A 55,645-nucleotide genomic window follows, 5' to 3' on the forward strand; every position below is an offset into this window, starting at 1 on the left:
CTGATGGGCGATAAAGTAGCGTTTGAAATCGTTGATCATCGCCACCGTTTTTTCGAAGGTAGACTCATCGCGGCAGCGGCTCATCAGAATACGCTCGGCGCCGAACATCTCCGGCACTTCAGTCAGCACCGTGGTGCCTCCGTTGGCAATCATCCGGTCGGAAAAGCGGCCCAGCATCGGATTGGCGGTGATGCCGGAGAAGCCGTCCGATCCGCCGCACTCCAGGCCGAACTTCAGCTCGCTCAGGCGTCCCGGCTCGCGCCGGTCATGACGCATTTTCTCATAAAGCTGGTGCAGGCGCGTCAACCCCGCTTCGACCTCATCTTCTTGCTGTTGACAGATCATAAAGCTGACGCGATCGCTGTCGTAGTCGCCCAGCGTTTCACGGAAGGTATCCACCTGATTGTTCTCGCAGCCGAGCCCAATCACCAGCACCGCGCCAGCGTTAGGGTGACGCACCATATTTTGCAGCATGGTGCGGGTATTCTCATGATCCTGGCCCAGCTGCGAACAGCCGAACGGATGACTGAAGAGATGCACGCCGTCGATATCCGTGGCGTCATTGGTTTCACGCAGAAAGCGTTGCAGGATCTGACGCGCGATGCCATTGACGCAGCCTACGGTCGGCAGAATCCACAGCTCATTGCGGATGCCCACTTCGCCGTTGGCCCGACGATAGATCTGTACGTCACGATCGGCGGCCTGCGGCGGCAATGTCAGAAAATCGGGCTGGTACTGATACTCATCCAGATCGCTGAGGTTGGTGCGCGCATTCTGGGCATGGACATGCTCGCCGACATCAATCGTCTGCGTGGCGTGACCGATCGGCAGTCCGTACTTGATGATATGTTCATTGACCGCAATGGGCCGCAGCGCGAACTTGTGCCCGCGACCAATCGGCTGACGCAACGTGACCATCACGCCATCAAGCGTCAATATGCTGCCCTCATCCAGATCGCTGAGCGCGACGGCGACGTTGTCGCGCGGCGCGATTTTAATTGCCTGTTGCATAGCCGCTGTTCCTCATTTTGGTATAGCCGCCCGCATTCCCTGAGCGGTGATGGTTTGCAGGTGTGCGGCAACGGCGTCAACCAGTCCTGGCAGCTGACTCAGATCCTGTTGCCAGTGTTGTGCATCGCTCAACACGGCGGCGACCAGCTGTCGCAGCGAGATGGCGCCCTGCGCCTGCTGCGGCCAGAGCGTAGCGAAGCGATCCAGCCACTGCGCGTCATCCTGTAGCGCCCAGGCCTCGCCGTCGCGCTCGCCGCGATAGTATGCCAGCAGCGCCGCCAGCGCGAAGGTGATGCGTGTCGGCCACTGCCCGGTTTGCTGATGCCCGGCCAGCAGCTGCGGCAGCAGGCGCGTGCGGAACTTGGTCATGCTGTTCAGCGCGATGGCAGAGAGCTGATGACGAATAAACGGATTGCGGAAGCGCCCCAGCACCGCATCGGCGAAGCGGTGCAGATCTTCCGCCGGCAGATCGAGCGTCGGGATCACCTCCTGACGCAGCAGAGCGTCGACGAAGCTGGCGATCTCTGCGTCATTCATCGCTTCCCCGACGGTCTCCAGGCCGGAAAGCCAGGCGACCGGCACCATCGCGGTGTGCGCGCCGTTGAGAATGGCGACCTTCTGCTCTTTCCACGGCTTGATGTCATCCACCAGGCGGATATTAAGTGGCAGCGCGTTCAGCCGCAGCTCGTCGGCGACCTGCTGCGGCCCCTGAATCACAAACTGGTAAAAGACCTCGCCCGCCACCAGCAGCGGATCGCGGTAGCCAAGCTGAGCGAAGATCTCCTCAGCGTCCTCTTTCGGATAGCCGGGTACAATGCGATCCACCAGCGTGTTGCAGAAGATGTTGTGTTGCACGATCCAGTCGCTAAAGGCTGACGGCAGCTGCCAGAGCTGCGCATAGCGCAGCACCATCTCGCGCAGCGTATCGCCGTTGTCATCGATCAGCTCGCAGGGCAGCAGGATCCAGCCTTTATCCGCCGCGCCGGAAAAGTGCTGCCAGCGCGCCCACAGCAGCTGGGTCAGCTTGCCGGGGAAAGATCGCGCCGGGCGATCGTCCGGCCGATCCTCGGCGTTGAAAGCGATGCCCGCCTCGGTGGTGTTGGAGAACATAAAGCGGATCTGCGGATCGCGCGCCAGCGCGATAAACGGCTCAAATTGCTCCCAGGGCTGGATCTCTTCGTTAACCGACCGAATCAGCCGTGGCTCGCTAACCACCTCGCCCTGTGCGTTCAGGCCACGGATTAGCGCGGTGTAAAGCCCGTCCTGATGATTGAGCGAATAGTCCACGCGCCGATTAAGCGGTCGAATCACCGTGACGCCCGCATCCAGGCCGCCGTGAACATTGAGCAGATCGATCTGCCAGTCGATAAAGGCGCGCAGAAAGTTGCCCTCGCCGAACTGAATAATGCGGGTGGGGTATTGCGGTCCCGGAAAAGCGGCGCGGTTAAGGGTTTGCATGCATTTTCCTCGGATTAAAGCTCAATGCCGAAATAGTCGCGGGCATTATTGAAGCAGATGTTCTGCACCATGTTGCCCAGCAGATCGATATCCGCCGGCGCCTCGCCGTTCTCTACCCAGCGTCCAATCATCTGGCAGAGCAGCCGACGGAAATATTCGTGACGGGTATAGGAGAGGAAGCTGCGGCTGTCGGTGAGCATGCCGACGAAGCGGCTTAACAGGCCCATCTGCGCCAGCTGGGTCATCTGGCGCTGCATGCCGTCCAGCTGATCGTTAAACCACCATGCGGAACCGAACTGCATTTTGCCCGGCTCGCCTTCGCCCTGGAAATTGCCCGCCATCGTCGCCAGTACTTCGTTATCGCGCGGGTTCAGGCAGTAAAGGATGGTTTTCGGCAGCGCGTTGTCGCGATTCTGCGCGTCCAGCAGGCGCGCCAGCGGTTCCGCCAGTGGGCGGTCGTTAATAGAGTCGAAGCCGACATCCGGGCCCAGCAGCTGCAGCTGACGACGGTTGTTATTGCGCAGCGCGCCGATATGGTACTGCTGCACCCAGCCGCGTCGGGCGTATTCCGCACCCAGCCAGACCAGCACTGCGGTTTTAAACTGCGCAGTTTCATGTTCGGAAGGCGCGTTGCCCTGAAGCCGGTTCGCCAGAATCTGATCCAGCGCGGCGTCGTCCGCTTCGGCGTACAGCACGACATCCAGCGCGTGATCGGAAACCTTACAGCCGTGCGCGGCGAAATGGTCGAGCCGTTTGCTCAGCGCGCGCCGCAAATCGTCGAAGCGACGAATATCCACGTCCGCTACCGCGCCAAGCTTGTTCATATACTCCGCGAACCCTTCCGCCTCGATATTGAACGCCTTATCGGGACGCCAGCTCGGCAGCACCTTAATGCTGAAGCTGGCATCCTGCGCCAAACGCTGATGGTGCTGTAAATCGTCGATCGGATCGTCGGTGGTGCCCACCATGCGCACATTCATCTGCTGCATGATGCCGCGCGCGCTGAACGCGTCCTGCGCCAGCAGCTCGTTGCACGCGTTCCAGATGCGATCGGCGGTTTTTTCCGACAGCAGCACGTCGGTGATGCCGAACGGGCGGCGCAGTTCAAGATGCGTCCAGTGATAAAGCGGGTTGCCGATGGTATGCGGGACGGTGCGTGCCCAGGCGTTGAATTTTTCACGATCGCTGGCGTCGCCGGTGCAAAGCGCTTCCGGCACGCCGTTCGCGCGCATCGCACGCCATTTATAGTGGTCGCCCTTAAGCCAGATGTCGTACAGATTTTTAAAACGATAGTTTTCCGCGATCTGCTGCGGCGGCAGGTGGCAGTGATAATCGAAAATCGGCTGATCGGCCGCGTAGTCGTGGTAAAGACGGCGGGAAAATTCGGTGTCGAGCAAAAAATCTTCGGTCATAAAACGGGACATTCCGGTCTCCTCTTGCATGAACGGCGCAGATGCATCCACCTGATGGCGAAAAGTTATCATACCAATTTGCGGCGGCGCAGCGATTATTTTGCGATACAGCTCACATATCAGACAACTTTGTCCGGCTAATACTGCTGCCTGTCGCCCTGCAAACCAGTAAAAACCTGACATTTAGTGATTTTTATTATCCCATATCGCAAAAATGGTTTTTGTGATGGCATTCAACTTTTAAATCGGTATGACAAGTTATCGTCTGCCGGTCAGAATTTACTGAACGAATGTTTTTTAAAGGCAAGGAATAAAAAACGGGCGCTCGCAGCACCGGGTTCACAGATGCTCTCTGTCAGCCTTGGTCAGCAGGCAGCCCCGCATAACAACAACAGCGGCACGGGCCGCATACAGAACTGGAAGAGGTATGACATGCGTAAAATAAAAGGGCTACGCTGGTATATGATCGGTCTGGTGACCATCGGTACCGTGCTGGGTTACCTGACGCGCAACGCCATTGCCGTTGCCGCGCCTACGCTCCAGGATCAGCTTCACATTACCACCCAACAATACTCCTATATCGTCGCCGCTTACTCGGCCTGCTATACCATCATGCAGCCGGTCGCGGGTTATGTTCTTGATGTTCTCGGCACCAAAATTGGCTATGCGATGTTCGCCATCCTTTGGGCGGTCTTCTGCGCCGCCACCGCGCTGGCGGGCAGCTGGGGCGGCCTGGCGATTGCGCGCGGCGCGGTCGGCGCGGCGGAAGCCGCGATGATCCCTGCCGGCCTGAAAGCCAGCAGCGAGTGGTTCCCGGCGAAAGAGCGTTCCATCGCCGTGGGCTATTTCAACGTCGGCTCCTCTATCGGCGCTATGGTCGCGCCGCCGCTGGTGGTCTGGGCCATCGTCGCCCACAGCTGGGAAATGGCATTTATCATCACCGGCGTCCTCAGTATGATTTGGGCGGTTTGCTGGCTGATCTTCTATAAACATCCTAAAAAGCAGACCAGGCTGAGCGAGGAAGAACGCGACTACATTCTTTCTGGTCAGGAAGCGCATCATCAGGTCAGCAACGGCAAGAAAATGAGCGCTGGTCAGATCCTGCGTAACCGCCAGTTCTGGGGCATCGCCCTGCCGCGCTTTCTCGCCGAGCCAGCCTGGGGCACTTTTAACGCCTGGATCCCGCTGTTTATGTTTAAGGTCTATGGCTTTAACCTGAAAGAGATCGCGATGTTCGCCTGGATGCCGATGCTGTTCGCCGATCTCGGCTGCATCGTCGGCGGCTATCTGCCCCCGCTGTTCCAGCGTATCTTCGGCGTTAACCTGATCGTTTCGCGTAAGCTGGTGGTCACCATGGGCGCGGTGCTGATGATCGGCCCTGGCACCATCGGTCTGTTCACCAGCCCTTACGTGGCGATCGGTCTGCTCTGCATCGGCGGTTTTGCGCATCAGGCGCTGTCCGGTTCGCTGATTACGCTTTCCTCCGATGTTTTTGGTCGTAATGAGGTGGCGACCGCCAACGGTCTGACCGGCATGGCGGCCTGGACCGCCAGCACCCTGTTCGCGCTGGTGGTCGGGGCGCTGGCCGACACGCTGGGCTTCAGCCCGTTGTTCGCCGCGCTGGCGGTGTTCGATCTGCTGGGCGCGGTGGTCATCTGGACGGTGCTGAAAAACAAACCGGTTTCCGAATTACAGCAGGAGCAGGTTGCGTCCGTCGCCGGCGCGCCGGTTCGCAGCTAAACTCTCCAGCAGGCGTGTTAAGGCGCGCCTGCTTTCTGACGCTTTTCCCCTCTTTATCCTCTGTCCCGCATTCTCTTTTAACGTTATCCTCTGCGAGCAGCAGAAGTGCGTCTTCCCTCGCATTTCCTGTGGACCACACGCCACAACCATTGGCCCGGCGTTCGGTAAGTGGTATAACAACTTCAAGAATTTCTCTGCTATGGATTTGCCTATGGATATCAGCGAACCACGTCGTCTTTATCAACAGCTGGCCTCAGAGTTAAAAACCCGCATTGAGGCGGGTCAGTATCGGGTGGGCGATAAACTGCCTGCCGAACGCCTGATTGCCGAAGAGATGCAGGTTAGCCGCACCGTGGTGCGCGAAGCGATCATCATGCTCGAAGTGGAAGGCTATGTTGAGGTGCGCAAAGGCTCCGGCATTCATGTGATTTCCAATCAGCAGAGTCATCGCGTCGTCACCGACAGCCAGCTGGAGTTCGCCAACTTCGGCCCGTTTGAACTGTTGCAGGCGCGCCAGCTGATTGAAAGCAATGTGGCGGAGTTCGCCGCCACGCGCGTAACACGCCAGGATATCGTGCAGCTGATGGAGATTCAGGAGCAGGCGCGTAAAGAGGATCGCTTCCGCGATTCAGAGTGGGACATGCGCTTCCATGTAAAAATCGCCATGGCGACGCAGAACAGCGCGCTGGCCGCCATCGTCGAAAAGATGTGGCTGCACCGTATGCACAACCCCTACTGGCTGAAGCTGCATGAACATATTGACGAGCGCTCGATCGGCAGCTGGTGCAGCGATCACGACGCCATACTGAAAGCGCTGATTCGTAAAGATCCCGCAGCCGCTAAGCTGGCGATGTGGCAACATCTGGAAAATACGCGTCAGATGTTGTTTAACGCCACCACTGACGATTTTGAATTTAATGTAGATCGCTATATGTTCGCTGAAAATCCGGTTATTTTACCCGATCCCACCTCTTCCCGTTAAAAACAGGCGCTTTGGCTAACAAAGCGTCTAAAGTCAGCAAACTTACTTTAGTGTCAGCCTGTGTAAAACTCCTTTCTGCTAATAATTTTCAACGGTAAAAATCTCATCCTGTGCTAACTTTCCCTGTCTCGTATCTGTGGATTTTGTTACAGTTATCCGCCTTTTCTTACCGTTTCGCAGAGGGAAAGAGGAACGCGTCGTTTTTTTACGCCATTCCGGCAGAAAGCAAGTACCCGGCCTGTGATAGCGGCGACTACACTAAACAAAAACCGCCTGCCCGCTGTCCCGGCCAGTCACCGATGAGCCGGCGTTACCAATGAAGTTCAGGAACATTGAATGGATATTTTAAAAGCGTTGTTGCAAGCCTTATGGCAACAAGATTTTGAAACCCTGGCCGATCCGACGCTGGTCTGGGCGATATATGGTGTGCTGTTTATGATCCTGTTTCTGGAAAATGGCCTGCTGCCTGCCGCCTTTCTGCCTGGCGACAGCCTGCTGATTTTAGTCGGCGTGCTGATCGCGAAAGGCACGATGAATTTCCCGCTTACCCTGTTTATTCTCACTACCGCCGCCAGCCTCGGCTGCTGGGTCAGCTATATTCAGGGCAAATGGCTGGGCAATACGCCTACGGTGCAAAAGTGGCTGTCGCACCTGCCCGCGCAGTACCATCAGCGCGCGCACCAGTTGTTTCACCGCCACGGCCTCTCGGCGCTGTTAATCGGCCGCTTTATCGCTTTTGTGCGCACGCTGCTGCCGACCATCGCCGGTCTTTCCGGTCTCAGCAATACCCGTTTTCAGTTCTTCAACTGGATGAGCGGCTTTCTGTGGGTGTTGATTTTGACGGTAATGGGCTTTGCGCTGGGCAAAACGCCTATTTTCCGCCGTTATGAAGATGAGTTGATGTTCTGCCTGATGCTGCTGCCGCTGGTGCTGCTGGTGGTGGGACTGTTCGGATCGCTGCTGGTGCTGTGGCGTAAACGCCAGGCCAACAGCAACCAAAAAGGTCAGTCATGATGCGCTGGCTGCAACCTCTTCTGCGCCAGCCGCTGCGCTGGCTGCTGGCCGGTCTGCTGGCGATTCTCGCCTTCGCCATCGTTCCCGCGCTGTTTCGTCATGAAAATGCGCTGCTGATCCGCGCCGCTCATCAGGGCGTCACGCTGCCGGACGGTTTTTACGTCTGGCAGCAGCTCAACGCCTTAGGCATTCAGGTAAAAAGCATTACTCCGGCTCAGGACTCGCTGGTGCTGCGTTTTGAATCGCAGGAGCAGAGTCAGGCGGCACAGCGCGCGCTGCATAAAATTCTGCCCCACGGTTTTGATATCGCGCAGCTGGAAAACGGCACTGGCAACGGCTGGCTGAATAAAATTTCGCTGCGTCAGCAGTCGGTTGGCTGATTTCACTCAGCCGGCGCGCCTTTTCGCCCTCAGAACATTCCTTCTTCGCCAACACTTTTTGAGCTTTCGCTAAAGAGTGTCTATTCTTACAAAAGGTTATAAAGCGGCATGGTTGCCAGCCTTATAATCGCTGCATCGATACCGTTCACAGGGAGCGGCTGAATTTAACAATGGAAGGTCATTATCAGATGAAATTTCGTACCTCGCTTTTTCTGGCGCTCGTTTCTTTTTCAGGTTTTGTACAGGCGGCTGGCCCGCTCTGTATGCAGAAAGAGAAGACGATAGAGCAAGAAATCGCGGCTGCCAAACAACATGATAATCAACGCCGGGTGAACGGCCTGGAACGCGCCCTGACTGAAGTGCAGGCCAACTGCAGCGATGAAAAGCTGAAGGCGGCGCATCAGGAGAATATCAAGGCTAAGCAGCGTGAAGTGGCCGAGCGTGAACAGGATTTAAAAGATGCCCAGGAAGATGGCGATAAAGAGAAAATCGCCAAACGCCAACGCAAACTACAGGAAGAGCGCGAAGAGCTGAAAGCGCTACAGTCAGCGCCCTACTAATCCATTTACAGCGTACATTGCCTGAGAATAAAGGAGTGTTTCATGTCAAAAGATACTACGTCAGAACACCTGCGCGCCGAGCTGAAAAACCTGGCGGATACGCTGGAAGAGGTGCTGAGCCACTCTACCGATAAATCGAAATCCGAACTGGACAAGCTGCGTAGCAAAGCGCGCGCCGCGCTGGACGAATCGCGCCTGCGCCTGGGCGAAACCGGCGATCGCCTGTCGCAGACCACCCGTGAAGCGGTGGGCCGCGCTGACGATTACGTGCGTGAAAACCCATGGCACGGCGTCGGCATCGGCGCAGCCGTGGGTCTGGTGCTTGGCATGCTGGTTTCGCGTCGTTAATTATGGCCCATTCTCAGCAAAGCCAAGGCCCGGGCAAAGGGGTCATAAACATCGGACAGCGTCTTGTTACTACGCTGGTTGGCATGGTAGAAACCCGTGTGCGCCTGGCAGTGGTCGAGCTGGAAGAGGAAAAGGCGAATCTGATACAGATGCTGTTGATGACTGGCCTGACGATGCTGTTCACCGCGTTTGGGCTGATGAGCCTGATGGTACTGGTGATTTGGGCCGTTGACGCGCAGTACCGCCTGATGGCGATCGGCATCACGACCGGCGTGCTTTTCCTACTGGCGCTAATTTTCGGCCTGTGGACGTTGCGTAAATCACGCAAATCCACATTGCTTCATCATACGCGCAAGGAGCTCGCTTCCGATCGTCAGATGCTGGAGGATCGCCATCCATGAACCGTGCTGACCGTGAGCAACGTAAAGCGGATCTGTTGATCGCCATTCACCAGCAGCGCCTCGATCTTAGCGCGGCCCGACGTGACTGGCTGTTGGAAACCGCCCGCTACGATCGCGGTTGGATGACGCTGTTAAGCCTGCGCAGCTATATCGCCATCGGCAGCAGCGCGCTGGCGGTCTGGTCGGTACGCAATCCTAACTTCCTTATGCGCTGGGCCAAGCGCGGCTTCGGCATCTGGAGCACCTGGCGTCTGGTAAAAGCCAACCTGCCGCAAAAGCATTAACGCCTCTCTGACTGCCCTGTTTAACGCGGGGCAGCCACCATCAATTTTATTGAATTTCTTTGACAGTTTATCTCGCTTACATATCTTGCGCACTCCGCCTATTATCCTCCTCAGTTAGCAAACACGGCGCCTAATAGCCCGTTACCACTGAATTTAATTGCTCAGACGCGCTTCGTTTGCAGCAAACCAACACTGGGGAAAGATGATGAAAAAATTAGAAGATACTGGTCTGCTGGTCGCACGCATTTTAATGCCGATCCTTTATATCGTTTCCGGCTGGGGCAAAATCAGCGGCTATGACGCCACGGCGCAGTACATGCAAGCGATGGGCGTACCCGCGTTTATCCTGCCGCTGGTTATTTTGTTGGAGCTCGGCGGCGGCCTGGCGATTCTGTTCGGCTTCCTGACGCGCTTTACCGCCCTCTTCACTGCGCTCTTCACGTTGCTGACGGCCTTCCTGTTCCACAGCAACTTCGCGGAAGGAGTGAACTCGATTATGTTTATGAAAAACGTGACGATGGCGGGCGGCTTCCTGCTGCTGGGCATCACCGGGCCAGGCGCTTACAGCATCGACCGCCTGCTGGGTAAAAAGTGGTAAGCGGTTGCTATACTCAATAACAAAAGGGCGAGGATGATTCCATTCTCGCTCCTTTCATTTTGGAGGAGTTATGGGACAACTGATTGACGGCGTCTGGCAGGATACCTGGTATGACACAAAATCGACCGGCGGCCGCTTTAAGCGATCTGAATCCGCCTTTCGTAACTGGGTGACGGCTGACGGCAGCGCCGGGCCGACCGGCAAAGGGGGCTTCCCCGCCGAGCGCGATCGCTACCATCTCTATGTCTCGCTTGCCTGTCCCTGGGCGCACCGTACGCTGCTGATGCGTCAGTTGAAGGGGCTGGAGCAGATGATTTCTGTATCAGTGGTGCATCCGCTAATGCTGGAAAACGGCTGGACCTTCGCCACCGATTTTCCTGCGGCGACCGGCGACGATCTCTACCAGCACGATTTTCTCTATCAGCTTTATCAGCACGCCGATGCGCAGTACAGCGGCCGCGTGACCGTTCCGGTGCTGTGGGATAAGCAGCAGCAGACGATCGTCAGCAACGAGTCCGCCGATATCATTCGCATGCTGAACTCCGCGTTTGACGCGGTGGGCGCGCGCGCCGGCGATTACTACCCTGTCGCCCTGCGTGAAAAAATCGATGAGCTTAACGGCTGGATCTATGACACGGTCAATAACGGCGTCTATAAGGCGGGCTTCGCCACCTCGCAGGCGGCCTACGAGGAAGCGGCGACCGCGCTGTTCCAGTCGCTGAACCGTCTGGAGCAGATCCTCGGCCAGCATCGCTGGCTGGCCGGCAACCAGCTCACCGAGGCGGATCTGCGCCTGTGGACCACGCTGGTGCGTTTCGATCCGGTTTACGTTACCCATTTTAAATGCGACCAGCAGCGTATCGGCGATTACTTAAACCTGAACGGCTTCCTGCGCGACATCTGGCAGATGCCCGGCATCGACGAAACGGTAAACCTTGAGCATATTCGCCATCATTACTATCGCAGCCATAAAACCATCAATCCCAGCGGCGTTATCTCCCTTGGCCCGGCGATAAACTGGGATGAACCGCACGGGCGCGACGAACGCTTCCCGGAATCGGTTTAACGGCATAGAGCGGGTAACCGCCGGTTACCCTTTTCTTCCCAGCAGGCGCGGGATCTCACGCAGGCACCAGGCTTTCGCCTCGCCCATGCTGTCGCGCCGCCAGGCCATGATAATATCGATCTCGCTCGTGGTTTCCGGGCTGACGACGCGCAGACGCCCTTCGGCGATGTCCCGCTCCACCATCGGATAAGGCATGCTCGCCACGCCCAGCCCGGCCAGCAGCGCACGCCGCTTATCATCCATACTGCTCAGCGTCAGGCGCTGCTGCTTGTCCAGCAGTTGTACCGTCAGCACCGGCCTTTCACGCGCGGTATCCGCTACCGCGATGCCGCGATATTTCACGCGCGTCGCCTCCGACAGCGGCTCCGGCTCCTGATGGATCGGGTGATCCGGGCTGGCGACAATCACGCTCATAATGCTGTAGAGCTTGCGGGTGTTGATTTCTGTCGAGGCGCGGAAATGCAGATCGGGCGCCACCACAATGTCGGCGCGCCCCTGCTCCAGCCGCTCCCACGCGCCCGCCAGCACTTCGGTGATCAGCGAGATTTGCGTATTGGCCTTCTCAGAGAGTTTTTCCACCAGCGGGAAAAGCGATTCGGTAGGCACCAATGCTTCGGTCACAATCGTCAGGTGTGTTTCCCAGCCGCGCGCCAGCGCTTCCGCGTCGGTAGTCAGCTTATCAGCCGCTTCCAGCAGCACCCTGCCGCGCTCCAACAGCATGCGTCCCACGTTGGTGAATTTGGTGCGATGGCCGGAACGGTCGAACAGCACCACATCCAGCTCCTCTTCCAGCTTCTGCATGGTGTAGCTCAGCGCCGACGGCACGCGTCCCAGTTCATCCGCAGCGGCCGCAAAGCTGCCGCGCCGATCGATAGCATCCATCACGCGTAATGCTTCGAGGGTTAAAGCCCTATCTTTTGCCATAGCGCGTCTCTGTCAGTAATTTTGAATATGCCTGGCAGATTAACTGGCTAACAATCCGCCGTCCAGATATTTACCATGGAAACCTGAGCGGCCCGCTGGTGGTAAAGGCTGGCGCTGATGGGAGGTAATATAACTATGATGACGTCACGCACCGCGCAACAGTGCGGCCACGCGGATTACGGCTGGCTGCAGGCGCGCTATACATTTTCCTTTGGGCACTACTTTGATCCGAAACTTTTAGGGTACGCGTCGCTGCGCGTGCTGAATCAGGAAGTGCTGGCGCCCGGCGCCGCCTTTCAACCACGCACCTACCCGCAGGTGGATATCCTTAATCTTATCCTACAGGGCGAAGCGGAATACCGCGACAGCGAAGGCAACTACAGCCGCGCGGCAAGCGGCGAGGCGCTGCTGCTCGCCACCCAGCCCGGCGTTACGTACAGCGAGCTGAACGTAAGCAAGGAAGCGCCGCTGACGCGCATCCAGCTCTGGCTCGACGCCTGCCCGACGCGGGAAAACCCGCTGGTGCAGCAAATGTCGCTGGGGAAGGAGGAGACGCATCAGCTTATCGCTTCGCCCGACGGCGAAAAAGGCAGTTTGCAGGTGCGTCAGCAGGTCTGGATACATCATATTCAGCTGGCGCCCGGCGAACGCTGGCAGCAGCCGCTGCGGGGCTCGCGCGCCTGGTTGCAATCGATCCACGGCGCTTTTCAGGCGCTGACGGCGAACGGCGAGCGGGAGGAACTGGGCTGCGGCGACGGGGCTTTTATTCGTGATGAGGCCAGCCTCTGCATAGAGGCGCAAACGCCGCTGCGCGCGCTGGTGGTCGATCTGCTGGCGTAATAAAAAAACGGGGCGGCGCTGAGGCCGCCCCTGAAGCGTTATTTTAGAATAGTAAAGGCAGTGGTGACATGCTTCACCCCGCTCACCCGGCTGGCGATATCCGCCGCCGCGCTGGCTTCCGCCTGCGTCACCAGCCCCAGCAGAAACACCTCGCCGTTCTCGGTGGTGACCTTCACGTTGGAGGATTTCACCTGATCGCTGCCCAGCAGCTGAGAACGCACTTTGGTGGTGATCCAGGTATCGGACGACGCGGTGCCCAGCGTCACTTTCGGCCCCTGACGTATTTCGTTATAGACCTCCGTCGCGCCATCCACGCCGACCGCGATCTGCTTCGCGCGCTCCGCCACTTCGCTGCTCGGCGCCTGGCCGGTCAGCAGCACTTTGCCCTGATAGGCAGTGGCGACGATATGCGCGTCGTTTTTAATCTGCTGATCTTTCGCCAGCGCATTGCTAACGCGCAGCTCCAGCGTGCCGTCATCCACCTGAGTGCCGACGGTGCGCGGATCGGTCGCCGTCTTGGTGGCAACAGCCGCGCTGCCCACCACCACGGCGGCGCAGCCCTGTAATACCAGGGCGGCAAGAATCACTGCCAGTGCTGATAATGCCTTCATTGCATCTCCTTATTTATTCCTGGTGTGGAAACAGAGTGTTATCAATCAAATCACACAGGCAGTTCACGGTAAGCATATGCATTTCATGAATCCTGGCGCTTCTGTGTGATGGAATGCGAATCTCCACATCCTGCGGTCCCAGCAGGCCGGCCAGCTCGCCGCCGTCATAACCGGTCAGGGCGATAATGGTCATATCGCGCGTGACCGCCGCCTCGACTGCTTTAACGATATCCCGGCTGTTGCCGCGGGTTGAAATCGCCAGCAGCACATCGCCCGTCTGCCCCAGCGCGCGCACCTGTTTGGCGTAGACTTCGTTATGCAGCCGGTCGTTGCCGATGGCGGTCAGCAGCACATTATCCGCGTTCAGCGCCAGCGCCGGCAGGCTGGGACGCTCCGCTTCATAACGGTTAATCATGCTGGCGGCGAAATGCTGCGCATTGGCTGCCGACGTGCCGTTGCCGCAACAGAGGATCTTGTTGCCGTTCAGCAACGATTGCACCATGGCGATCGCCGCGCGGGAAATCGCGTCGGGCAACGCCTCCGCAGCGGCGATCTGCGTTTGTATACTCTCAGTAAAACAGGCTTTAATTCTTTCCAGCACACTACCACCTGGTTCTAATTGTGGGCTTGAAACGCATCGGGCAGCCATGACAGCTGCTGCCCGGTAATGGCGACCACGTCGAAACGACAGTCAACCGTATCAAAACTGGCGTTGCGCGCCGCCAGCCACAGGGCCGCGCTGCGCAACAGCTTCTGCTGCTTGCGCCAGGTGATGCTCATCGCCGCGCCGCCAAAACGCGCGTCGCGACGGTAGCGTACCTCGACGAAGACCCACTGTCGCCCGTCACGCATAATCAAATCAAGCTCGCCAACACGATATCGCACGTTGGCGGCGACGAACACCAGCCCTTTCTGCTCCAGATAACGCCGCGCCATCAGTTCATAGCGCGCGCCCTTTTGCTGACGGCTTAGCTGGCCGGGACCACCTGTCCCTGACGATACTGGCTCCATGTCAACTTCCTGTTGATGACGCAATCCTGCGTGGCGCTCAGCTGCCCGGTGTTGCCGTCGATATGGAAACCGGGCATCTGACGCATTTCGCTGAAGTGGTTAGCCAGCGTCCAGGCGTCAATGCCCATCGCATAGAGGCGAACCAGCGAGTAATCGTTGTTGAAGCTACGCGCCGCCTGCTGCATCAGCCCCGGATTGGCGCCCGACAGCAGCGGAATATCGCTAAACTGCAAGCCTTCCATCTCCAGACGGAAATCGGGGCCCGCGCCCGCCTGGAAACTACGGGAGCTGGCATAGAGCGCCACGTTGCTGCGGCTGCTGACGCGCATGGCGATCATCGGCTTGATCAGTTGCAGTTCGCTCTGCGTCGCCACGATATAGACCGCGTCCACGCTGCCGCCGCTGCTGGCGGCCGCTTCCGTCGGCGCGCTGCTCTGCGGCGCCGGGATAGTCAGGCCAGCGATGGTCACGCCCTGCGGCTCGCTGGGCGCGGCGGCGACCGGCGTGCCGCTCAGGCTAATGCCTGCGCCGCTGTTGATGCCTTGCTTCAGCTCGGCGGTGGAGCCAAACGACTGTTGCAGCACCGTGCCGCCGCCCAGCGTTTGCCACTCCTGCGCAAAGGCTTTGCTGACGCGATCGCCCAGCGAGCTGCGCGGCACCAGCATCAGCGGCATGCGTTTGCCCTGCTGCCAGATATGATGCGCGGCGTCTCGCGCTTCGTCTTCAGGAGAAAGCGCAAAGTAGCAAAGATTCGGATGGTTCTGGATCGTTTCCGGCTCGTTAAGCGCCAACACGTTCAGCGGCGTCGAAGCGTCCGCTACCTGCTGCACGCTGCTTTTCAGCAGCGGGCCGACCACCAGCGTCGCGCCATCCTGCTGCGCCTGCACAAGCACCTGCTGAATCGGCTGAGAGCTGGTGTCGTAAACTTTGACTTCGGCATTGCTGGCCGGCGCGGTGGAGACCGATGCTGGCGTCGGCGCGGCGGCCTGCGGCTGAGCGTCAGCGTTATCTGCTGGCACGGCGGAAGGACTGACCACGGCGTTAGCGTCGGCGTTCTGCGTATCGCTCGCCGGGGCGGCCACGTTCTGGGCGTTATCTGCCGCGCCTGCACCGCTTTGCGCATCGCCGCTCGCCAGCGAGACCGGATTCTGCGCGCTGCCGATCGCAGAGGCAGGCGCCGCGTTCAACAGGCCGTTTTTCGCGTCGTTGAAACCTTTCTGGATTGCGCTGGCGAAGACCTGCGCCTGGCCGCTTAACGGCAGCAGCAGCGCGATCTTGCCGGTAGAGGCTGGCTGGAAGTTCTGCACCTGCCCCAGCGCGGTGGGCAGCGTTTTCGCTGCGGGATTCTGCGGATAACGCGTCTGCCAGTCGCTAATGCCCGCTTTCAGCATATCGGGATCGGTGCGGTTCGCTTTATAGATGCTAAGCAGATCGAGCCAGCCCTGCAGCGTATTTTCATCGGCGTTAATCACCAGGCTGCTCATCTGCTCCGGCGGCAACTGTTGCAGCGCCTGCCAGGTGGCGTCGATATTATCCTGCTGCGCTTTATCGCTCAATAGCGGCTCCTGGGCGATCAGCGCGCGCACCAGATCGAGCGAAGGGCGTCCCTGGCTGGCGGCTATTTTCAGGCCGTAATAACGCTGCTGCTGATCTTTCGACATCGCGGCGGGATCGAGCTTCGCCAGAATCTCCTGCGCGGTGGCGATATCCTGGCCGCCGAGGCGCAGCTGCGCGGTCAATAGCTGCAGCTCAAGACGCTGCACGTCGCTCAGCTGTTGCGGAAGCTGGCTCATCTGCTGGTTTGCCTGGGGATACTTCCCTTCATTCAGCAATGCACGTATCGCAAGTAATTGCCAGTCAGCCTTGTTATCATCTGGGCTTTGCTGCACCTGCTGCAGATAATAGTCGGATGTGCCCGTTGCCGGTCCTTGCACGTTTACCGCGGGAGCCTGCGGCCCCTGGCCGGTACAGGCCGCCAGAATCAGGCCAGCCAGCAGAACAGGCACAAAGCGTCCTGCTTTTTTTCGAACGACTTTTGAAGGAAGCATACTGTATCCAGTAAGTTTTTTTCAGGATGCTCAATATTAAATCGGCAATTCGGATGAAACAATGAAACAACACGATCGGGCAGAGATTTCTGCCAGCACGCTCTATATCGTTCCTACTCCGATAGGCAACCTGGGCGACATCACCCAGCGGGCGCTGACGGTGCTTACGAGCGTCGATCTGGTGGCTGCGGAAGATACACGTCATACCGGACTGTTGCTACAACATTTCGCCATCAATGCGCGACTGTTCGCATTACACGATCATAATGAACAGCAAAAAGCGGAGCTGCTGCTGAGCAAGCTGCAGGAAGGCCAGAGCATTGCGCTGGTCTCCGACGCCGGTACGCCGCTGATTAACGATCCTGGCTATCATCTGGTGCGCCGCTGCCGCGAGGCGGGCGTGCGCGTGGTGCCCCTGCCCGGCCCCTGCGCCGCTATCGCCGCGCTGAGCGCCGCCGGTCTGCCCTCCGATCGCTTCTGCTACGAAGGCTTTCTGCCTGCGAAAAGCAAGGCGCGCTGCGATACCCTGCGCGCGCTGGCGCAGGAGACGCGCACGCTGATTTTCTATGAATCCACGCATCGTCTGCTCGACAGCCTGCGCGACATGGTCAGCGAGCTGGGCGCCGATCGCTACGTAGTGCTGGCGCGCGAGCTGACCAAAACCTGGGAGTCGATTCACGGCGCGCCGGTAGCGGAGCTGGTGGCCTGGATTGAAGAAGACGAAAATCGTCGTAAAGGCGAGATGGTGCTGATTGTCGAAGGGCATCACGCCGATGAAGAAGCGCTGCCGGCCGAGGCGCTGCGCACGCTGGCGCTGCTGCAAAAAGAGCTGCCGCTGAAAAAAGCCGCCGCGCTGACCGCGGAAATTCACGGCGTGAAGAAAAACGCGCTCTATAAATATGCGCTCGAACAGCAAGAAGGATGACAAAGCGGTCAGAATGACCTATTATCCGCGCCGAAGCTGACCAGACAGTCGCCGCTTTGTCGTCGTCCTCCTTCGGGGGGAGACGGGCAAAGGGGAGGAAAGTCCGGGCTCCATAGGGCAGGGTGCCAGGTAACGCCTGGGAGGCGCAAGCCTACGACCAGTGCAACAGAGAGCAAACCGCCGATGGCTCATTCGTGAGTACAGGTAAGGGTGAAAGGGTGCGGTAAGAGCGCACCGCGCGGCTGGCAACAGTTCGTGGCACGGTAAACTCCACCCGGAGCAAGGCCAAATAGGGGTTCACATGGTACGGCCCGTACTGAACCCGGGTAGGCTGCTTGAGCCAGTGAGCGATTGCTGGCCTAGATGAATGACTGTCCAAGACAGAACCCGGCTTACCGGTCAGCTTCACTCTTTAAAAAACCCCGCTTCGGCGGGGTTTTTACTTTCCTCAGCGCTACAGTCGGCTCAGACAGTCGAGCGCCACCGCTTTAAAGCTGTCAAAATCACTGCTGTCGCGCAGACGCGTCATGGCGCGTTCGCGCATAAAGGTGACGAACAGATCGTAAATCGCCATCGCTTCTTCATAGTCATCCTTGCTGATGGCCAGCAGGAAAATAACATATGCCGTCTCATCGCCCCAGGCGATGCCGTGCGGCGCCAGTACGGTATACACCACGCTTTTTTTCGCCAGCAGGCCCAACGAGTGCGGCAGCGCTATTCCCTCGCCCAACATCGTGCTGAGGATCGCCTCGCGTTCCTCAACCGAGGAGTAAAACGTCTCATCAACGAAGCCTTCCTGCTCAAGCTGCTGGCACAGCAGGCGGAACAGCTGCGTCTGATCCATCGGCCTGTCGATAATGCGGAAATGCCGATCGTCGAAGAACTTTTCCAGCATATAGGGTTTAGTCCGATCCACCAGTACCAGCTTGCCGAGCTGCTCCAGCTGGTAATCAGTAGGAAACGGCGACATCACCACTACCGGTTTCCCCTTTTCGCTGAGCCGCACGGTGGATATGACGAAATCTTCTTCAATCGTCGCCTGCGCTTCATATTCCCGCAGCGAGATAATGCGCGTCACCACAAGTTGCGGATATTTGCGCAGCAGCATCGCCTGGATCATGCGCACGGTAGAGTTGCCGGTATCGCACACCAGCAGCACTTCAGGATGGCGCTCGTAGCCCACGTTATAGTGACGCTCCAGCCCTACGCCGATATGCAATACCAGAAAACCGATCTCATTTTCGCTGATGACATAAGGGGTATATTTGCTCCAGCTGGAGACCGCCGCCAGCGTGACGTCGTATGCCATCGGATAGTGCTGCTTAATATTAGAAAGCAGCGGGTTCGGGATGGTTATCTGGTAACGCACACGGGTAATCATGGTCTTGATGTGCGTTAGCAGATCGGCGCGCAGCTGCTGATCGTCCTGCAGATTGTAGTTGTAGTGGGTATTGATGTAGCTGAGGATATAGTCCACCAGCGAATCGCCGTCATCGGCGCTGATGGCGCTGGGCGCAATCTCCTCAACGCGGCGCGCGGCGATATTCAGGCGCAGCCAGGCCTCTTCCGCCGGCGCGATCGCCTTACCGGCTATCGGCCGCATCAGGTTGATGATATGGCGCGCTGCTTCGTACACATCCTTATCCACCTCCTCGGCGCTAAAGTCGGAAAGCGGATAGCCTTCGCTAATGCGGCGCACCGCCACCGCGCAATAAAGCCGCAGATAGAGTTCGCCCTCATCGGTCATACGAATATTAAAGCGCGCGAAACAGTGTTGCAGCAGCGGTTGAAGCGTCAGCAGCATGCCGCTGTTCAACGCCTCCATTTGCAGCAGCGGGCTTTCGCTGTTTTCCTGCGCAATCTGATACAGCAGGTCGGTCAGACAGGTACGAATCGCCATCTCGCTGCCGAACAGCTTCATGCCATAGCGCGGGCGCGCCTCAATCGTCAGCTGATAGCGGCTAAGCCACTCCCGCACCTCGGCCATATCGCTTTGCAGCGTGGCGCGGCTGACAAACCACTCCTCCGCCAGATCTTCCAGCTTAATGGCCCAGGCGGAGGTCAGAAAACGCGTCAGCAGATAGTGTATTCGCTCGTTCGACGTGCGCGGCACGCGCAGCCGCGACGGCGTTTGCTGACGCAGCCGCTGGTAGCGCGCCGGATCGTGAATGCGTAGCTGATAGCCTTCGCCGCGGCTGAGAACAAACAGCGCGCCATGTTCAGCCAGCATCTCATTCAGCATGTTGATGTCGGTGCGCACGGTGCGCGTAGAGACGGAAAAACGCCGCGCAAGCTCATCCTGCGGCAGCGTTTCGCTTTGCAGCGTATCAAACAGTTGCGCCAGTCGCTGGTTTGGAAATCTCACGGCAGCTCTCCCCTGCTGGCAGCGCCGATGCGCTGCAAATGAATCTGTCAGCTTACCATCAGGGCGCGATCACCATCTGTGATGGCGCGCCAATGGCAATATAGTCATCGCTGAAATGGAGCTTCCCGCTCTCCTTGTCCCGCTGGAAACGGGTGATATTATCGCTGCGCTGATTCAGCACATAGAGGGTCTGCTCATCCGGCGAAAGCGTCAAGGTGCGCGGATAGTCGCCGCGCGTCCAGATATGTTCGACCAACGTTAACGCCCCGTCAGCGCCGATTTGAAAATGGGCGATGCTGTTATGCAGCCGGTTCAGGACATAAAGATGCTTTCCGGCCTTATCGATCGCCAACCCTGAAGCGAAGCTGGTGCCTTTATAGCCCGGCGGCAGCGAGGAAACCGTTGCCCCTTCCGCCAGCGCGCCCGTTTCGCCGTTCAGCCGATAGCGGGTCAGCGTCGAAGCCTCTTCATTAATCAGATAAAGCGATTTTCCGTCCGGTGTAAAGACGAAATGCCGCGGCCCGGCGCCTGCTGAAGAGGCGGCGATCCACGGCGGCGTGTTCGGCGTCAGCTTGCCCTGCCGATCGATCCGGTATTGGTAAATACGATCTAACCCTAAGTCGGTGCTGAACACATAGCGGCCGGAAGGATCGCTGGCGATCATATGCGCATGCGGCCCGTTATGATCGCTGATGGCAAAGCTGCCTTCCACGGCGGCCTGTGGCTGCGCGGCGCCGGGCGGCCCCTGATGCTGTTTGCTGTCGCTCGCCGCATCTAGCCCGCCGTCGGCGCGCACCGGCAGCACCGCGATGCTGCCGCTTACGTAGTTCGCCACCAGCAAAAATTTGCCGTCAGGCGTCAGCGAGAGATAAACCGGACCGCTGCCTTCGGCGCTGGCCTGATTAATTTCCGTCAGCCCGCCCACCTTATCCAGCCGGTAAGCGGTAATCGTGCCTGGATCGCTTTCGCTGGCGACATACAGCACGTCGCCCTGCGCGTTGATCGTCAGCTGCGCCGCATCAGGCAGGCGGCTTACTGCGGTTTTGTCATGCAGCGAGCCGTCCGATGCAACGCGAAAGCGATAGACGCCCTCGCCGTGCGGCTGATGGGTGCCGACAAAAGCCCAGGGAGACGCCTCCGCCAGCGGCGCAACGCTGATTAATACCATAAGTGCAGGAAACAGTCGCATCGCTTTTTTCCTCATTTCTGGCGCGTTCGCCGCTGGCGACGCGGGTTAGCCTACCAGTTTTTTAGTGATGGCCAGCAACGTCCTGACATCGTCAGGTCGCGTGTCGCCGGACGCTTTATCAATAATCGAGCTGTAGATATGCGGGATAATTTTGCTGACCCCAGCATCCAGCGCAATCTGCAAAATCGCCTCATAGTTGTCCAGATCGATGCCGCCGGTCGGCTCCAGCCAGAAGTCGTGCTTCGCACAGGCCTGCGCGACCGCCGTAAACTCATCGACCGCCTTCAGGCCGCCCATCGGAAAATATTTAATGGAGCTGCCGCCCATATCTTTCAGCATGGCGATAGCCGTTTCTACCGGCACAATGGCATCCGGCGCCTGCGCGCTCAGCGGGCCGGTTGAGATCTTAACCCTGCCGGGCGTGCCGGTAGGCGATACCAGACCGTTCACCACCGTTTGCTGTTGGCCCAGCAGAGCGCGGCTGGTGGCGACGCCGGTAAAGACCTGGTTAACGTGCTGCGGCTGCACTTCACGGCTGATTTCGCTGACCATCGCCGACTGACGCGGATCGCCGGCGCCAAGGCCGACGGAAAGCGCGTTGTTGATCAGCGCGGCGTATTCACGCATATCTTTCACGGCGTGCTCTACGCTGGCGTAGTTTTTTGACAGCACGCCGACCAGCACGTGACCTTCAGCCGCCTGCCAGATGGCCTGCGCGTTCGCTTTCGATCCTGCCAGTACGTTCAGGCAGACACGGTTTTGATAAAAATCAGGCGTCAGCTTCATGCTTGTTTCGCTCCTGTAATCAGTGCCTTAATGCTAAGGAAAATGGTGTTGAGCTGTTCCGGCGTCACGCTGCGCACGTCCGCTTCGACAATGTCTTCGTTCGCCTTATAACCGCGGAAATAGATGGCGATCGCGCCCTCTTTCAGCGCCTGTACCAGCTCGCCGGTAGTTTGACCGATAGCCGCCTCGTCAAAATGGATCTCCGCGCGGGCGATATCACGGCCCGCGGCGTCCCACACCACGCGCGCGGTCACGCCGGTCAGACCGTTCAGGTTGTCGATAAAGGCGGACATCTTCTCGACCATCTGCGCCCCGCTCTCTTTTTCGCGCGTCAGGTAGTTTTCAATCGCCTGCGTCAGGCCGAGGATACCCTCTTTGCCGACCTTCATCGCCCGGCCAATGCCCGCCGACTGGCGTTTTACCCATTCAACGTACTGATGCTTGCCGACCACCAGGCCGCTGGTCGGCCCTTCGATCGCTTTGGCGCCGCTGTAGATCACCAGATCGGCGCCCTGCTGGTAGTAACGTTGCAGATCTTCTTCCGCCGCGGCGTCGACGATCAGCGGCACGTTATGCTTGCGCGCCACCGACGCCGCCTGCTCAACGCTGAGATGGCTCTTTTGCACGCAGTGGTGCGATTTTATATACATAATCGCCGCGGTTTGCGGCGTCACCGCAGCGGAAAGCTGCTCGGCGGAACATTCGTTGGCGTAGCCCGCCTCAACCAGACGGCCGCCGCCCAGCGCCACCATGGTGCCGACCGGCGCGCCAAAATTAACGTTGTGCCCTTTCGGCAGCACGATTTCATGCGGCACCGTCAGCGCGGCGGTATGCAGATTATCCAGCAGCCAGCGATCGTCTTTCACAATCACCGCCGCTACTGACTGCGCGATGCCCGCAGAGGCGCAGGAGACCACCACGGCGTTTTCCGCGCCGAGCAGACCGGCAATATAGGTGCCGGTTTTATCAACTAAATCTTTGATTTCAAAATAGTGATTCAGGCCATATTTTACCGTATCCACCACATCCGCCGACGGCGTGGAAACCCCCAGAATGGTCATGCGCCCGGAAGCGTTGATCACCTGCTTCAGGCCATACTTTTCATAAATCGAAGACATGATTTGCTTTCCCTTCATCGGTAACCTTCCACTGTCCGGCAACGACCGCCGCCAGCGGCACAAAATGTTGATGGCCCAGTACGCTTTCACCCTCTGAATCATCCAGCGGGCGCACCTCATCGCTAAAGGTAAACAGCGTGAGATCGGCGTCGTAGCCCGGCTCCAGGCGCCCTTTCCGCTTCAGGCGCAACCCTTCCGCCGCCTTCCAGGTCACGCAGTCGATAATCTGCGGCAGCGTCATTCCTACGCTAAAGAATTTCGACATGACGTGCGCCAGGCTTCTCACCGGGCCTTCAATACGGTTGCGGCAGTAAATATCGGAGCTGATGGTGTCGGGCAGGATGCCCTGCGCAATCGCCTGACGCGCCACTTCGAAACTGAAACTGGCGCTGCCGTGGCCGACGTCCAGCCGCACGCCGCGCGCGATCGCCTTTTTCACCGCCAGGCGCAGTTCACCCGCAGGCGTCAAAATACGGTTGGGTTTGCCGTTATAGCAGTGGGTAATAATGTCGCCGGAGGTGAGCAGGTCGGCGATTTCATCGAGATTCGGCGGGTTGTTGCCGATATGCACCATCAGCGGCAGGCCGCCGTTTTCCTGCTGGATCTCTTTGGCCATCTGCAACGGACGGACGCCGTTCTGCCCCACCACGCTGCTGCTGATGCGCGCTTTGATGCCGAGAATAAAACCGGGCAGGCGCTGTAGCGCATCCCTGACGCCGACTTTATCGATCTGGCTTAGATCGGCCAGTTCATTCTGCGTGACGATGCCGGTGCGGGCGATATTCAGCAGCGCGTAAACCTGCGTTTCCGCCTGGCGCGTCAGCTGATAAAAGTCATCGATATCGTCCGCGCCGGTACTGCCCGCATCCACCACCGTGGTGACGCCGGTCGCGACGCCGATGCGATCCGCTTCATCATGATAAATGGGTGATTTCGGGTAGCAGTGAACATGAGAATCGATCCAGCCCGCGCTGACCCACACGGTGCCGTCCAGCACCTTTTCCTGCTTCGCTTCGCCGACAACCTCGCCGACCGCAGCGATTTTTCCGTCCTGAATGGCGATATCGACCAGCCGTTCATCCACCAGTCTGGCGCGACGAATAATCAGATCAAACATGAGAACCTCTCTCTGGCGGGCCTGCTATAACGCGCAGGCCCGCGGTGAATTACAGCGCTACCGGGAAGATCGCGCCCAGCACCATCGCGCCCAGGATGGCGCCGCCGGTGATCGGTTTGTTCCAGAGGTAGAACAGCAGCGCGCCAATCAGCGAACCGAGGCCGATAGGAATGGAGGCACCCATAGCGGAGAGGATGATCAACGGTCCAAGGAAGCGACCGGAGGCGTTGCCCGCGCCCATCATTACGTCCGCCCCGTAGGTGGAGTCGCTCTGATTGATGGTGAATTTACGCGCCAGAATGATCACGTAGCCGATCGCCAGACCGATAACGAGGCCGGTCGCCAGCGACGCGGCGAAATTGGTAACCGGAAATTCAATGCCTGCGCCCAGCAGCAGCGCCGGTACGCCCAGCCCGACGCCGGTCTGGATCGCGCCGCCGATATCAAGAATGCCCACCAGCGAGCCTTCAATGATGCGTGCGAACAGGAAGCTGGCGCCGAAGGCGGCGACCGCGCCGTAAACGCCGGTCTCCATGCCGGAGCGCAGCATCGAGACAAAGGCGACTTCGTTAAACGCACCGATGCCGTAGAGGTAGTACATATGGGTACCGGCGAACACGCCGGCGGACAGCAGGCCGACAAAGATCGGGAAAGACCAGTCCGCGTACCAGAATCCGCTTTTTGTTTCGTTCATCGTTATGCTCCCGATTATTTTCCGCTCAGTCCGTTATGGATCATCTCAAGCCAGTTCGGCGCACCCATATGGAACGATTCCAGCAGCTTAAGATCGAATCCGCGGAAGAAGCCGCTCAGCACGAACAGCAGTACAATAGAGAACATCATCACTTTGGTGACTTTGTTCCAGCCGCTCTCTTCCACGCCTTTGCCGATCAGGATGCCCAGCACCAGACCCGGCACGGCGTTGCCCATAATCAGCTGCGCGAGACCGCCGAAGATGGTGGCCCAGAAGCCCGATTTTTTACCGGCGTCAATCGCCGCCAGCCAGAAGATCACCGGCATCACGGTGTTGACCAGCAGGTTAGCCGCCGGCACCAGCACTTTCACCGCCGTGACCTGCAACGCTTCCGGCACTGCCGACGCGGTGGAATTCAGGAACGCCACTACGAACATGCCGATAAGGCCGCAGGCGATAGCCATTTTTTTCGGATCGTGCAGCGTTTCCGCCACGTTGCGGTTTTTCACCATCAGCGCCGCCGCGCCCCAGTTGGGGATAATGCGGTGATCCACATCCTGCGTGAAGGAGCCAGCCGCAACCGAAGAAGCCCATGCGTTAAAGAAGAAGCCGAGACCAAAAGAGAAGTGAGAGGCGGGATCGCCTTCACAGGAGTTTAATTCGCCCAGTGTTCGAAATGCGCCCATCCCCTGCGAGGTTGGCGCATGAAACATACGCGCGGCGCCGGCGCCAACGCCCACGCCTACCAGCCCGCCGATGACCAGCGACTTAAAGAGAATAATTAAAAACATCAGTCTTTCCTTATGTCTTATCGCCCAACGTTTTTATTGCGCTACCGTAAACTCCACCTTGTCAGTATCAATTACGGTAACGTTGACGGTAATTTCCAGCTCCACGCTGTAATTCCGCCGCTCACGTGCCAGAAAGAAAAACAGAAACTTTTCCTTTTTGACGCTCTGTTGCGCCCGAATAACCTTTACGTCCTGTGGTTCGATGCGCAGCAAAATTTTGTTCGTGGATTGCAGCACCTGCTGCTGAACACGGCTGAGAGCATCGGCAAAGGCTTTGCCTCGCGTATCGCCTTTGCCTTTAACGAGAACCGAGGTCGTGAATTGTTCTTTCATACTCAGCTGCCGTACTTTTTATTCCAGGCCTGCACCAGCTTCTCGCCCAGTTCCTCTTTGTCCATAAAACCAAAACCCAGCACCGTCGCGCCTTCGTTAATCGCCGTTACGCCTTCGTCAATAGAGCGCATGCCGTGCCTGGCTTTATAGCCATATTTGTTTTGCGCCGTAATCGCGCCCGCGCCGCCGCTGCCGCAGAATGAAATGCCGAAATCGGCATTTTCTGCTTTCATTACGTCGCCCAGCTTCATATCCGCCGCCACGCCCGGGACAACCACCGCGCGTCCGCCCGCTTTTTCAATGCCAGCCGCGACTTTCTGTCCTTTACCTAAACGATCGCCAATCACTACGGTTACCATACTGCATTCCTTCTGTTGTATTTGCTGACTGCCGGCAGGGCTGCGCCTGCCCGATGATTAATTCGCTTTTGCCACTTCAAAATGCACCGAAAGCAACCACGCCTCTTCGCGCGGCAGATTGCCGAACAGATCGACCACCTGCTGTGCCAGACGCATCGACTCCGGCGAGATATCTTCAAACAGTTCGGCTTCCACTTCCGGCAACGGTTCGCCGGTTAGCGAACGCAGCGCCATCGCGCGTACGTGGGAGGCCAGCATCTGCTGCTGCACCGCATTTGGATAAATAGCCTCAGCGGTAAAAAGCGCCTCGATCTGTTTCATTACCCGCTCGGCGAGCGCTGCAATCTCCGCGTCGCTTGCCGACTTCTGTTCCGCTATGTTATTCACCTTCCCCACTCCTGATTAACTGACGTTCCATTTTTTCGTGTTGAAAACAAAGTACCGTTAACCCCTGCGAGTTTGTAGCCCGACTTTTTCCGCCTGAAAGTGGAAATAGAGGCGCAGAAGGTGCGCGAGGTCGCAAAAAATTATTTTGCGCATCTGCGCAGTTAAAAAAGATTATTTCTTGCAGGGCGGGTGCGAAAAACTCACGAAAAGGTAAGCCCCTGATTGTCAGAGGGAATTAAAGCGCTAAAAAGAAAATGAAGAATAAGGAAATGTGATGAATGCGGGCGTGAACATCATTTTATTACGCGAAAATAACGTCAAATTAACGTTTATAACCGTGCAATAGTAAGAAAGACAGGCGAAAAAAAACGGGCGTTTTAAACGCCCGGTGCGGTTATTTAATGATTATTGTCCGGCGATGCTCATTTCCGGCAGCAGCACGGAGCCGCACTGAATATTGCTGCGCGTTTCAATATCGTTGCCGACGGTCACGATGTTGCGCCACATATCCTTCAGATTACCGGCAATGGTAATTTCGCTTACCGGATACTGAATTTCGCCGTTTTCCACCCAGAAGCCCGCTGCGCCGCGCGAGTAGTCGCCGGTAATGCCGCTAACGCCCTGACCCATCAGCTCGGTTACGACCAGGCCTTTGCCCATCTGCTTCAGCAGATCGTCAAAGCTGCTGCCCTGACCGGCGATGCGCCAGTTATGGATGCCACCGGCGTGACCGGTGCTTTGCAGCCCCAGCTTGCGCGCGGCGTAGCTGGTCAACAGCCAGCTTTGCAGCACCCCGTTTTTCACAATCTCGCGATCCTGCGTCCGCACGCCTTCGCTGTCGAACGGCGTCGAGGCCAGGCCTTTCAGCAGGTGTGGCTTCTCTTCAATGGTGAGCCATTGCGGCAGGATCTGCGTGCCCAGCGCATCGAGCAGGAAGGTTGATTTACGATAGACGCTGCTGCCGCTGATGGCGCCGACCAGATGGCCGAACAGCCCGGTCGCCACTTCCGGCGCGAACAGCACCGGCGCTTTCATCGTCGGCAATTTACGCGGGGCCAGACGAGAAAGCGTGCGGCGCGCGCACTCCTGTCCCACCCATTCCGGCGACTGTAAATCGCTCATCGACCGACCGATGGTATAGGCGTAGTCGCGCTCCATATCGCCTTCCGCTTCCGCAATCACGCAGCTGGAGAGCGAATGGCGGCTGGAGCAGTAGCTCTGCAACATGCCGTGGCTGTTGCCGAACACTTTAATCCCGACGTGGCTATTGAAGCTGCCGCCTTCGGTATTGGTAATGCGCTTATCTGCCTGTAGCGAAGCCTGCTCAGCGCGCGCCGCCAGCTCGATCGCTTTATCAGGATCGATCTCCCACGGATGGAAAAGATCGAGATCCGGCGCGTCGAACGCCAGCAGCTCGCGATCGGCCATGCCAGCGAAAGGATCGGGCGAGGTGTAGCGGGCGATATCCACCGCCGCCTGTACGGTACGTTTGATCGCATCGGGGCTGAGATCGGTGGACGAGGCGCTGCCCTTGCGGTTTTGCCAGTAAACGGTGATACCCAGCGCGCCATCGCTGTTGAACTCGACGTTTTCTACCTCACCATAACGCGTACTGACGCCGATACCCGTCGTTTTACTGACCGCTACTTCAGCGCCGTCGGTGTCCGCTTTCGCCAGTTCCAGCGCCTGGGCGACCGCCTGCTCCAGCACTTTACGTTGTTCTGCAACCTGAGTAAGTATTTTCATTGACCTACCATAATATGATGAGTACGGTCTGCCGCGCTGGCTTAGCCTGCTTAAACCAGATAATGCACGGCAACGCGTGAGTTGTATCCTTAATCTGGAGTCTAACAGACTCAGAGAACAATTTCGCAGTAGCCGCGTAACCTGATAGCATTAGCCTCTTTTTCAGGAGCCTGATAATGACGAAACACCCCGAAGAGTGGCTCGACGACGTACCGGATAATCAAGAAGAAGAAGATGAAGAGATTATTTGGGTCAGTAAGAGTGAGATTAAACGTGACGCCGAGGAGCTGAAACGCCTTGGCGCGGAGATGGTGGAACTGGGTAAAAATTCCCTGGATCGCCTGCCGCTGGACGAAGAGCTGCGCGACGCCATTGAACTGGCGCAGCGCATCAAGAAAGAGGGCCGCCGCCGTCAACTGCAGCTGATCGGCAAGCTGCTGCGCGCGCGCGATCCCGACCCGATCTACCAGGCGCTGGATAAGCTGAAGAACCGCCATAACCAGCAGATTGCGCTGTTCCACAAGCTGGAAGCGATGCGCGATCGTTTGGTGGAACAGGGCGATGATGCGATTGCCGACGTGCTGAACCTCTGGCCGCATGCGGATCGTCAGCAGCTGCGCAGCATGATCCGCAATGCGCAGAAAGAGAAAGCGGCCAATAAGCCGCCCAAGGCCTACCGGCAGATTTTTCAGTACCTGCGCGAACTGGCGGAAACCGCCTGATCTCGCGCCGCGTTACGCTCTTTCTGTTGGAGCGTAGCGCTGGCCTTCCCCTTCTGTCTTCCCGCGCCCTTTACGACGCGGGTTGATAAACGCCGACTATTTGCCCAGACGATCCAACAGTTTCTGATGAATGCCGCCGAAACCGCCGTTGCTCATCACCAGAATGGTGTCGCCCGGATGCGCATGTTTGGCGATGGTTTCCACCAGCGTATCGATATCGGCGCTCCAGAACGCGGGCTGAATACAGGCGTCCGCCACTTCCGCCACCTGCCACGGAATATGATGCGGCTGATAGAGGAACACCTCGTCGGCGCGCCCCAGCGCGGGGGCTAAATCTTCTTTGCTGACGCCGAGCTTCATGGTGTTGGAGCGCGGCTCCAGTACGGCGAGGATGCGGGCGGTGCCGCCAACTTTGCTGCGCAGCGCCGCCAGCGTCGCCAGAATCGCCGTAGGATGGTGTGCGAAGTCATCGTACACCTTGATGCCGTTCGCTTCGCCGCGTAGCTCCAGACGGCGACGTGCATTGATAAATTCATCCAGCGCGCGTCCGGCGTCTTCCGGTTTCACGCCGACATGACGCGCCGCCGCAATCGCCATCAGGCCGTTATGCATGTTGTGCTCGCCCACCAGAGACCAGTTCACTTCCGCTACGCGCTCGCCGTCCAGCCAGGCTTCCCAGCGCGACGCGTCCGGCGTCAGCTTTTTCGCCTGCCAGCGGCCATGTTCGCCTACGGTCTCCTGCTCGCTCCAGCAGCCCATCGCCATGACCTGCTTCAGGTTGGCGTCATGCTCCGGCAGCAGAATTTTTCCCTGTCCCGGCACGATGCGCACCAGATGGTGGAACTGTTTCTGAATCGCGCGCAGATCGTCAAAGATATCCGCATGGTCGAATTCAAGGTTATTCAGGATCAGCGTGCGCGGGCAGTAGTGGACAAATTTAGAACGCTTGTCGAAAAAGGCGCAGTCATATTCATCCGCCTCGATAACGAAGAATGGGCTTTTTCCTAAAGTGGCGGAAACGGAGAAATTCCCCGGCACGCCGCCGATGACAAAGCCCGGTTCCAGCCCGCAGGCCTGTAAAATCCACGCTGTCATGCCGGCGGTGGTGGTTTTGCCATGGGTGCCGGCGACGGCGATCACCCAGCGGTCGCGCAGCACGAAATCATGCAGCCACTGCGGCCCGGACATATAGGGAATGTTGCGCTCCAGCACCGCTTCCACGCAGGCGTTGCCGCGCGTCATCGCGTTGCCGATGATCACCAGATCCGGCGCGGGCTCGAGCTGACTGGCGTCGTAACCCTGAATTAAATCAATACCTTGATTCTCCAGCAGCACGCTCATCGGCGGATAAACATTGGCATCGGAGCCGGTCACTTCATGGCCCATCGCCCGCGCCAGCATCGCCAGCCCGCCCATAAAGGTGCCACAGATACCAAGGATATGAATACGCATAAAAGGTCCGTTTACGAAAAAAGTTCGGAACACAGTGTAACGCCGAGCGACGCGGGAAGAAACGGATTTGGCCTATGGTCTTTGCGGTTCATTCGGCTAAACTGCCATGGCATACGTTGCAGCTTTGTACCCTATGCTGCTATTCCATCGTAGATTCAGGGATTGTGTTATGAAAACATTAGGCGAATTTATCGTCGAGAAGCAACACGACTTTCCGCATGCCACCGGTGAACTGACCGCGCTGATCTCCGCTATTAAGCTGGGCGCTAAAATTATCCACCGCGATATTAATAAAGCCGGTCTGGTTGATATTCTGGGCGCCAGCGGCGTGGAAAACGTTCAGGGCGAACAACAGATGAAGCTCGATCTGTTCGCCAACGAAAAGCTGAAGGCGGCGCTCAAAGCACGCGGCATCGTCGCCGGCATCGCCTCTGAAGAAGAAGACGAGATCGTCATCTTCGAAGGCGTGGAAAACGGTAAGTACGTGGTATTGATGGACCCGTTGGATGGCTCGTCCAACATCGACGTAAACGTTTCCGTCGGGACGATTTTCTCAATTTATCGCCGCGTAACGCCGCCAGGCACGCCGGTGACGGAAGCAGACTTTATGCAGCCGGGCAATAAGCAGGTCGCCGCCGGCTATGTGGTTTACGGCTCGTCAACCATGCTGGTCTACACTACCGGCTGCGGCGTGCACGCCTTCACCTACGATCCGTCGCTGGGCGTTTTCTGCCTGAGCCAGGAACGCATGACCTTCCCGGAGAAGGGCTACACCTACTCCATCAACGAAGGCAACTATATTCGTTTCCCGCAGGGCGTGAAGAAGTACATCAAGTTCTGTCAGGAAGAAGATAAAGCGACCCACCGCCCTTACACGTCGCGCTATATCGGCTCGCTGGTGGCGGATTTCCACCGTAACCTGCTGAAAGGCGGCATCTATCTCTACCCCAGCACCGCCAGCCACCCCAGCGGCAAGCTGCGCCTGCTGTACGAATGCAACCCGATGGCGTTTCTCGCCGAACAGGCGGGCGGCAAAGCGAGCGACGGTAAAAACCGCATTCTCGATTTGCAGCCGGAAGCGTTGCATCAGCGTAGCCCGTTCTTCGTCGGCAATGATGCGATGGTTGAGGATGTGGAGCGCTTTATGCGTGAATATCCAGACGATCATCAGTCCTGATGAGTATCAAGCCGCCTGCCTTCCGCAGGCGGTTTTTTTTGCCGGCATGCCCGCCGCGTCCCCGCCTCGTTATGCCACACGCGTCTCGCGCCTGTTTCAATCCGTTGTTATAGTGACGGCTTCCCTGTTTGGCTTGCATGCGGAGCGTGCGATGACGGCCTATGCGTCTGTTTTGATATTAGTTGTACTCGGCGGCCTCAGCCTGCTGGTCCATAACACGGCGGTGACGATCTCTATCGCCATTCTGCTGCTGCTTAAAGTGACGCCGCTTTCCCAATTTTTTCCGTACGTGGAGAAACAGGGGCTGACCCTGGGGATCATTATTTTAACGGTGGGCGTGATGGCGCCGCTGGCCAGCGGCTCGCTGCCGGCCAGTACGCTGCTGAAATCGTTTCTCGACTGGAAATCGCTGTTGGCGATCGTGGTGGGCATTGTGGTGTCCTGGCTGGGCGGCCGCGGCGTGGCGCTGATGAGCAGTCAACCGACCATCGTCGGCGGTTTGCTGATCGGCACGATTATCGGCGTTTCCCTGTTTCGCGGCGTGCCGGTGGGGCCGCTGATCGCCGCCGGCCTGGTTTCGCTGTTTATTTTCAATAAATAGCCGCGGCTGGAGCATTCCGAAAGCCGAAAAAGGGGGCATACTTTCATTGCCAGTTGGCTATAATAGCCGTCACTCAACTTATGACGAATGAAGGAAAGCGAGATGAGTTTGAACCAGGTTCCAGCCGGTAAAGACCTGCCAGAAGATATCTATGTCATCATCGAGATCCCGGCCAACGCCGATCCGATCAAATATGAAGTGGATAAAGAATCTGGCGCGCTGTTTGTTGACCGCTTTATGTCGACCGCTATGTTCTATCCGTGCAACTACGGCTACATCAACCACACCCTCTCCCTGGATGGCGATCCGGTTGACGTGCTGGTTCCGACCCCTTACCCGCTGCAGCCGGGTTCCGTGATCCGCTGCCGTCCGGTCGGCGTGCTGAAAATGACCGACGAATCTGGCGAAGACGCCAAGCTGGTTGCGGTACCGCACACTAAACTCTCTAAAGAGTATGATCACATCAAAGATGTGAACGACCTGCCGGAACTGCTGCGCGCGCAGATCACCCATTTCTTTGAACACTACAAAGATCTGGAAAAAGGCAAGTGGGTTAAAGTCGACGGCTGGGATAACGCAGAAGCGGCTAAAGAAGAGATCCGCACCTCTTTCGAGCGCGCGGCGAAGAAATAATTTGCCCGGTGAGTTCGCTCACTAGGCTGATACAAAAACACCGCCCCACAAGGCGGTGTTTTTTTATTCCCCGGATGAAGCCTCATCCCGCCGCAGCCAGTCGCCGCTTGAGATGCGCGTCAGTCCTGCGACCGAACGTTGATACACATACATCCAGGCGCTGCCGTACGGCGTCTGAATCAGCTGGCGCTTGTATTCGCCGCCGCTGGTTCGAAGCGCGTCCAGTTCGCCCAACGTACTGGCGTCAATCCGGTAAACTTCCCCGTACACCGTGCCCTCGCCCGGCACGACGCCGGGATAGAGGCCCAGGTTGTAAAGGTCGTAGCCCTCAATCTGATGATCGCCGAGCCACTGCGCGTTTGTCATCCAGTGACTGTTTCCCTGTTTGCGCCGTAAACTGCCGTAGACAATTATTCGCATTGCTAAAACTCAAACTGATAGAGCAAATCGAGTGCCTGGTCGATGCCGGACACTGCTTCCAGATAGAGTTTGGGCATCAGGCGATAACGCAAGGTTAAAGTCGCCAGTGAATCAAAGATGCCAACCCCATATTTTACTTGTAGCCCCGGCAGTACGTAGCCGCTGACCTGCACCTGCTGGCTGTCGCCAACACCGGCAGTGTCAAGGGCGAGATTACTGACGCCGAAGGTCTCGCCGATTTTACCCACAACCTGACCACTTTGTGCAACCCCTAAACTCACCAAAGCTGAAGACAGGGCATTACTGTCGCCGTTGGTATCGAGTCCCTGACCGCGCAACAGATAAGAAAGCGCCTCCTGCTGCGACATCGCCGGATCGGAGAAAATCTCCGCTTTCGGCTCGTCCGCCAGGCCGGTCACGCGCAGACCGGCGGTGACGCCATCCTCGGTCGCCTCCGGGTTACGGATCGCTTCCAGGTTGACATACGGCTGGTCCGGCGGGCCGGCGAACTGCAACTCGCCTTTGCGCACCACCAGATCCTGTCCATAGGCGTGGAAGCGGCCGGATGGAATGTTGATCTGGCCGTTCAGCCCCAGACCGCGCTTATCCTGCACCAGCTTCAGATCGCCGTTCAGCTTCGCCTTCAGGCCGAACGCGCTGAGACGCACATCGTCGCCGACGTGAATAATCAGGTTGCTGTTGATGGGAATCGCCGCCGTTTGCGGTGCGACCGGCTTGAGGTTTTCATCCAGCAGCACTTCATCGGAAGAGACGCCGGTTGCGCTCTCCGGCACCTCCTGTACGATAATGCGCGCCCAGGGCACATCGACGCGGCCATCGAGATTGAACGCGACGGGCGAGGCTTCAAAGGTGAGATCCGGCGACACGTCCATGCGCACCATCGGCGGCACGGTAACCCGCACGCGATCGCCGCGCGCGGCGATGCGGGCGCGCCAGTTATCCAGCTGGCTCCAGTCCGCGTCGCCATTGAGATTGATCTGCCCGTGCGCCGTCTGGATCAGTCCTTCCAGCGTGGAGCGCATGCCGTTAAACACCATATTGAGATTGGCGCTGTTCAAATCGACCGGCATAAAGCTGCCGTCGATATCCACGTCGCGCAGCCCCAGCTGACCATAGACCTGCGGACGTTGCAGGTCGCCCCCCAGCCGCAGGTTGCTGCTGAGTATGCCCGCCACTTTTTCGCCGCGCATCAGCGCCGGATTCAGCAGCGCCAGCGAAATGTTATTGATATTGATATTGCCCGACAGAGTACGACGTTTCTGCGGATCGCCGATCTGCACTTTACCGTCGAACTGGCCGTTGTTGGCGATGCGCAGCAGCCAGTCCAGCTCGGCGCGGCCGTCGCGCATGCCAGCGTTAAGGTTCAGCGTATCGAAAGCGATCGGCAGCGCGTTGCCCTGCACATCCTGCGTCACCTTCACGCCGCGTCCCTTCAGTGCCACGCGTCCGGTCGGCAGCGAGCCGTCGCTGCGCCAGCTGACGTCGGCGTCGCCGCTGAACAGGCCCACCAGCTGCGTTTCATCAGGCAGGAAAGGCCGCACCATCGCCAGGTCGAAACGGTTCAACTCGACGCGCGCATGGCCTTCCGGCCCCGCCTCGATCGGCTGCGGCACGCAGAGCTGCGCGTTCGGGTTGCGCCAGCAGTGCGCGCCGATGGTGGCGGTCTGGCGAGCGTTCAGGTAGTCGATGGACATGGCGCGCGTCAGACGCCATTCGCCGACCGGCGTATCGAAGACGGTGTTGTTCAGCGTGCCCTGCCAGCGCTGCTGCTGACGATCGAAGCTGCCGTTCAGCATCAGCTGGCCGGAAACCGGCTCGCCGTTCACCTGAAGCTTCAGCTGATGCTTTTTCTCATCGCCGTCGGCATCCAGCGTCAGGCGACTGATGGTCAGTGAGGCCTGCTTCAGCTGATCAACGCGCAGCGCCAGCTTGCCCGCCACGCGATCGCTGGATCGCACGTCGCCTTCCAGCCGGACGCGGGCGATGTTCAGTTCCTGCCAGCGCAGGCCGGTGGCGGTGAGATCCGCCAGCAGCTCCGGCGCCTGCAGCGTGCCGCGCGCTTTGATGATGCCTTTCGCCACGCCGCCAAGACCGGGCAGCGCATTGTCCAGGTGCGGCGCGTCGATCGTGGCGTCCAGATTCAACGCGTCGCCCAGTTCGCCCTTCACGTTCAGGTTGTTGCGGCCCAGCACCAGCTTGATGCCGGGAATATTCCACTGGTTATAACTATTGCCGTACAGGGTGCCGTCGGCGGAAACTGCGTTCTGCTTCACCTTGCCGCGCAGCTGTAGTTCCGGCACGCGCATCTGCCAGCTGCCGCCGTAGACACTGCCGCGGGTGGTGACTTTGCCGTCCAGCGTGGCGGGCCAGTCGGGATACTGCTGCGCGGTATTGATGCCGGAGAGAGTCAGTTCGCTGCGCCAGCTGATCGCTTTACTCCAGTCCACCACGCCGCTGAGATCGGCATGGCCCTTCAGTGCCGAAAGACGCAGCTTATCCAGGCTGAACTGCTCAACGTTGCCCTTGCCGTCCAGCGCCAGCCCGGCTGGCGGGATCGCCTCGCCCTTCAGCGCGGCGCGCAGCGACATCACATAATCGGTCGCCTTGCCGCTAAAGCTGAAGTCCAGATTATCGGCCTGATACTGCGTCGCGCCGGTCAGCGGCCAGCGCAGCTGCGGGCTGGTCAGCTTCAGCTGCAACGGCAGCCCGGCGGTCGCCAGTTCGGTTTGGCCGCTCAGCTGCGCATCGAGCGGGCCGGACAGGTTGAGCGCCAGCTGAAGCTGCTGACGCATCGCGCCGCCCAGCGTCATTTTAATCTTCTCCCCCTTCAGCGGCTCCACCTTGAGCGCGCCGTTCAGGGTGAAATCGACCGGCCAGTTATCCGCCAGCCGCGCCTCTCCGTTGGCTTTTACCTGTCCCTGCGGCGAATCGATATCCAACGTTTGCAGCTGCAGCAGACGATCCTGCGTTTTCGCTTTCAGCAGCAGCCGGTTCACCGCCAGATCGGTATCGCCGGTGAGACGCAGCTGCTCGCCGACAATTTCCTGTACCTCGATATCGAGCGGCAGGCGGAAATCGGGCATTGAGGGCAGCAGCGGCTGGTCAAACATCGCCTTCAGCGTTTCGCCCAGCGGTTTTTCCTGCGGCTGAGGCTGCTGAATCTTCGGCTGCACCACCTGCTCATTGGCGACCTTCGCCGCTTTCGGCAGCGCCACCAGCAGGCTCTGAATATGCGTCGGGGTAAGCGTCAGCGCACGCTCCTGCCAGTGCAGTCCGCTGGTGAAATCCAGCAGCGAAATGGCAGTGTCGTCAACTTTAACGTTAATATTGTGCAGGCTGAGATGACGCAGCGTAATCGGATAAGGCGTGCTGATCTCGCCTGAGCCGCTTTCCTCTTCCGGCGGCGGTTCGCCAGCGGGCGTCATCTTGCTGCTGTCGACCACGACATTGACATCCTTCAACCCCAGATCGTTGACGCAGAAGGCGGAGTTTTTCAAACAGCCCAGCTGCACCGCCAGATGAAATTCGCCCGCGCTGACCGTCACGCCCGGCATCTCATACTGCACGTCTTTGAGCGTCAGGTTGCGCCAGCCGCCGTCCACCTGTTTGATAGAGAACCCAGGCACCCAGCGCGCCGCGCCGTTCAGCAGCAGATGCAGACCGGGCGTGGTGCCCACCAGAAACAGCACGCCGCCCAACAGCACCGCTAAAAAGATCAGAATCCCGATCAGGACCTTTTTCCATAGCTTCATAGTTCAGGCCCCAGTCCGATGTAAAACTGCAATCCGTGTTCCTCTTTATCGTCGATGGGCCGCGCCAGATCGAACTTGATCGGCCCCACGGGCGACTGCCAACGGACGCCGATGCCAGCGCCGGTTTTGAAGTTGCTCTGCTTAATGTCGTTAACCGCCTCGCCGGAGTCGACGAACACCGCGCCCCACCACTTGCCGGTCACGTTGTACTGATACTCCAGCGATCCGGTCGCCAGCTTAGAGGCGCCGGTCAGCTTGCCGTCCTCGTCGCGCGGCGAGATGCCTTTGTATTTATAGCCGCGAATACTGCGGTCGCCGCCGGCGAAGAAGCGCAGGTCGGGCGGCACTTTTTCGAAATCGTTGGTTTCGATCCAACCAAGATTGCCGCGCGCGACAAAGCGGTGCCGCTCGGCCAGCGTGCGGATCCAGACGTTTTGCGCCTGCAAGACGAGGAAATCGACGTCGGAGCCCCAGGTGGTGTCGGAGATATCAACGGAGTAGCGCTGCGAATCGCCCCATGACGGCATCAGGCCGCCGCGCGATCGGGTGCGGTTAACGCTGACGCCGGGATAGATCAGCATGGTGGTGTTGGTGACGTTGGCCTGGGTAAAGTGGTCCAGGCTCCAGCGCAGGTTGACCGCTTTTTGCCAGCCGGTGCTGTTATCCCAGTAGCGCGACAGCGCCAGCGTGGTGGTGTCCGCTTTAGTGTCGTTGAGGTCGGTGCGCTTCAGGCCGCCCTGCACCAGATAATATTGTTCCAGCGGATTTTTCAGCAGCGGCACCTTATAGCTGAAATCAAGCTGCTGCTCCGGGGCGGAGATATTAGCGCTGGTGGTCAGGCTGTGGCCGCGCGAGTTGACCCAGGGTTTGCGCCAGGTGGTTTTCAGGCGCGGGCCGACATCCGTAGAGTAGCCAATACCGGTTTCAATGGTGTTTTCCGTGCGCGGCGATACTACGCCGCTGAGCGGCAGTACTTTATCCGGCGTGGTTTTGTCGAATTCCGGCGCCACCACTACCGAGTTGAACCAGCCGGTAGCCGACAGGCGGCGGTTCAGCTCCGCCAGATCGCGCGAGCTGTAGTAGTCGCCTTTTTTAAACGGCACCAGATGTTGCAGATATTCTTCGCGGATTTGCGAACCTTCGAACGTCACATCGCCGAAGCGGTAGCGCTTGCCGCTGTCGTAATCGAGATCCCAGTAAGCTTCGCGTCGCTCCACCGACACCCCAAGCTGGCTTTTCTTAAAATCGCCGTCAAAGTAACCGTTGCGCAGCGCCAGGTTGGTAAAGCCGCTTTTGAAGCTGTCATACTTGCCATGGTTGAGGATAGTGCCGTTTTTGGGCCTTCCCTCTTTTACCCACTGTTGATAATCGGCGTCGTTGCGCGCATCGCCGCGCAGGATAATGGTGCTGCCGGCGATTTTCACCGGTTCGCCGGGCGCCACCCGCGCGATCAGCACCGGCCTGCCGCCCCGCGCAGGCGCCGGACGGCTCTCAAAATCGATATCAGGCTCGTAGTAGCCCAGCGCGCGTAGTCCTTCTTCTATCGCTTTTTTTACGCGCGCGCGAAAACGTCCGTCCGCCGTGACCTCATCGGTATCAATGGTGGAAAGCCTCGCCCGGACGTTTTTCTGTAGCTCCCCGTTTAACCCTTCAAGCTGTAAGCGGATATTGGCTGCCTGAGCGGCAGGCGCGGCAATCAGCAAACAGGTCATGTAACAGACATGAATTCGTGGCACGCTTACTCCTGTTAATGCTGCCAAATCCCCATATTTTTTAGGGGACAAATAACATCGCCAACCCACAAGCGCTTATGTCGACGTCAAGTTTGTCTAACAGCATAGCTGTATGCCTGACGCACCGGCCGCGTGGACGCCAGGATAAAAAATGCTGTTAATGCAAATTTCGCACGTATTGTCCGCAAACCCGCGCTGCGTTACAACCGGGAATGCTTATTCTGTGCGCATCGGTAGTGGAAAGCCTTATTTTCTCAGACGCAACCTGGCCGCTTGTTTTTTGCGCGCCGCGCCGCTGCAACAGCGCTGGCGGGCGCTATAGCGCTACTGCTATAATCGACGGCAGCCTTTACAACAGCTTTTGTCATTCCTTTCTGCCCCGACCCTGCGTGTCGAACCGGCGCAGACATTTTTGGCACGGATAGCTCAGCATAACCGTAAGGTCCGGCGATACCGCTTCGCGCGCTGCCCAGGCCAAAAATGACAAGTATCAAAAACCAATGGACTCTATATGTTAGATAGCTTGCTTGTCATACTCGTGTTGATTGCGGTCAGCGCCTTTTTTTCACTTTCGGAAATATCGCTGGCGGCCGCGCGTAAAATCAAACTCAAACTGCTGGCCGATGAAGGCAATATCAACGCGCAGCGCGTGCTGAAAATGCAGGAAACGCCGGGCATGTTCTTTACCGTCGTGCAAATCGGCCTGAACGCCGTCGCCATCCTCGGCGGTATCGTCGGCGACTCCGCTTTCTCCCCGTCGTTTCGCAACCTGTTCGATGGGCTGGTTTCTGCGGAGCTGGCCGATCAGCTGAGCTTTATCTGCTCGTTTACCCTGGTGACCAGCCTGTTTATTCTGTTCGCCGACCTGACGCCCAAACGAATCGGGATGATTGCGCCGGAAGCGATCGCGCTGCGCATTATCAATCCGATGCGTTTCTGTCTGCTGCTGTTCCGCCCGATGGTGTGGTTTTTCAACGGCATGGCCAACATGATTTTCCGCCTGTTTAAAATCCCGATGGTGCGTAAAGACGATATCACCTCCGATGATATTTATGCGGTGGTGGAAGCGGGCGCGCTGGCCGGGGTGTTGCGCAAGCAGGAACATGAGCTGATCGAGAACGTGTTTGAACTGGAATCGCGCACCGTTCCCTCTTCCATGACCTCGCGTGAAAATGTCATCTGGTTCGATCTGCATGAAGATGAAAACAGCCTGAAGACGAAAATCGCCCTTCATCCGCATTCAAAATTTCTGGTCTGCAACGGCGATATCGACCATATCGTCGGCTATGTCGATTCCAAAGAGTTGCTGCTGCGCGTGCTGGGCAATCAGAGTATGGCCCTGAACAGCGGCGTGCAGATTCGCTCCGCGCTGATCGTGCCTGATACCCTGACGCTTTCTGAGGCGCTGGAAAGCTTCAAAACCGCTGGCGAAGATTTCGCCGTGATCATGAACGAGTATGCGCTGGTGGTGGGCATCATTACCCTTAACGACGTGATGACCACGTTGATGGGCGATCTGGTCGGCCAGGGGCTGGAAGAACAGATTGTCGCACGCGACGAGAACTCATGGCTGGTTGAAGGCGGCACGCCGATTGACGATGTCATGCGCGTACTGGATATCAATGAGTTTCCGCAGTCGGGCAACTATGAAACCATCGGCGGCTTTATGATGTATATGCTGCGTAAAATCCCGAAACGCACCGATTTCGTCAAGTTCGCCGGCTATAAGTTCGAAGTGGTGGATATTGACAGCTACCGTATCGATCAGCTGCTGGTGACGCGTATTGATGAGCGTCCGGCAACCCTGACAATCAGTAAAGAAACGGAAGAGTAACAGAGAAAGCTTAGCGGGGAGGCGGTCAGACGTTTTCGGACCGCCTTACAGCATCAGGGCGCGATTGCCGCGCCCCGGTATCATCACTGATACTCAGCCTGCAGTCGAAGCACCTGACGGTTCACTTCCGACATCACGCTATAGTGCTGCTTATCCTTTACGCGCGGTACGAGAATCTTGCCTTTATCAAACTCGAACGCGCCCACATCCTTGATATAAATCCTTCCTTTAAACAATGTTTTAACGTATTTAGCGATCTGGAAAGGATTATAACGCTGAAAAATCTTCATCTTACTTTCAACTCCTGAAAAATTAATACGCTTCGCCGTTGCCAAAATCGGTACGCGCCCATGAAGCGTCAAATGCCGATAAACTATAGAACATCATCCGTTTCCTGTGTTCCTAAAATTAAAGTTTTTTACTGAACTGACACATCATTACAGGAGACTCTGTTATCACTGCCTTTTAACGCAGTATAAACGCTCTGCCGACAGCAATTTGTGCAGTCCGCCGCAAAGCTGGCAGGCCGGCGAGACAGCAGCATCATGGCTGCTTATTATTTCAGAAACATGACCAAGTGGTCCGATCACCTGCTGAAAGGAAAAAATAATGACTCGCGTCTCGTTTGCCCTTGTATTGAGCCTGTTGTTGCCTGTAACCGGCGGCGCCCACGATTTTGTTAACGGCCAACGCGTTGCGCCGGTAGGCATCAGTGATAAAGGAGAACTTAACTATCAACAGGATTCGTTCAGCTATCGCGCCTGGAACAGCGCCCAGCTCATCGGCAAGGTGCGGGTCTTGCAGCACATCGCCGGACGCTCATCGGCGAAAGAGAAAAACGCAGCGCTGATCGAAGCGATCAAGCAGGCGAAGCTGCCGCACGATCGCTACCAGACCACCACCATTATCAATACGGACGACGCCATTCCCGGAACCGGTATGTTCGTGCGCAGCAGTATTGAGAACAATAAAAAGCAGTATCCGTGGTCGCAGTTTATCGTCGACAGCGACGGCGTCGCCAAACGCGCCTGGCAGCTGGAGAAAGGCGGCTCTGCGGTGGTGGTGCTGGATAAGGATGGACGGGTGCGCTTTGTCAAAGATGGCGCGCTGACGCAGGAGGAGGTGCAACAGGTGATCGCCCTGTTGCACCAGCTGCTTAACTAGTTCAGAAGATGGAGACGCGAAAGCCTGGGTTAAGGAAAGATTCGCGCGGCGCGTAGTCCAGCGGGCGCCCTTTCCAGTCGTGGACGTGCGCGCCGGCGGCGATCGCCACCGCATGTCCCGCGCCGGTATCCCAGATATTGGTCGGCCCAAAGCGCGGATAGAGCTGCGCTTTGCCTTCCGCCACCAGGCAGAACTTCAGAGAGGAGCCGATAGAGATAGTTTGATGCTCTCCCAGCTGCTTCAGATACTCTTCCAGCTCGTCCCCGTCGCGGTGGGAGCGGCTGACCACCACCAGCGGCGGCCGGGCGTCACGGATCTTAATCTGCGTTTTCTGCCCTGCCTCTTCTTTCCATGCCTTTCCATCAGCCGCCGAATACATCACCCCCAATACCGGCGCATAGACCACGCCCATCACCGGCTTACCCTGTTCAATCAGGGCAATATTGACGGTGAACTCCCCGTTGCGCTTAATAAATTCTTTGGTGCCGTCCAGCGGATCGACTAACCAGTAGCGCTGCCAGTGCTGACGCACTTCCCAGCTCTGCGGATCTTCTTCTGAGAGCAGCGGCGTTTCCGGCGTCAGTTGTTGCAGGCCGCGCATAATAACGTTGTGCGCCGCCATATCGGCGGCGGTCACTGGCGAATCGTCAGATTTGTGAGAAACGTCGAGCGGAGCCTCGCCATTGTAGACCTTCATAATGGCGTCGCCCGCTTCGCGCGCCAGTTGGCAAATTTGCTCTAACATTTTCCACCTCTTTATTGATGATCAGGATAAGCCCTGCGCCAGCGCCAGGCTTACTGCGTAGGATCATACTCTTTAAGCATAGCATCTGACGCTTGATCGCCCTTTGCCGCGCTCATCAGCCTGCCCTGTCCACAGATTATTTATTTATCAATAGCATACTTAACGCGCCGCTGTCATTACTCTTGCGGCGACGGCGCTTTTTAGCGTCTGATGATGGCGGCCTGAGGGATTATTTATCTGTTCGCCGTCACACATTTATACGAAGAAACGTCACGTTTGCCGATTATTTTGAGAATGTTAACGGACTATTTTCAGGAGGAAAAATGATTAAAGGCATAACGCTACTGGCTCTGTCGGCTGTTTCGATGGCGGTTTCCGCCGCGACGGTAGATCTGCGCATCATGGAAACGACCGATCTGCACAGTAATATGATGGATTTCGATTACTACAAAGATAAGCCCACCGACAAGTTCGGCCTGGTGCGCACCGCCACGCTGATTGCCGCCGCCCGCGCGGAAGTGAAAAACAGCGTGCTGGTTGATAACGGCGACGTGATTCAGGGCAGCCCGTTGGGCGACTATATGGCGGCGAAAGGACTCAATACGGGAGAGACGCATCCGGTCTGGCAGGCGATGAACCGGTTGAACTACAGCGTCGGCAATCTCGGCAACCATGAATTTAATTACGGCCTCGACTACCTGCAAAAGGCGCTGGCGGGCGCGCACTTCCCCTATATTAATGCCAATATTATCGATGTTGCCACCGGCAAACCGCGCTTTACGCCGTGGATTATCAAGCCCGAGCAGGTAACCGGACGGGACGGCAAAACCCATACGCTAAAGGTGGGCTATATCGGTTTTGTGCCGCCGCAAATCATGGTGTGGGACAAAGCGAACCTGGCGGGCAAAGTCACGGTGGAGGATATTACCGAAACGGCGCGTCGCTGGGTGCCGGAAATGCGTAAACAGGGCGCCGACGTCGTGGTCGCCATCGCTCACTCCGGCCTCTCCAGCGAGCCTTATCACGCGCTGGCGGAGAACTCCGTCTGGTATCTTAGCCAGGTGCCCGGCATTGACGCCATTATGTTTGGCCATGCGCATGCGGTCTTCCCCAGCGACGACTTCGCGGCCATTCCCGGCGCGGATATCAAACAGGGCACCCTGAACGGCATACCGGCGGTGATGCCCGGCATGTGGGGCGATCATCTTGGCGTGGTCGATCTCACGCTCAGCAATGACAGCGGCAAATGGCAGGTGACGCAGGCGCGCGCCGAGGCGCGGCCAATCTATGATAAAGCCGCGAAAAAATCGCTGGCGCAGGAGGACGCGGCGCTGGTCGAGGCGCTGGCCGACGCGCATCACGCCACGCGCGATTTTGTCGCCAGGCCCATCGGCAAATCCGCCGACGTGATGTACAGCTATCTGGCGCTGGTGCAGGACGATCCGACGGTACAGGTCGTGAATAATGCGCAGCGCGCATACGTAGAACATTTTATTCAGGGCGATCCCGACCTGGCGGAGCTGCCGGTGCTCTCTGCTGCCGCGCCCTTCAAAGCTGGCGGACGCAAAAACGATCCGGCCAGCTATACCGAAGTGGAAAAAGGCGATCTGACCTTTCGTAACGCTGCCGATCTCTATCTCTATCCCAATACGCTGGTGGTGATGAAGGTTAACGGCGCGCAGGTTAAAGAGTGGCTGGAGTGCTCCGCAGGCCAGTTTAATCAGATCGATCCGCAGCAGAGGCAGCCGCAGGCGCTGCTTAACTGGAACTATCGCACCTATAACTTCGACGTTATCGACGGCGTGAACTACCAGATCGATGTGACGCAGCCGGCGCGCTACGATGAGGAATGCCAGTTAATTAACCCGCAGGCGTCGCGTATTAAAGACCTGACCTGGCAGGGCAGACCGATTGATGAGAAAGACACCTTCCTGGTCGCTACCAATAACTACCGCGCCTGGGGCGGCAAGTTCGCCGGCACCGGCGAAAAATATATTGCGTTTTCTTCGCCGGATGAAAACCGCTCGGTGGTTTCAGCCTGGATTAGCGCGCAAACCCGATCGCAGGGAGAGGTGCGTCCGCAGGCGGATAACAACTGGCGGCTGGCGCCTGTGCAGAGCAACGTGCCGCTGGATATTCGCTTTGAAACCTCGCCGAGTGAAAAGGCCGCTGACTTTATCGCACGCTATGGCGTCTGGCCCATGCGCTATCTGCAACAGGATGAGAACGGCTTCGCCATTTATCGCCTTGACCTGCAGAATAAGAAATAGCGCTCTCTGTTAGCGAACGGCCTAAAGAAAAAAGCCAGCATACGCTGGCTTTTTATTATGCTACTGCTGCTGTGATTGACCGGCTTTTTACACCGCGAGCGTTAAATGATATCCAGCAGTTCAACGTCGAACACCAGCGTGCTGAACGGCGGGATAGAGGCGCCAGCGCCGCGCTCGCCGTAGGCCAGGTTGTGCGGGATGGTTAATTCCCATTTTGAGCCAACCGGCATCAGCGTCAGGGCTTCAATCCAGCCGGCGATCACGCCGCTGACCGGAAATTCCGCCGGTTCGCCGCGCGCAACGGAGCTGTCGAATACGGTGCCGTCGATCAGTTTGCCGGTATAGTGAACGCGTACATGATCCTGACGAGACGGAATCGGTCCGGTTCCCTGGTGAATGACGCGGAACTGCAGGCCAGACTCGGTGCTGTTCACCCCTTCACGCTGGCTGTTTTCCTGCAAATACGTTTGTCCTTCCGCCGCCATCGTCTCCTGGCGCTCACGGCGAACGGCGTCAGCACGCTCGTGGATTTCACGCAGCGCACGATGTACGACGTCAACCGGCACCGCAGGCGCATTCCCTTCCAGCGCATCGCGCAGGCCCGCCAGCATCGCTTCCGGCAGTAATCCCTGCAGGCCGGAATCCAGCAGCTGCTGCCCTACCTGCAAACCGATACCGTAGCTGGCCTGAGCTTCAAGGCTGTCAAAAGAAGGGGTCGTCATAATTTATCCTTTCATCATTGCATCAAAAGAGCGGGCAGCATATCAGCCCACGCTGCGGCGGTAAAATATGCATTCTCTCAATGACTTTTCGTAGCGAAAAGGAAACAATAGCGCCATCGCAATTTTTGTAATCCAGACAGGCACTTTGCCTCTTTTTTGCCCATAATTCATCGTTGAAAGTAACTGCGACGCGCCCGAGGTGCTGGAGGTAAATGTAATGCATAACGAATCCCATCCTGGCATCCGATCACGGCTGACAAGCATCTGGCATCTGCCGGACCGCATCAGCTGGATGAGTCCCCTGCCGCCAGCGCATCGCCGCGGCATTATTCTGGCTTTGTTGGTGATGCTGGTGGCCTTTCTCTGGCCTGAGCCCTCTCTGCACGATACGGCTCCCCGCCCGACGAACACGGTCGGCAGCAAAGAGGTGCCGTTGCAGGCCGAGATTTATAATAATTCCCCTGCTGCTCCACAACCGGCGACGCCGCAAAAAGATGAGGATCGCTGGCAAAGTTATCAAATTGCCTCTGGTCAGACGCTGGCGCAGTTGTTTCGCGATAATAATCTGGAGGTGAATGATGTTTTCGCCATGGCGCGGGTTGAGGGCGATGATAAACCGTTGAGTAATTTGCATAGCGGTCAGCAGGTAAAAATTCGTAAGGATGCAAACGGCGTAGTGACCGGATTAACGGTTGAAGGTGAAAATGGGCCGGTGCTCTTTACCCGTCAGACCGACGGTACTTTCCTGCGCGCGCAATGACCTGCGCGCCGCCGCAACCGATCTCACCGCTGATAGCGATACAAAAAAAACGCCGGCTCAGGGCCGGCGTTTTCTTATTACTGAATTGCTTACTCAGCAACGATGTTCACGTTCAGCTTAGCAAATACTTCGCTGTGAACCTGGAAGCTCACTTCGTGCTCACCGGTGGTGCGCAGAACGCCGTTCGGCAGGCGAACTTCGCTTTTCGCCACTTCAACGCCAGCCGCAGTTACTGCGTCAGCGATGTCGCGTGTACCGATAGAACCGAACAGTTTGCCTTCGTCACCCGCTTTAGAAGCGATGGTCACGGTGCCCAGCGCGTTGATTTTCTCAGCGCGAGCGTTGGCTGCAGCCAGAACGTCAGCCAGTTTGGCTTCCAGTTCGGCACGGCGAGTTTCAAAGAACTCAACGTTTTTCTTGGTTGCCGGCACAGCTTTGCCCTGCGGAACCAGGAAGTTACGAGCATAGCCCGCTTTAACGTTGACCTGATCGCCCAGGCCGCCCAGGTTTGCTACTTTATCAAGCAGAATAACTTGCATTACCTTATCCTCTCAAAGTCGATAATTGGACAGTGGCCGATTACTGATGACGATCAGTGTACGGCAGCAAAGACAGGTAGCGCGCGCGCTTGATAGCACGAGCCAGCTGACGCTGGTATTTAGCGCGAGTACCGGTGATACGGCTCGGTACAATCTTACCGCTTTCAGTGATGTAGTTTTTCAGCGTAGCGATATCTTTGTAGTCGATCTCTTGAACGCCTTCCGCGGTGAAACGGCAGAACTTGCGACGACGGAAATAACGTGCCATTTGGCTAGTCTCCAGAATCTATCAATTCAATCTGCTCGGCATGCAGCACGATTTTACTCAGGCCATTGCGCCCTTGGTGGCTGCAAATAAAGCCTTCAACGGTTACCTGCGTGCCGACCGTTATATGTTGAGTAATCGCCTGATTCGCCTGTCCGCTGATAATCACGGGCATACGACACCAGGCCTGCCGGAAGAATCCGGCCTCTTCCTGCTGCGAGCGATGCTCAAGCACCAGCTGGCAGTGTGAAATCCCTGACGGACTTACTTTTTGCAACGGCGTCCTGCACACAGTGCCGGACAAACGCAGCCGGTTCGCCGTCACGGTCGATTACTCTTCAGAATCCCCGGCATCTGCATCGTCAGAGGTTTCGTTAGCGAAATCTTCACGACGCTCACGGCGCTCGTCTTTCGCTTTAACCATCGGAGATGCTTCGGTTACGGCGTTTTTGGTACGCATAACCATGCTGCGGATAACGGCGTCGTTGAAGCGGAAGTTAGTTTCCAGCTCATCGATGACTTCCTGCGGCGCTTCAACGTTCATCAGAACGTAGTGCGCTTTGTGCAGTTTGTTGATCGGGTAAGCCAGCTGACGGCGGCCCCAGTCTTCCAGACGGTGAATCTTGCCTTCTGCACCAGTGATGGCACCAGTGTAGCGCTCGATCATGCCCGGAACCTGTTCGCTCTGGTCAGGATGAACCATAAAGACGATTTCGTAATGACGCATCGAGTTTGCTCCTTACGGATTATTCAGCCTCCTGTCAGGGTCAGCCGCGGCCCATGGAAGCAAGGAACGTTATAGGCTGTGTCCCGCAGCTGTCGTAAGCGGCGACAAAAGCGTGTTAGCAAGGCGGTGAGGACAGAAAACGGACTTCCTGACAACGCAGATAACATGGTTTTGCAGCGCGGCTCATTCAACAGCTGTGAGACACAGCCTGCTAATGCGGCTGAAAAATTGACGCGTAATCATACTGGCCCACGGGGGGAAACTCAAGCGGGATTCACATTAAAAATGCATTTAGCGGCGAGGCTGACCGGGAAAGGCGTCAGCCTGCTGGAAACAGGGTGATTAATCAAAGGGATGACTGGAAGAAATCAACCAGAGACCGCAGCGCCAGCGGCGTAATTTTATGGCCGACGTTGGCTTCGGTGAGCCAGGTAAGCTGATTATCGAACTGCGCATCGCGCAGGGCCGCCTTCAGGCGCAACGTTTCCGCCGTCGGCACGAGCTCGTCCGCTTCGCCATGCCACAGCAGCAGCGGACGATCCCCCAGCCTGGCGAGCTGACGGCTGGGATCGTAGTCCGCCAGCGGCGCAAGGCGCTGGCTCAACGCCTTCTGCTGTTCCGGCGTCTGTGCCTGAAAAGGCGGAAACAGCGTCTGGCTCAGCGACATGAAATAGCCGGAGCCCATCAACGAGGCGACGCGGTCGATCTGCGGATAACGCGCCATCGCGCCCAGCGCGGTCATGCCGCCCATTGAGGCGCCCGCCACGCCGAAATGCCCCGCTTTGATCCAGCCGCGCGCCCGCAGCGCATTTTCTATCTGTGCCGTTTCATCGATATTGCTGAGCAGAATCTCCCAAAAGCGGGTCAGGCGTCGGGCGTCATCGCCGTCGTAGCGCGAACCATGGCCATCGGCGTCCGGCATAATCACACGAAAACCGGCCTGCGCCAGCGCGACGGCGGCCCAGGCGTACACCTCTTTAGAAGAGAGATAACCATGCCAAAATATCACCGTCGGCAGCGCGCGGTCACGCTCTCCGGCGGGCGCGGCGTGCAGGCATTCAATCCCGCCGAGCGGCTCCGTAGTGAGCTCAATCATCACTTCTGCTGTTGCATTTTCCAGGTTCATTTCGCTTCGCCCTTTTTCCGTTGCTGTTGAAAAAATAGCCTTTGATTATAAGCCGTTACCCGTCATCTTTATGAACGCTGTGAAAAAAGTTTCCTTTCCCCTGCGGTTTGTAGGGTAAAACTTGGCCAGTTTCGGCCGTTTAACGAGATCCCATAATACAATCCTAAGGGTAATAACTCATGAAGTGTCTTTCACTTAGCCGCGCCAGTTTGGGCGTCAAGCTATCGATAATGACCTCCTTGAGCGTGGCCGTGCTTTTTCTCATCCTCACACTCGCTTTAAGCAATAACGCAGCCAAACAACTTCAGGCGTTAACGCTGGAAAATATGGAAAACCAGGTGGCGGGCATCGCCGATATGGCCGGCATGTTTAACGCAACGCTCAGCGAAGAAGTAGCTAACTACACCAACCTGTTCCAGAGCTTCCTGCCGAAAACCTTCAGCCGCGACGAAAGCGCGCGTATTACGGTCGGCGATTTTTCCACGCCGACGCTACGCGCCGGCTTAAAAACGCTGAACCTTGATGAAGAGGTAGTGGATGATTTTCTTGCACGCACCGGCGCGATCGCCACGATTTTTGTGCGCGACGGCGACGACTATATTCGCGTCGCCACCTCGCTGCGTAAAGAAGACGGCGCGCGCGCGATGGGCACCCGTCTCGATCGCCAGAGCCCGGCGTTCGCACTGGTGAACAAAGGCGAAGCTTACCGCGGCCTGGCCGCACTGTTCGGCAAACGCTATATCACGCAATACCAGCCGGTCACCGATGCCAGCGGCACGGTGGTCGGCATTCTGTTCGTCGGCGTGGAGATCGGCAAACAGGTCGCCCTGATGCGCGATAAGGTGCTGGATAAATCCTTCAGCGATACCGGCCGTTTTATGGTAATGAGCGGCGCGCCGGATCAGACGCGCGGCAAATGGCTGTTCCATCCGCATGAAGAAGGCAAAACGGCGCGCTGGACGCCGGACGTGATGCAGCAGCTCACCTCGCAGCAGAGCGGCACGCTGGAAACCGTATTGGATGGCGAATCGCGCATTGTCGCCTGGCAGCGCCTGCCCGGCTGGAACTGGATTATCCTCGGCGACGTGGATAAAGACAGCCTGCTGGCGCCGATTACGTCCGCGCGCAACACCTTCCTGCTGCTCGGACTGGGCCTGGTGATTCTGTTTGCGTTGAGCTTCGTAGTGATTACCCGTCGCTGGGTCAGCACCCCGCTACAACAGGTAATCCATCTGGCGGAACAGTATGCGGACGGCAATCTACAGGCGACGCTGCAAACGCGCCGCAATGACGAAGTCGGCCAGCTGATCGCCGCCATCAACGGCATCGGCGACGGCCTCGCGCGTATTGTTTCGCAGGTGCGCACCGCCGCGCAGGAAATTAGCCAGGGCACTGACGCCATCGCCATAAGCAGCGAAAATATCAGCGAGCAGATCACCCGCCAGGCCAGCAGCGTGGAGGAAACCTCTGCCAGCATGGAACAGCTCGGCGCGACGGTGGATCAGAATGCGGCAAACGTCTCGCAGGCGCTGCAGCTGGTAGCGGAAGCGGCGACCGCCGTACAGCAGGGCGATGAGAAGGTCGCCCACTCGGTCAATACCATGTCGGCGATTAAAGTCTCCTCTCAGAGCATCGCCGATATTACCCACGTGATTGAATCGATCGCCTTCCAGACCAACATTCTGGCGCTGAACGCGGCGGTAGAGGCGGCGCGCGCCGGTGAGCATGGTAAAGGCTTCGCGGTCGTGGCTGCCGAAGTGCGTGCGCTGGCAAGCCGCAGCGCGCAGGCGGCGAAAGAGATCGATTCGCTGATCGCCAATTCTCTCAACAGCGTAAACCAGGGACATATGCTTTCTGAGCAGACCCGCAGCGCCATGGAAAACATCGTCACGCGCATTGAACAGGTCAAAGCGCTGATGGGCGAAATCAATATCGCATCGCAGGAGCAGTCCGCCGGCATCGGCCAGGTGAATATTGCCATGACGCAGATTAGCCAGGCGACGCATCAAAACACCGAACTGGTGGCGCAGTCGGAAGATACCGCCCATGAGCTGAGCAAGAAAGGACACCATCTTACCGAGCTGGTTAGCGTTTTCACGCTGAAAGGCTAACGAATCAGTGGGGATCGCATACACTTTAACGATCCCCACTGTGAGGAACCCTTATGCGCACGCTTTTTTTTCTGCTGTTAACCCTGACGCTCAGCGGCTGTAGCGCGCTGCGTCCAACGCCTGAGGCGCCGCCGCCGCCAACCCAACAGGCGCAGGAGATCAATCGCGGTCAGAGCATCGGTTTGCCGCGGCTAGGCAGCATCACCAGCACTTCACGCGGCTCGCCGGACGACGCCCAGCGCGAAATTGCCCGGAAAGCGAACGCCGCCGGCGCCGCCTACTATCAAATTGTCGCGCTCACCGAAACCGTCATGCCCGGCCTGTGGTACGCCTCAGCGGTGCTCTATGGCCCAGCGGCCTCAGCCGCCGGTAGCGCGCAGCAGTAAACGCTCGCTGACCGTTTCGTTAATCAAAGAAGGGCCGCGCACATCAAGATAGTGACGGCACCATGCGTCCGCCAGCGGCGGCTCCCGCTCGGTCAACAATAGCTGGGCGGTCGCCAGCAGCAGCAGCTGTGCGGTGATGTCGCGCGCCTGCGCCTCCTGCGGTTTACGCAGACGCAGCTGCAACTGTCGCCAGCGCCGATCGAAATGACGGTTCAACCCTTTTACCGCTTCAAACTGCGCGGCCAACATCTCCGGCAGCGCAGGCTGTTTTCTGAAGACGCGCAGCACATCCAGACACATCACGTTGCCGGCGCCTTCCCAAATGCTGTTGACCGGCGCTTCACGGTAAAGCCGGGGCAGTTCGCTCTCTTCGCAGTAACCGATGCCGCCGACGATCTCCATCGCCTGCGCGACAAACGGCGCGCCCTCTTTGCAGATACCGAATTTTGCCGCCGGGGTAAACAGCCGCGCCCAGGCGCGCTGCTGCTCATCCTCCGGCTGCGACCAGGCGTGGGCGAGACGCATCAACAGCGCCGTCTGTCCCTCCAGCTGCAACGCCTGCTGGCAAAGCAGCTGGCGCATCAGCGGCTGATCGACCAGCGCTTTCCCCATCACCTGACGCTGATGCACATGGAAAAGCGCGACAGAAAAGGCGCGGCGCATCAGGCTATGGCTGCCCAGCGCGCAGTCAAAACGGGTATAGCCGCCCATTTTTAAAATCTGGCGCACCCCTTCCCCTTCTTCGCCCAGCAGCCAACCGAGCGCGCCGTCAAATTCGACCTCGCTGCTGGCGTTGCTGCGGTTGCCCAGCTTCTCCTTGAGTCGTTCAATACGCACGGCGTTGCGCGTGCCGTCCGGCAGCAGACGCGGCAGGAAGAAACAGCTGATGCCGCCCGGCGCCTGCGCCAGCACCAGATGCGCATCGCTTTGCGGCACGGAAAAGAACCATTTATGGCCGGTAAGACGATACGCTTCCCCGCTGCCGCGCGCGCCGGTGGGTTCGGCGCGCGTGGTGTTGCTGAGAACGTCAGTGCCGCCCTGCTTTTCCGTCATGCCCATGCCGATTAGCAGGCCGCGTTTTTGCGGCGCAGGCTGTAAATGCGCGTCGTAACGATCGGAAAGCAGCGGCGGCAGCCAGTCGGCGAACAGCGGCGGCAGGCTCGCCTGCAACAATGGCGTCGCGCCGAAGGTCATGGTGATCGGGCAGAGCGTGCCGGATTCCACCTGGCCGTGCAGCATAAAGCGCGCGGCGCGGGCGACGAAAGCGCCGGGCCGGGCGTCCGCCTGCCAGGGCAGATTATGCACGCGATTAGCGCACAGCCCCTGCATCAACAGATGCCAGGCGGGGTGAAAGCGCAAATCATCCAGCCGTTCGCCGCGTGCGTCGTAGCGCAGCAGCTCAGGCGGAAAGGCGTTCGCCAGCCGTCCCAACTCCAGCGATTCGCTGCTGCCGAGCTGCTGTCCGACCGAGGCCAACAAATCCAGATCCCACGAGGCGCCATAGCGCGTCACGGCTTCACGCAGGGGCGTATCGGAAAGAAACAGGTTGCTGTTGCTGAGGGGAAAAGGCTGATTGAAAACGGTATGGGTGAAAGGCATAACGGGATCTCCATACGGAAACCCCGCTTAAGGCCAGGCCGGGCTTCCGGGGTTGTCCTGCAGTAGTTTAATTATGCAGAAACCCGTGGAAGATGCCCGTGATGGCGTGTCGTTTCGGGGCGTGGGTCACGCCCCGAAGAATTAGCCGCGACGCTGACGCACCGCTTCAAACAGACAGATGCCGGTCGCGACGGACACGTTCAGCGACGACACGCTGCCCGCCATCGGCAGGCGAATCAGATCGTCGCAGTGTTCGCGCGTCAGACGACGCATCCCTTCGCCTTCCGCTCCCATCACCAGCGCCAGCGGGCCGGTCATTTTGCTCTCCCACAGGTCGTGCGTCGCTTCGCCGGCGGTGCCGACGATCCAGACGTGATACTCCTGCAGCAGACGCATAGTGCGCGCCAGGTTAGTGACGCGGATCAGCGGTACGTTTTCCGCCGCGCCGCTGGCGACCTTTTTCGCTGTAGCGTTAAGCTGCGCCGAGCGATCTTTCGGCACGATCACCGCGTGCACGCCCGCCGCATCGGCGCTGCGCAGACAGGCGCCGAGGTTATGGGGATCGGTAACCCCGTCAAGAATCAGCAGCAGCGGCGATTCGATAGAGGCCAGCAGGTCGGGCAGATCGCCTTCCTGATAGTGTCGGCCCGGCTTCACCTGGGCGATGATACCCTGATGCACCGCGCCTTCAACTTTGCTGTCGAGCCACTGGCGGGTGGCGACCTGAATAACTATGCCCTGCGCTTCCAGCGCGGCGATCAGCGGCTGTAAACGACGATCGTCGCGGCCTTTCAAAATCCAGACCTGCTGAAAACGTTGCGGGTCGCGCTCTAACAGCGCCTGTACGGCGTGAATGCCGAAAATTACTTCACTCATGTTTTATCCGATGCTGGTTACGGGCGGCCCTGCCGCCCTCTGGCCTGCGGCGCGACAGGGTTCGCCTGTGTTACCGCCTATGCCTCTTTTTTCTTCGCTGCGCGCTTCGCTTTGGTCGCGGCGGCGATTTTACGGGTTTTATCCGAAGGTTTTTTCGCTTTTTTCTCGCTTTTCGGCTTAGCGGCTTTTTTTCCTTCGCCGCGGAACGCTTCGTTCGGTTCGAAGTTGGCGTTTTTACGCATCTCGCGACGGCGTTTGTTATGGGCGCCGGCGCCGCCTTTTTTCGCCTTTTCACGCTCGGTTTTACCTTCGCCGCGCGGACGACGCTGGCTGGAGATCAGGGCGAAATCGATTTTGCGCTCATCCATATGCACCGCTTCCACGCGCACTTCAACGGTATCGCCAAGACGATAGGTGCGGCCGCCCGATTCGCCAATTAAACGCTGTCCGACGGCGTCGAAACGGTAGTAGTCGTTGTCCAGCGTAGAGACATGCACCAGCCCGTCGATAAACAGATCGTTCAGGCGCACAAAGAAGCCGAAGCTGGTAACGCTGGCGATGATGCCGGTAAAGGTATTGCCGACCTGATCCTGCATAAAGTCGCACTTCAGCCAGTCCGCCACGTCGCGCGTCGCTTCATCGGCGCGGCGTTCGGTCATTGAACAGTGCAGGCCCAGCTGCAGCATCTGCTGCATATCGTAATGGAAACCGCCGGTCGGCGTGCTGTTGCCTTCCAGCGTGCCCGCCTGCTGCGCCAGCAGATATTTGATCGCTCGATGCAGCAGCAGATCGGGATAGCGGCGGATCGGCGAGGTAAAATGCGCATAGGACGACAGCGCCAGGCCAAAGTGACCACGGTTTTCCGGGTCGTAGACCGCCTGCTTCATTGAACGCAGCAGCATCGTTTGCAGCATTTCGTGATCGGGACGATCGGCGATGGTTTCCAGCAGCTCGGCATAATCCAACGGCTGCGGTTTATTGCCGCCCGGCAGCGACAGGCCCAGCTCGGCCAGCACGGAACGGAAGCTTTTGATGCTGTCGTCGCTGGGACGATCGTGATCGCGGAACAGCGCCGGCTCCTGATGCTTCTCAACAAAGCGCGCCGAGGCGATGTTCGCCAGAATCATACACTCTTCAATCAGCTTGTGCGCATCGTTACGCACCGTACGCTCTACGCGCTCAATACGGCGCTCAGCGTTGAAGATGAATTTGGCTTCTTCGGTTTCAAACGAGATGCCGCCGCGCTGCTCACGCGCTTTCTCCAGCACCTGATACATGCTGTGCAGCTCTTCCAAATCCTTCACCAGCGGCGCATATTGCTCGCGCAGTTCCGGGTTGCCCTGCAGAATCGCCCACACCTTATTGTAGGTCAGGCGCGCATGGGAGTTCATCACTGCTTCATAGTGCTTATAGCCGGTCAGCTTGCCGCTGGCCGAAACGGTCATTTCGCACACCATGCAGAGGCGATCGACCTGCGGATTCAGCGAGCAGAGACCGTTGGAAAGCACTTCA

56 protein-coding genes and 1 other RNA gene (1 of these 57 cut by a window edge) are annotated in these 55,645 nt (G+C 58.1%); 23 read left to right on the top strand and 34 right to left on the bottom strand.

Features of this window, described 5'->3' with window-relative positions; genetic code table 11:
* From MYY08_RS10850 to uxaC, 3 genes are all read right to left on the bottom strand, one after another.
* A partial coding sequence (locus MYY08_RS10850; protein ID WP_288014127.1) for a UxaA family hydrolase occupies positions 1-1,011 on the bottom strand: 1,011 nt, incomplete at its 3' end.
* Positions 1,012-1,023: 12 nt separating this feature from the next.
* Entirely contained in the window at positions 1,024-2,469 is a 1,446-nt protein-coding gene (locus tag MYY08_RS10855) for a tagaturonate reductase (protein ID WP_038624001.1), read from the bottom strand.
* A gap of 14 nt (positions 2,470-2,483) precedes the next feature.
* Positions 2,484-3,893 carry a glucuronate isomerase gene (uxaC, locus tag MYY08_RS10860; RefSeq protein ID WP_038623999.1) on the bottom strand — a complete coding sequence of 470 codons (1,410 nt, stop codon included), beginning with the start codon at positions 3,891-3,893 and terminating at the stop codon, positions 2,484-2,486.
* A gap of 420 nt (positions 3,894-4,313) precedes the next feature.
* On the opposite strand from uxaC, the gene MYY08_RS10865 reads away from it, so the two are divergent.
* The 10 genes from MYY08_RS10865 (at position 4,314) to MYY08_RS10910 (ending at position 11,254) form a co-directional block, all read left to right on the top strand.
* On the top strand, positions 4,314-5,621 hold the full coding sequence (locus MYY08_RS10865; RefSeq protein WP_038629866.1) for an MFS transporter: 1,308 nt from the start codon (positions 4,314-4,316) through the stop codon (positions 5,619-5,621).
* A 211-nt stretch (positions 5,622-5,832) separates the two neighbouring features.
* On the top strand, positions 5,833-6,603 hold the full coding sequence (gene exuR / locus MYY08_RS10870; protein WP_038623997.1) for a transcriptional regulator ExuR: 771 nt from the start codon (positions 5,833-5,835) through the stop codon (positions 6,601-6,603).
* A 336-nt stretch (positions 6,604-6,939) separates the two neighbouring features.
* Positions 6,940-7,617 carry a DedA family protein gene (locus MYY08_RS10875; RefSeq protein WP_038623995.1) on the top strand — a complete coding sequence of 226 codons (678 nt, stop codon included), beginning with the start codon at positions 6,940-6,942 and terminating at the stop codon, positions 7,615-7,617.
* Complete coding sequence (gene mzrA, locus MYY08_RS10880) at positions 7,617-7,997, top strand: EnvZ/OmpR regulon moderator MzrA (RefSeq protein ID WP_038629865.1); 381 nt, start codon at positions 7,617-7,619, stop codon at positions 7,995-7,997. The genes MYY08_RS10875 and mzrA overlap by 1 nt, the downstream gene beginning before the upstream one ends.
* Before the next feature lie 188 nt (positions 7,998-8,185).
* Positions 8,186-8,557, top strand: coding sequence for a DUF1090 domain-containing protein (locus MYY08_RS10885; protein WP_144380538.1), 372 nt, complete (start codon positions 8,186-8,188; stop codon positions 8,555-8,557).
* A 42-nt stretch (positions 8,558-8,599) separates the two neighbouring features.
* Positions 8,600-8,905, top strand: coding sequence for an ElaB/YgaM/YqjD family protein (locus tag MYY08_RS10890; RefSeq protein ID WP_038623991.1), 306 nt, complete (start codon positions 8,600-8,602; stop codon positions 8,903-8,905).
* A 2-nt stretch (positions 8,906-8,907) separates the two neighbouring features.
* The gene (locus MYY08_RS10895; protein WP_174705323.1) at positions 8,908-9,306 is read left to right on the top strand and encodes a phage holin family protein; all 399 of its coding nucleotides are present in this window, start codon (positions 8,908-8,910) and stop codon (positions 9,304-9,306) included.
* A complete protein-coding gene (locus MYY08_RS10900; RefSeq protein WP_038623989.1) occupies positions 9,303-9,590 on the top strand; it encodes a YqjK-like family protein in 288 nt (95 codons plus the stop codon). Before MYY08_RS10895 ends, MYY08_RS10900 begins: the two co-directional genes overlap by 4 nt.
* Positions 9,591-9,795: 205 nt before the next feature.
* Positions 9,796-10,188: a DoxX family protein gene (locus MYY08_RS10905; protein WP_038629862.1), complete on the top strand. Its 393-nt coding sequence runs from the start codon at positions 9,796-9,798 to the stop codon at positions 10,186-10,188.
* Between the two features lie 70 nt (positions 10,189-10,258).
* A complete protein-coding gene (locus tag MYY08_RS10910) occupies positions 10,259-11,254 on the top strand; it encodes a glutathione S-transferase family protein (RefSeq protein WP_288014133.1) in 996 nt (331 codons plus the stop codon).
* A gap of 24 nt (positions 11,255-11,278) precedes the next feature.
* On the opposite strand, the gene MYY08_RS10915 is transcribed toward MYY08_RS10910, so the two are convergent.
* On the bottom strand, positions 11,279-12,178 hold the full coding sequence (locus MYY08_RS10915; protein WP_038623985.1) for a LysR family transcriptional regulator: 900 nt from the start codon (positions 12,176-12,178) through the stop codon (positions 11,279-11,281).
* Between the two features lie 135 nt (positions 12,179-12,313).
* Here MYY08_RS10915 and MYY08_RS10920 point away from each other — a divergent pair, with 135 nt between their 5' ends.
* Positions 12,314-13,018, top strand: coding sequence for a pirin family protein (locus MYY08_RS10920; RefSeq protein WP_190296228.1), 705 nt, complete (start codon positions 12,314-12,316; stop codon positions 13,016-13,018).
* A gap of 38 nt (positions 13,019-13,056) precedes the next feature.
* Here MYY08_RS10920 and dolP read toward each other — a convergent pair whose 3' ends face one another.
* The 4 genes from dolP to MYY08_RS10940 are packed head-to-tail and all read right to left on the bottom strand — an operon-like array spanning position 13,057 to position 16,688.
* Complete coding sequence (dolP, locus tag MYY08_RS10925) at positions 13,057-13,629, bottom strand: division/outer membrane stress-associated lipid-binding lipoprotein (RefSeq protein WP_038623981.1); 573 nt, start codon at positions 13,627-13,629, stop codon at positions 13,057-13,059.
* A 13-nt stretch (positions 13,630-13,642) separates the two neighbouring features.
* On the bottom strand, positions 13,643-14,230 hold the full coding sequence (gene diaA, locus MYY08_RS10930; protein WP_038623979.1) for a DnaA initiator-associating protein DiaA: 588 nt from the start codon (positions 14,228-14,230) through the stop codon (positions 13,643-13,645).
* A 14-nt stretch (positions 14,231-14,244) separates the two neighbouring features.
* Positions 14,245-14,640, bottom strand: coding sequence for a YraN family protein (locus MYY08_RS10935; RefSeq protein ID WP_038623977.1), 396 nt, complete (start codon positions 14,638-14,640; stop codon positions 14,245-14,247).
* Positions 14,598-16,688 (bottom strand): penicillin-binding protein activator, encoded by a 2,091-nt coding sequence (locus MYY08_RS10940; RefSeq protein WP_288014137.1) that lies wholly within the window; start codon positions 16,686-16,688, stop codon positions 14,598-14,600. The genes MYY08_RS10935 and MYY08_RS10940 overlap by 43 nt, the downstream gene beginning before the upstream one ends.
* A 61-nt stretch (positions 16,689-16,749) precedes the next feature.
* Between MYY08_RS10940 and rsmI the strand changes: the two genes are divergently transcribed.
* Together rsmI and rnpB are read left to right on the top strand one after the other, a co-directional pair.
* The gene (rsmI, locus tag MYY08_RS10945; RefSeq protein WP_038623973.1) at positions 16,750-17,613 is read left to right on the top strand and encodes a 16S rRNA (cytidine(1402)-2'-O)-methyltransferase; all 864 of its coding nucleotides are present in this window, start codon (positions 16,750-16,752) and stop codon (positions 17,611-17,613) included.
* A gap of 32 nt (positions 17,614-17,645) precedes the next feature.
* An RNA gene (rnpB, locus tag MYY08_RS10950) (RNase P RNA component class A) lies at positions 17,646-18,024 on the top strand.
* A 43-nt stretch (positions 18,025-18,067) separates the two neighbouring features.
* On the opposite strand, the gene MYY08_RS10955 is transcribed toward rnpB, so the two are convergent.
* From MYY08_RS10955 to pmbA, 11 genes are all read right to left on the bottom strand, one after another.
* Entirely contained in the window at positions 18,068-19,978 is a 1,911-nt protein-coding gene (locus MYY08_RS10955) for a BglG family transcription antiterminator (RefSeq protein WP_084970343.1), read from the bottom strand.
* Between the two features lie 58 nt (positions 19,979-20,036).
* On the bottom strand, positions 20,037-21,182 hold the full coding sequence (locus MYY08_RS10960) for a lactonase family protein (RefSeq protein ID WP_416339861.1): 1,146 nt from the start codon (positions 21,180-21,182) through the stop codon (positions 20,037-20,039).
* 30 nt (positions 21,183-21,212) lie between these two features.
* A complete protein-coding gene (gene dagF, locus MYY08_RS10965) occupies positions 21,213-21,953 on the bottom strand; it encodes a 2-dehydro-3-deoxy-phosphogluconate aldolase (protein ID WP_038623967.1) in 741 nt (246 codons plus the stop codon).
* A complete protein-coding gene (locus MYY08_RS10970) occupies positions 21,950-23,071 on the bottom strand; it encodes a DgaE family pyridoxal phosphate-dependent ammonia lyase (protein WP_288014140.1) in 1,122 nt (373 codons plus the stop codon). The genes dagF and MYY08_RS10970 overlap by 4 nt, the downstream gene beginning before the upstream one ends.
* Positions 23,055-24,188, bottom strand: coding sequence for an amidohydrolase/deacetylase family metallohydrolase (locus MYY08_RS10975; RefSeq protein WP_038623963.1), 1,134 nt, complete (start codon positions 24,186-24,188; stop codon positions 23,055-23,057). The genes MYY08_RS10970 and MYY08_RS10975 overlap by 17 nt, the downstream gene beginning before the upstream one ends.
* 49 nt (positions 24,189-24,237) lie before the next feature.
* The gene (locus MYY08_RS10980; protein WP_038623961.1) at positions 24,238-24,882 is read right to left on the bottom strand and encodes a DUF4310 family protein; all 645 of its coding nucleotides are present in this window, start codon (positions 24,880-24,882) and stop codon (positions 24,238-24,240) included.
* A 14-nt stretch (positions 24,883-24,896) separates the two neighbouring features.
* On the bottom strand, positions 24,897-25,673 hold the full coding sequence (locus MYY08_RS10985; RefSeq protein ID WP_084970345.1) for a DUF4311 domain-containing protein: 777 nt from the start codon (positions 25,671-25,673) through the stop codon (positions 24,897-24,899).
* A 33-nt stretch (positions 25,674-25,706) separates the two neighbouring features.
* Positions 25,707-26,006: a DUF4312 family protein gene (locus tag MYY08_RS10990; protein WP_038623957.1), complete on the bottom strand. Its 300-nt coding sequence runs from the start codon at positions 26,004-26,006 to the stop codon at positions 25,707-25,709.
* A gap of 2 nt (positions 26,007-26,008) precedes the next feature.
* The gene (locus MYY08_RS10995) at positions 26,009-26,365 is read right to left on the bottom strand and encodes an SFCGS family glycine-rich protein (RefSeq protein ID WP_038623955.1); all 357 of its coding nucleotides are present in this window, start codon (positions 26,363-26,365) and stop codon (positions 26,009-26,011) included.
* Positions 26,366-26,422: 57 nt separating this feature from the next.
* On the bottom strand, positions 26,423-26,752 hold the full coding sequence (locus MYY08_RS11000; RefSeq protein WP_052133845.1) for a glycine dehydrogenase: 330 nt from the start codon (positions 26,750-26,752) through the stop codon (positions 26,423-26,425).
* Between the two features lie 405 nt (positions 26,753-27,157).
* Complete coding sequence (pmbA, locus tag MYY08_RS11005) at positions 27,158-28,498, bottom strand: metalloprotease PmbA (RefSeq protein WP_038623953.1); 1,341 nt, start codon at positions 28,496-28,498, stop codon at positions 27,158-27,160.
* A 176-nt stretch (positions 28,499-28,674) separates the two neighbouring features.
* Here pmbA and yjgA point away from each other — a divergent pair, with 176 nt between their 5' ends.
* Positions 28,675-29,220, top strand: coding sequence for a ribosome biogenesis factor YjgA (gene yjgA / locus MYY08_RS11010; RefSeq protein ID WP_038623951.1), 546 nt, complete (start codon positions 28,675-28,677; stop codon positions 29,218-29,220).
* 96 nt (positions 29,221-29,316) lie between these two features.
* On the opposite strand, the gene mpl is transcribed toward yjgA, so the two are convergent.
* Positions 29,317-30,672, bottom strand: coding sequence for a UDP-N-acetylmuramate:L-alanyl-gamma-D-glutamyl-meso-diaminopimelate ligase (mpl, locus tag MYY08_RS11015; protein ID WP_084970346.1), 1,356 nt, complete (start codon positions 30,670-30,672; stop codon positions 29,317-29,319).
* A 169-nt stretch (positions 30,673-30,841) separates the two neighbouring features.
* On the opposite strand from mpl, the gene fbp reads away from it, so the two are divergent.
* From fbp to ppa, 3 genes are all read left to right on the top strand, one after another.
* The gene (gene fbp, locus MYY08_RS11020; RefSeq protein WP_038623947.1) at positions 30,842-31,849 is read left to right on the top strand and encodes a class 1 fructose-bisphosphatase; all 1,008 of its coding nucleotides are present in this window, start codon (positions 30,842-30,844) and stop codon (positions 31,847-31,849) included.
* Between the two features lie 151 nt (positions 31,850-32,000).
* Entirely contained in the window at positions 32,001-32,450 is a 450-nt protein-coding gene (locus MYY08_RS11025; protein ID WP_038629860.1) for a DUF441 domain-containing protein, read from the top strand.
* 102 nt (positions 32,451-32,552) lie between these two features.
* Complete coding sequence (gene ppa / locus MYY08_RS11030; protein WP_038623944.1) at positions 32,553-33,083, top strand: inorganic diphosphatase; 531 nt, start codon at positions 32,553-32,555, stop codon at positions 33,081-33,083.
* Positions 33,084-33,146: 63 nt separating this feature from the next.
* Here the strand turns inward: ppa and MYY08_RS11035 are convergent, their stop codons facing one another.
* The 3 genes from MYY08_RS11035 to tamA are packed head-to-tail and all read right to left on the bottom strand — an operon-like array spanning position 33,147 to position 38,988.
* A complete protein-coding gene (locus tag MYY08_RS11035; protein WP_038623941.1) occupies positions 33,147-33,503 on the bottom strand; it encodes a gamma-glutamylcyclotransferase family protein in 357 nt (118 codons plus the stop codon).
* A gap of 2 nt (positions 33,504-33,505) precedes the next feature.
* Positions 33,506-37,276 carry an autotransporter assembly complex protein TamB gene (gene tamB, locus MYY08_RS11040; RefSeq protein WP_288014147.1) on the bottom strand — a complete coding sequence of 1,257 codons (3,771 nt, stop codon included), beginning with the start codon at positions 37,274-37,276 and terminating at the stop codon, positions 33,506-33,508.
* Entirely contained in the window at positions 37,273-38,988 is a 1,716-nt protein-coding gene (tamA, locus tag MYY08_RS11045) for an autotransporter assembly complex protein TamA (RefSeq protein ID WP_288014180.1), read from the bottom strand. The genes tamB and tamA overlap by 4 nt, the downstream gene beginning before the upstream one ends.
* Positions 38,989-39,520: 532 nt before the next feature.
* Here tamA and paeA point away from each other — a divergent pair.
* The gene (paeA, locus tag MYY08_RS11050; RefSeq protein ID WP_038623935.1) at positions 39,521-40,843 is read left to right on the top strand and encodes a polyamine export protein PaeA; all 1,323 of its coding nucleotides are present in this window, start codon (positions 39,521-39,523) and stop codon (positions 40,841-40,843) included.
* A gap of 83 nt (positions 40,844-40,926) precedes the next feature.
* On the opposite strand, the gene MYY08_RS11055 is transcribed toward paeA, so the two are convergent.
* Complete coding sequence (locus tag MYY08_RS11055; protein WP_038623933.1) at positions 40,927-41,133, bottom strand: DUF1107 domain-containing protein; 207 nt, start codon at positions 41,131-41,133, stop codon at positions 40,927-40,929.
* Between the two features lie 319 nt (positions 41,134-41,452).
* Between MYY08_RS11055 and MYY08_RS11060 the strand changes: the two genes are divergently transcribed.
* Complete coding sequence (locus MYY08_RS11060; RefSeq protein ID WP_288014149.1) at positions 41,453-42,007, top strand: YtfJ family protein; 555 nt, start codon at positions 41,453-41,455, stop codon at positions 42,005-42,007.
* Position 42,008: 1 nt separating this feature from the next.
* Here MYY08_RS11060 and cysQ read toward each other — a convergent pair whose 3' ends face one another.
* Positions 42,009-42,752: a 3'(2'),5'-bisphosphate nucleotidase CysQ gene (gene cysQ, locus MYY08_RS11065; protein ID WP_038623930.1), complete on the bottom strand. Its 744-nt coding sequence runs from the start codon at positions 42,750-42,752 to the stop codon at positions 42,009-42,011.
* A 323-nt stretch (positions 42,753-43,075) separates the two neighbouring features.
* Here cysQ and MYY08_RS11070 point away from each other — a divergent pair, with 323 nt between their 5' ends.
* Positions 43,076-45,022 carry a bifunctional 2',3'-cyclic-nucleotide 2'-phosphodiesterase/3'-nucleotidase gene (locus tag MYY08_RS11070; RefSeq protein WP_288014151.1) on the top strand — a complete coding sequence of 649 codons (1,947 nt, stop codon included), beginning with the start codon at positions 43,076-43,078 and terminating at the stop codon, positions 45,020-45,022.
* A gap of 101 nt (positions 45,023-45,123) precedes the next feature.
* On the opposite strand, the gene bamJ is transcribed toward MYY08_RS11070, so the two are convergent.
* A complete protein-coding gene (gene bamJ, locus MYY08_RS11075) occupies positions 45,124-45,744 on the bottom strand; it encodes a BamJ family beta-barrel-assembly machinery protein (RefSeq protein ID WP_038623926.1) in 621 nt (206 codons plus the stop codon).
* Between the two features lie 217 nt (positions 45,745-45,961).
* Between bamJ and MYY08_RS11080 the strand changes: the two genes are divergently transcribed.
* On the top strand, positions 45,962-46,504 hold the full coding sequence (locus MYY08_RS11080) for an OapA family protein (protein WP_288014154.1): 543 nt from the start codon (positions 45,962-45,964) through the stop codon (positions 46,502-46,504).
* An 89-nt stretch (positions 46,505-46,593) separates the two neighbouring features.
* On the opposite strand, the gene rplI is transcribed toward MYY08_RS11080, so the two are convergent.
* The 5 genes from rplI to yjfP form a co-directional block, all read right to left on the bottom strand.
* Positions 46,594-47,043 (bottom strand): 50S ribosomal protein L9, encoded by a 450-nt coding sequence (gene rplI, locus MYY08_RS11085; RefSeq protein WP_038623917.1) that lies wholly within the window; start codon positions 47,041-47,043, stop codon positions 46,594-46,596.
* Between the two features lie 40 nt (positions 47,044-47,083).
* Positions 47,084-47,311, bottom strand: coding sequence for a 30S ribosomal protein S18 (gene rpsR, locus MYY08_RS11090; RefSeq protein WP_000135199.1), 228 nt, complete (start codon positions 47,309-47,311; stop codon positions 47,084-47,086).
* A 4-nt stretch (positions 47,312-47,315) separates the two neighbouring features.
* Positions 47,316-47,633, bottom strand: a complete 318-nt coding sequence (priB, locus tag MYY08_RS11095; RefSeq protein WP_288014172.1) for a primosomal replication protein N — start codon at positions 47,631-47,633, stop codon at positions 47,316-47,318.
* Between the two features lie 6 nt (positions 47,634-47,639).
* Positions 47,640-48,035: a 30S ribosomal protein S6 gene (gene rpsF, locus MYY08_RS11100; protein WP_038623908.1), complete on the bottom strand. Its 396-nt coding sequence runs from the start codon at positions 48,033-48,035 to the stop codon at positions 47,640-47,642.
* A 346-nt stretch (positions 48,036-48,381) separates the two neighbouring features.
* Complete coding sequence (gene yjfP / locus MYY08_RS11105; protein ID WP_288014182.1) at positions 48,382-49,131, bottom strand: esterase; 750 nt, start codon at positions 49,129-49,131, stop codon at positions 48,382-48,384.
* A 209-nt stretch (positions 49,132-49,340) separates the two neighbouring features.
* On the opposite strand from yjfP, the gene MYY08_RS11110 reads away from it, so the two are divergent.
* Positions 49,341-51,272, top strand: a complete 1,932-nt coding sequence (locus tag MYY08_RS11110) for a methyl-accepting chemotaxis protein (RefSeq protein WP_288014173.1) — start codon at positions 49,341-49,343, stop codon at positions 51,270-51,272.
* 53 nt (positions 51,273-51,325) lie between these two features.
* Positions 51,326-51,658, top strand: a complete 333-nt coding sequence (gene bsmA, locus MYY08_RS11115; protein ID WP_038623904.1) for a biofilm peroxide resistance protein BsmA — start codon at positions 51,326-51,328, stop codon at positions 51,656-51,658.
* On the opposite strand, the gene MYY08_RS11120 is transcribed toward bsmA, so the two are convergent.
* The 3 genes from MYY08_RS11120 to rnr form a co-directional block, all read right to left on the bottom strand.
* Complete coding sequence (locus tag MYY08_RS11120) at positions 51,632-53,257, bottom strand: isovaleryl-CoA dehydrogenase (RefSeq protein WP_288014175.1); 1,626 nt, start codon at positions 53,255-53,257, stop codon at positions 51,632-51,634. The two genes, bsmA and MYY08_RS11120, sit on opposite strands and share 27 nt — an antisense overlap.
* 141 nt (positions 53,258-53,398) lie before the next feature.
* Positions 53,399-54,133 carry a 23S rRNA (guanosine(2251)-2'-O)-methyltransferase RlmB gene (gene rlmB / locus MYY08_RS11125; protein ID WP_038623900.1) on the bottom strand — a complete coding sequence of 245 codons (735 nt, stop codon included), beginning with the start codon at positions 54,131-54,133 and terminating at the stop codon, positions 53,399-53,401.
* A gap of 77 nt (positions 54,134-54,210) precedes the next feature.
* The coding region annotated (rnr, locus tag MYY08_RS11130) for a ribonuclease R (RefSeq protein ID WP_288014177.1) crosses the window boundary (this coding region is incomplete at its 5' end): on the bottom strand, positions 54,211-55,645 show 1,435 of its 2,317 nt. 882 nt of the annotated region lie beyond the right edge of the window.

Source organism: Mixta sp., from assembly GCF_024610815.1.
GTDB lineage: Bacteria > Pseudomonadota > Gammaproteobacteria > Enterobacterales > Enterobacteriaceae > Mixta > Mixta calida.

Excerpts from the sequence above, each read along its gene's own strand:
- MYY08_RS10975 (WP_038623963.1), bottom strand. The coding sequence starts at position 24,188 with ATGTTTGATCTGATTATTCGTCGCGCCAGACTGGTGGATGAACGGCTG.
- exuR (WP_038623997.1), top strand. The coding sequence starts at position 5,833 with ATGGATATCAGCGAACCACGTCGTCTTTATCAACAGCTGGCCTCAGAG.
- rlmB (WP_038623900.1), bottom strand. The coding sequence starts at position 54,133 with ATGAGTGAAGTAATTTTCGGCATTCACGCCGTACAGGCGCTGTTAGAG.
- ppa (WP_038623944.1), top strand. The coding sequence starts at position 32,553 with ATGAGTTTGAACCAGGTTCCAGCCGGTAAAGACCTGCCAGAAGATATC.
- MYY08_RS10910 (WP_288014133.1), top strand. The coding sequence starts at position 10,259 with ATGGGACAACTGATTGACGGCGTCTGGCAGGATACCTGGTATGACACA.
- cysQ (WP_038623930.1), bottom strand. The coding sequence starts at position 42,752 with ATGTTAGAGCAAATTTGCCAACTGGCGCGCGAAGCGGGCGACGCCATT.
- yjfP (WP_288014182.1), bottom strand. The coding sequence starts at position 49,131 with ATGATTGAGCTCACTACGGAGCCGCTCGGCGGGATTGAATGCCTGCAC.
- MYY08_RS11080 (WP_288014154.1), top strand. The coding sequence starts at position 45,962 with ATGCATAACGAATCCCATCCTGGCATCCGATCACGGCTGACAAGCATC.
- MYY08_RS10865 (WP_038629866.1), top strand. The coding sequence starts at position 4,314 with ATGCGTAAAATAAAAGGGCTACGCTGGTATATGATCGGTCTGGTGACC.
- MYY08_RS10885 (WP_144380538.1), top strand. The coding sequence starts at position 8,186 with ATGAAATTTCGTACCTCGCTTTTTCTGGCGCTCGTTTCTTTTTCAGGT.
- MYY08_RS10900 (WP_038623989.1), top strand. The coding sequence starts at position 9,303 with ATGAACCGTGCTGACCGTGAGCAACGTAAAGCGGATCTGTTGATCGCC.
- rplI (WP_038623917.1), bottom strand. The coding sequence starts at position 47,043 with ATGCAAGTTATTCTGCTTGATAAAGTAGCAAACCTGGGCGGCCTGGGC.
- bamJ (WP_038623926.1), bottom strand. The coding sequence starts at position 45,744 with ATGACGACCCCTTCTTTTGACAGCCTTGAAGCTCAGGCCAGCTACGGT.
- MYY08_RS10920 (WP_190296228.1), top strand. The coding sequence starts at position 12,314 with ATGATGACGTCACGCACCGCGCAACAGTGCGGCCACGCGGATTACGGC.
- MYY08_RS10855 (WP_038624001.1), bottom strand. The coding sequence starts at position 2,469 with ATGCAAACCCTTAACCGCGCCGCTTTTCCGGGACCGCAATACCCCACC.
- MYY08_RS11035 (WP_038623941.1), bottom strand. The coding sequence starts at position 33,503 with ATGCGAATAATTGTCTACGGCAGTTTACGGCGCAAACAGGGAAACAGT.
- MYY08_RS10960 (WP_416339861.1), bottom strand. The coding sequence starts at position 21,182 with ATGAGGAAAAAAGCGATGCGACTGTTTCCTGCACTTATGGTATTAATC.
- mzrA (WP_038629865.1), top strand. The coding sequence starts at position 7,617 with ATGCGCTGGCTGCAACCTCTTCTGCGCCAGCCGCTGCGCTGGCTGCTG.
- MYY08_RS10990 (WP_038623957.1), bottom strand. The coding sequence starts at position 26,006 with ATGAAAGAACAATTCACGACCTCGGTTCTCGTTAAAGGCAAAGGCGAT.
- dagF (WP_038623967.1), bottom strand. The coding sequence starts at position 21,953 with ATGAAGCTGACGCCTGATTTTTATCAAAACCGTGTCTGCCTGAACGTA.
- MYY08_RS10890 (WP_038623991.1), top strand. The coding sequence starts at position 8,600 with ATGTCAAAAGATACTACGTCAGAACACCTGCGCGCCGAGCTGAAAAAC.
- MYY08_RS10995 (WP_038623955.1), bottom strand. The coding sequence starts at position 26,365 with ATGGTAACCGTAGTGATTGGCGATCGTTTAGGTAAAGGACAGAAAGTC.
- paeA (WP_038623935.1), top strand. The coding sequence starts at position 39,521 with ATGTTAGATAGCTTGCTTGTCATACTCGTGTTGATTGCGGTCAGCGCC.
- MYY08_RS11025 (WP_038629860.1), top strand. The coding sequence starts at position 32,001 with ATGACGGCCTATGCGTCTGTTTTGATATTAGTTGTACTCGGCGGCCTC.
- MYY08_RS10940 (WP_288014137.1), bottom strand. The coding sequence starts at position 16,688 with ATGCTTCCTTCAAAAGTCGTTCGAAAAAAAGCAGGACGCTTTGTGCCT.
- MYY08_RS11060 (WP_288014149.1), top strand. The coding sequence starts at position 41,453 with ATGACTCGCGTCTCGTTTGCCCTTGTATTGAGCCTGTTGTTGCCTGTA.
- yjgA (WP_038623951.1), top strand. The coding sequence starts at position 28,675 with ATGACGAAACACCCCGAAGAGTGGCTCGACGACGTACCGGATAATCAA.
- dolP (WP_038623981.1), bottom strand. The coding sequence starts at position 13,629 with ATGAAGGCATTATCAGCACTGGCAGTGATTCTTGCCGCCCTGGTATTA.
- MYY08_RS10875 (WP_038623995.1), top strand. The coding sequence starts at position 6,940 with ATGGATATTTTAAAAGCGTTGTTGCAAGCCTTATGGCAACAAGATTTT.
- MYY08_RS11120 (WP_288014175.1), bottom strand. The coding sequence starts at position 53,257 with ATGCCTTTCACCCATACCGTTTTCAATCAGCCTTTTCCCCTCAGCAAC.
- MYY08_RS10980 (WP_038623961.1), bottom strand. The coding sequence starts at position 24,882 with ATGAACGAAACAAAAAGCGGATTCTGGTACGCGGACTGGTCTTTCCCG.
- MYY08_RS10905 (WP_038629862.1), top strand. The coding sequence starts at position 9,796 with ATGAAAAAATTAGAAGATACTGGTCTGCTGGTCGCACGCATTTTAATG.
- rsmI (WP_038623973.1), top strand. The coding sequence starts at position 16,750 with ATGAAACAACACGATCGGGCAGAGATTTCTGCCAGCACGCTCTATATC.
- rpsF (WP_038623908.1), bottom strand. The coding sequence starts at position 48,035 with ATGCGTCATTACGAAATCGTCTTTATGGTTCATCCTGACCAGAGCGAA.
- MYY08_RS11070 (WP_288014151.1), top strand. The coding sequence starts at position 43,076 with ATGATTAAAGGCATAACGCTACTGGCTCTGTCGGCTGTTTCGATGGCG.
- MYY08_RS11110 (WP_288014173.1), top strand. The coding sequence starts at position 49,341 with ATGAAGTGTCTTTCACTTAGCCGCGCCAGTTTGGGCGTCAAGCTATCG.
- tamA (WP_288014180.1), bottom strand. The coding sequence starts at position 38,988 with ATGACCTGTTTGCTGATTGCCGCGCCTGCCGCTCAGGCAGCCAATATC.
- MYY08_RS10935 (WP_038623977.1), bottom strand. The coding sequence starts at position 14,640 with ATGGAGCCAGTATCGTCAGGGACAGGTGGTCCCGGCCAGCTAAGCCGT.
- MYY08_RS11055 (WP_038623933.1), bottom strand. The coding sequence starts at position 41,133 with ATGAAGATTTTTCAGCGTTATAATCCTTTCCAGATCGCTAAATACGTT.
- mpl (WP_084970346.1), bottom strand. The coding sequence starts at position 30,672 with ATGCGTATTCATATCCTTGGTATCTGTGGCACCTTTATGGGCGGGCTG.
- MYY08_RS10895 (WP_174705323.1), top strand. The coding sequence starts at position 8,908 with ATGGCCCATTCTCAGCAAAGCCAAGGCCCGGGCAAAGGGGTCATAAAC.
- rpsR (WP_000135199.1), bottom strand. The coding sequence starts at position 47,311 with ATGGCACGTTATTTCCGTCGTCGCAAGTTCTGCCGTTTCACCGCGGAA.
- uxaC (WP_038623999.1), bottom strand. The coding sequence starts at position 3,893 with ATGTCCCGTTTTATGACCGAAGATTTTTTGCTCGACACCGAATTTTCC.
- pmbA (WP_038623953.1), bottom strand. The coding sequence starts at position 28,498 with ATGAAAATACTTACTCAGGTTGCAGAACAACGTAAAGTGCTGGAGCAG.
- fbp (WP_038623947.1), top strand. The coding sequence starts at position 30,842 with ATGAAAACATTAGGCGAATTTATCGTCGAGAAGCAACACGACTTTCCG.
- MYY08_RS10985 (WP_084970345.1), bottom strand. The coding sequence starts at position 25,673 with ATGTTTTTAATTATTCTCTTTAAGTCGCTGGTCATCGGCGGGCTGGTA.
- tamB (WP_288014147.1), bottom strand. The coding sequence starts at position 37,276 with ATGAAGCTATGGAAAAAGGTCCTGATCGGGATTCTGATCTTTTTAGCG.
- MYY08_RS10915 (WP_038623985.1), bottom strand. The coding sequence starts at position 12,178 with ATGGCAAAAGATAGGGCTTTAACCCTCGAAGCATTACGCGTGATGGAT.
- MYY08_RS10970 (WP_288014140.1), bottom strand. The coding sequence starts at position 23,071 with ATGTCTTCGATTTATGAAAAGTATGGCCTGAAGCAGGTGATCAACGCT.
- bsmA (WP_038623904.1), top strand. The coding sequence starts at position 51,326 with ATGCGCACGCTTTTTTTTCTGCTGTTAACCCTGACGCTCAGCGGCTGT.